The sequence below is a fragment of the Thiospirochaeta perfilievii genome, from assembly GCF_008329945.1.
Lineage (GTDB): Bacteria > Spirochaetota > Spirochaetia > DSM-2461 > DSM-2461 > Thiospirochaeta > Thiospirochaeta perfilievii.
The window spans coordinates 2652368-2710038 of sequence record NZ_CP035807.1; the positions used below are offsets into that span (position 1 = coordinate 2652368).

49 protein-coding genes (2 of these 49 running past the window's edge) are annotated in these 57671 nt (G+C 33.3%); 24 read left to right on the forward strand and 25 right to left on the reverse strand.

Annotation, left to right across the window (positions count from 1 at the left end; translation table 11 throughout):
* The 5 genes from EW093_RS12230 to EW093_RS12250 form a co-directional block, all read right to left on the reverse strand.
* Positions 1–2355, reverse strand: the 5' portion of a protein-coding gene (locus tag EW093_RS12230; RefSeq protein WP_149568687.1) for a glycogen/starch/alpha-glucan phosphorylase. 81 nt of this gene lie to the left of the window's left edge; 2355 of the gene's 2436 nt are visible here — the first part of the coding sequence; its start codon is at positions 2353–2355; the stop codon falls past the left edge of the window.
* 103 nt (positions 2356–2458) lie between these two features.
* Positions 2459–3772 carry a homoserine dehydrogenase gene (locus EW093_RS12235; protein ID WP_149568688.1) on the reverse strand — a complete coding sequence of 438 codons (1314 nt, stop codon included), beginning with the start codon at positions 3770–3772 and terminating at the stop codon, positions 2459–2461.
* A gap of 32 nt (positions 3773–3804) precedes the next feature.
* Complete coding sequence (locus EW093_RS12240; protein WP_149568689.1) at positions 3805–5292, reverse strand: LysM peptidoglycan-binding domain-containing protein; 1488 nt, start codon at positions 5290–5292, stop codon at positions 3805–3807.
* A 114-nt stretch (positions 5293–5406) separates the two neighbouring features.
* On the reverse strand, positions 5407–6510 hold the full coding sequence (locus EW093_RS12245; protein ID WP_149568690.1) for an ABC transporter ATP-binding protein: 1104 nt from the start codon (positions 6508–6510) through the stop codon (positions 5407–5409).
* 77 nt (positions 6511–6587) lie between these two features.
* Positions 6588–7733: a hypothetical protein gene (locus EW093_RS12250; protein ID WP_149568691.1), complete on the reverse strand. Its 1146-nt coding sequence runs from the start codon at positions 7731–7733 to the stop codon at positions 6588–6590.
* 77 nt (positions 7734–7810) lie between these two features.
* On the opposite strand from EW093_RS12250, the gene mnmL reads away from it, so the two are divergent.
* On the forward strand, positions 7811–8737 hold the full coding sequence (gene mnmL, locus EW093_RS12255; RefSeq protein WP_149568692.1) for a tRNA modification radical SAM protein MnmL/YtqA: 927 nt from the start codon (positions 7811–7813) through the stop codon (positions 8735–8737).
* On the forward strand, positions 8724–9239 hold the full coding sequence (locus EW093_RS12260; RefSeq protein ID WP_149568693.1) for a hypothetical protein: 516 nt from the start codon (positions 8724–8726) through the stop codon (positions 9237–9239). The genes mnmL and EW093_RS12260 overlap by 14 nt, the downstream gene beginning before the upstream one ends.
* On the opposite strand, the gene EW093_RS17680 is transcribed toward EW093_RS12260, so the two are convergent.
* Positions 9214–10014, reverse strand: a complete 801-nt coding sequence (locus EW093_RS17680) for an aminotransferase class I/II-fold pyridoxal phosphate-dependent enzyme (protein WP_342781937.1) — start codon at positions 10012–10014, stop codon at positions 9214–9216. The genes EW093_RS12260 and EW093_RS17680 overlap by 26 nt on opposite strands.
* Positions 9972–10499: an aminotransferase class I/II-fold pyridoxal phosphate-dependent enzyme gene (locus EW093_RS17685; protein WP_246745032.1), complete on the reverse strand. Its 528-nt coding sequence runs from the start codon at positions 10497–10499 to the stop codon at positions 9972–9974. The genes EW093_RS17680 and EW093_RS17685 overlap by 43 nt, the downstream gene beginning before the upstream one ends.
* 97 nt (positions 10500–10596) lie before the next feature.
* Between EW093_RS17685 and EW093_RS12270 the strand changes: the two genes are divergently transcribed.
* A complete protein-coding gene (locus EW093_RS12270; RefSeq protein WP_149568694.1) occupies positions 10597–12120 on the forward strand; it encodes a DUF5312 family protein in 1524 nt (507 codons plus the stop codon).
* 2 nt (positions 12121–12122) lie between these two features.
* Here EW093_RS12270 and hflX read toward each other — a convergent pair whose 3' ends face one another.
* The gene (hflX, locus tag EW093_RS12275) at positions 12123–13418 is read right to left on the reverse strand and encodes a GTPase HflX (RefSeq protein ID WP_149568695.1); all 1296 of its coding nucleotides are present in this window, start codon (positions 13416–13418) and stop codon (positions 12123–12125) included.
* A gap of 132 nt (positions 13419–13550) precedes the next feature.
* Here hflX and adhE point away from each other — a divergent pair, with 132 nt between their 5' ends.
* Both adhE and EW093_RS12285 read left to right on the forward strand, forming a co-directional pair.
* Positions 13551–16151 (forward strand): bifunctional acetaldehyde-CoA/alcohol dehydrogenase, encoded by a 2601-nt coding sequence (gene adhE, locus EW093_RS12280; protein ID WP_149568696.1) that lies wholly within the window; start codon positions 13551–13553, stop codon positions 16149–16151.
* Positions 16152–16188: 37 nt separating this feature from the next.
* Positions 16189–16929: a glucosaminidase domain-containing protein gene (locus tag EW093_RS12285; RefSeq protein ID WP_149568697.1), complete on the forward strand. Its 741-nt coding sequence runs from the start codon at positions 16189–16191 to the stop codon at positions 16927–16929.
* 21 nt (positions 16930–16950) lie between these two features.
* Here EW093_RS12285 and aroC read toward each other — a convergent pair whose 3' ends face one another.
* Positions 16951–18009, reverse strand: coding sequence for a chorismate synthase (aroC, locus tag EW093_RS12290; protein WP_149568698.1), 1059 nt, complete (start codon positions 18007–18009; stop codon positions 16951–16953).
* A gap of 2 nt (positions 18010–18011) precedes the next feature.
* Positions 18012–18524 (reverse strand): shikimate kinase, encoded by a 513-nt coding sequence (locus EW093_RS12295; RefSeq protein WP_149568699.1) that lies wholly within the window; start codon positions 18522–18524, stop codon positions 18012–18014.
* A 95-nt stretch (positions 18525–18619) separates the two neighbouring features.
* Between EW093_RS12295 and EW093_RS12300 the strand changes: the two genes are divergently transcribed.
* The gene (locus EW093_RS12300; RefSeq protein WP_149568700.1) at positions 18620–18817 is read left to right on the forward strand and encodes a hypothetical protein; all 198 of its coding nucleotides are present in this window, start codon (positions 18620–18622) and stop codon (positions 18815–18817) included.
* Here the strand turns inward: EW093_RS12300 and EW093_RS12305 are convergent, their stop codons facing one another.
* The gene (locus EW093_RS12305) at positions 18818–20839 is read right to left on the reverse strand and encodes an EAL domain-containing protein (protein WP_149568701.1); all 2022 of its coding nucleotides are present in this window, start codon (positions 20837–20839) and stop codon (positions 18818–18820) included.
* Positions 20840–20933: 94 nt separating this feature from the next.
* Between EW093_RS12305 and EW093_RS12310 the strand changes: the two genes are divergently transcribed.
* The 3 genes from EW093_RS12310 to EW093_RS12320 are packed head-to-tail and all read left to right on the forward strand — an operon-like array spanning position 20934 to position 22976.
* Positions 20934–21770, forward strand: coding sequence for a histidinol-phosphatase (locus EW093_RS12310; RefSeq protein WP_149568702.1), 837 nt, complete (start codon positions 20934–20936; stop codon positions 21768–21770).
* A complete protein-coding gene (locus tag EW093_RS12315; RefSeq protein ID WP_149568703.1) occupies positions 21763–22044 on the forward strand; it encodes a Dabb family protein in 282 nt (93 codons plus the stop codon). The genes EW093_RS12310 and EW093_RS12315 overlap by 8 nt, the downstream gene beginning before the upstream one ends.
* The gene (locus tag EW093_RS12320) at positions 22044–22976 is read left to right on the forward strand and encodes a tRNA-dihydrouridine synthase family protein (protein ID WP_149568704.1); all 933 of its coding nucleotides are present in this window, start codon (positions 22044–22046) and stop codon (positions 22974–22976) included. The genes EW093_RS12315 and EW093_RS12320 overlap by 1 nt, the downstream gene beginning before the upstream one ends.
* On the opposite strand, the gene murD is transcribed toward EW093_RS12320, so the two are convergent.
* From murD to EW093_RS12345, 5 genes are read right to left on the reverse strand one after another with little or no spacing between them, the layout of a single operon-like run.
* Entirely contained in the window at positions 22946–24307 is a 1362-nt protein-coding gene (murD, locus tag EW093_RS12325) for a UDP-N-acetylmuramoyl-L-alanine--D-glutamate ligase (protein ID WP_149568705.1), read from the reverse strand. The two genes, EW093_RS12320 and murD, sit on opposite strands and share 31 nt — an antisense overlap.
* The gene (locus EW093_RS12330) at positions 24301–25662 is read right to left on the reverse strand and encodes a hypothetical protein (protein ID WP_149568706.1); all 1362 of its coding nucleotides are present in this window, start codon (positions 25660–25662) and stop codon (positions 24301–24303) included. Before EW093_RS12330 ends, murD begins: the two co-directional genes overlap by 7 nt.
* Positions 25663–25670: 8 nt before the next feature.
* Complete coding sequence (amrB, locus tag EW093_RS12335; protein WP_149568707.1) at positions 25671–26483, reverse strand: AmmeMemoRadiSam system protein B; 813 nt, start codon at positions 26481–26483, stop codon at positions 25671–25673.
* 33 nt (positions 26484–26516) lie between these two features.
* Positions 26517–27851, reverse strand: a complete 1335-nt coding sequence (locus EW093_RS12340) for an NFACT RNA binding domain-containing protein (RefSeq protein WP_149568708.1) — start codon at positions 27849–27851, stop codon at positions 26517–26519.
* Entirely contained in the window at positions 27848–28186 is a 339-nt protein-coding gene (locus tag EW093_RS12345) for a hypothetical protein (protein ID WP_149568709.1), read from the reverse strand. The genes EW093_RS12340 and EW093_RS12345 overlap by 4 nt, the downstream gene beginning before the upstream one ends.
* 92 nt (positions 28187–28278) lie before the next feature.
* Here EW093_RS12345 and EW093_RS12350 point away from each other — a divergent pair, with 92 nt between their 5' ends.
* Together EW093_RS12350 and EW093_RS12355 are read left to right on the forward strand one after the other, a co-directional pair.
* Complete coding sequence (locus EW093_RS12350) at positions 28279–31137, forward strand: Glu/Leu/Phe/Val family dehydrogenase (RefSeq protein WP_149568710.1); 2859 nt, start codon at positions 28279–28281, stop codon at positions 31135–31137.
* A gap of 25 nt (positions 31138–31162) precedes the next feature.
* On the forward strand, positions 31163–31735 hold the full coding sequence (locus EW093_RS12355) for a hypothetical protein (RefSeq protein ID WP_149568711.1): 573 nt from the start codon (positions 31163–31165) through the stop codon (positions 31733–31735).
* Between the two features lies 1 nt (position 31736).
* Here the strand turns inward: EW093_RS12355 and EW093_RS12360 are convergent, their stop codons facing one another.
* Together EW093_RS12360 and EW093_RS12365 are read right to left on the reverse strand one after the other, a co-directional pair.
* Positions 31737–32210 carry an Lrp/AsnC family transcriptional regulator gene (locus EW093_RS12360; RefSeq protein ID WP_149568712.1) on the reverse strand — a complete coding sequence of 158 codons (474 nt, stop codon included), beginning with the start codon at positions 32208–32210 and terminating at the stop codon, positions 31737–31739.
* A 123-nt stretch (positions 32211–32333) separates the two neighbouring features.
* Positions 32334–33242 carry an MBL fold metallo-hydrolase gene (locus tag EW093_RS12365; RefSeq protein ID WP_149568713.1) on the reverse strand — a complete coding sequence of 303 codons (909 nt, stop codon included), beginning with the start codon at positions 33240–33242 and terminating at the stop codon, positions 32334–32336.
* A gap of 89 nt (positions 33243–33331) precedes the next feature.
* Here EW093_RS12365 and EW093_RS12370 point away from each other — a divergent pair, with 89 nt between their 5' ends.
* The 7 genes from EW093_RS12370 (at position 33332) to EW093_RS12395 (ending at position 39470) form a co-directional block, all read left to right on the forward strand.
* Entirely contained in the window at positions 33332–34333 is a 1002-nt protein-coding gene (locus EW093_RS12370) for a LacI family DNA-binding transcriptional regulator (RefSeq protein WP_149568714.1), read from the forward strand.
* A 29-nt stretch (positions 34334–34362) separates the two neighbouring features.
* A complete protein-coding gene (locus EW093_RS17690) occupies positions 34363–34998 on the forward strand; it encodes a galactokinase family protein (protein WP_246745033.1) in 636 nt (211 codons plus the stop codon).
* A 38-nt stretch (positions 34999–35036) separates the two neighbouring features.
* On the forward strand, positions 35037–35504 hold the full coding sequence (locus EW093_RS17695; RefSeq protein WP_246745034.1) for a galactokinase: 468 nt from the start codon (positions 35037–35039) through the stop codon (positions 35502–35504).
* Positions 35505–35512: 8 nt separating this feature from the next.
* On the forward strand, positions 35513–36502 hold the full coding sequence (gene galE, locus EW093_RS12380; protein WP_149568715.1) for a UDP-glucose 4-epimerase GalE: 990 nt from the start codon (positions 35513–35515) through the stop codon (positions 36500–36502).
* Between the two features lies 1 nt (position 36503).
* Positions 36504–38036 carry a UDP-glucose--hexose-1-phosphate uridylyltransferase gene (locus tag EW093_RS12385; protein ID WP_149568716.1) on the forward strand — a complete coding sequence of 511 codons (1533 nt, stop codon included), beginning with the start codon at positions 36504–36506 and terminating at the stop codon, positions 38034–38036.
* Between the two features lie 82 nt (positions 38037–38118).
* The gene (locus tag EW093_RS12390; protein ID WP_149568717.1) at positions 38119–38508 is read left to right on the forward strand and encodes a DUF2721 domain-containing protein; all 390 of its coding nucleotides are present in this window, start codon (positions 38119–38121) and stop codon (positions 38506–38508) included.
* A gap of 143 nt (positions 38509–38651) precedes the next feature.
* A complete protein-coding gene (locus tag EW093_RS12395; protein ID WP_149568718.1) occupies positions 38652–39470 on the forward strand; it encodes a helix-turn-helix transcriptional regulator in 819 nt (272 codons plus the stop codon).
* Between the two features lie 6 nt (positions 39471–39476).
* Here the strand turns inward: EW093_RS12395 and EW093_RS12400 are convergent, their stop codons facing one another.
* The gene (locus tag EW093_RS12400) at positions 39477–41375 is read right to left on the reverse strand and encodes a phosphohexomutase domain-containing protein (protein WP_149568719.1); all 1899 of its coding nucleotides are present in this window, start codon (positions 41373–41375) and stop codon (positions 39477–39479) included.
* Between the two features lie 125 nt (positions 41376–41500).
* Between EW093_RS12400 and EW093_RS12405 the strand changes: the two genes are divergently transcribed.
* Positions 41501–43624 carry a DUF4954 family protein gene (locus EW093_RS12405; RefSeq protein ID WP_187759700.1) on the forward strand — a complete coding sequence of 708 codons (2124 nt, stop codon included), beginning with the start codon at positions 41501–41503 and terminating at the stop codon, positions 43622–43624.
* On the opposite strand, the gene EW093_RS12410 is transcribed toward EW093_RS12405, so the two are convergent.
* Positions 43607–44689 (reverse strand): N-acetylneuraminate synthase family protein, encoded by a 1083-nt coding sequence (locus EW093_RS12410; protein WP_149568721.1) that lies wholly within the window; start codon positions 44687–44689, stop codon positions 43607–43609. The genes EW093_RS12405 and EW093_RS12410 overlap by 18 nt on opposite strands.
* 95 nt (positions 44690–44784) lie before the next feature.
* Positions 44785–46062, reverse strand: coding sequence for a serine--tRNA ligase (serS, locus tag EW093_RS12415; protein WP_149568722.1), 1278 nt, complete (start codon positions 46060–46062; stop codon positions 44785–44787).
* A gap of 38 nt (positions 46063–46100) precedes the next feature.
* On the opposite strand from serS, the gene EW093_RS12420 reads away from it, so the two are divergent.
* Both EW093_RS12420 and EW093_RS12425 read left to right on the forward strand, forming a co-directional pair.
* Positions 46101–46952, forward strand: coding sequence for a LamG-like jellyroll fold domain-containing protein (locus EW093_RS12420; protein ID WP_149568723.1), 852 nt, complete (start codon positions 46101–46103; stop codon positions 46950–46952).
* Between the two features lie 59 nt (positions 46953–47011).
* Entirely contained in the window at positions 47012–48781 is a 1770-nt protein-coding gene (locus tag EW093_RS12425) for a DEAD/DEAH box helicase (protein WP_149568724.1), read from the forward strand.
* Positions 48782–48816: 35 nt separating this feature from the next.
* Here the strand turns inward: EW093_RS12425 and EW093_RS12430 are convergent, their stop codons facing one another.
* From EW093_RS12430 to EW093_RS12440, 3 genes are read right to left on the reverse strand one after another with little or no spacing between them, the layout of a single operon-like run.
* On the reverse strand, positions 48817–49716 hold the full coding sequence (locus tag EW093_RS12430; RefSeq protein WP_149568725.1) for an AEC family transporter: 900 nt from the start codon (positions 49714–49716) through the stop codon (positions 48817–48819).
* Entirely contained in the window at positions 49709–50302 is a 594-nt protein-coding gene (gene rdgB, locus EW093_RS12435) for an RdgB/HAM1 family non-canonical purine NTP pyrophosphatase (protein ID WP_149568726.1), read from the reverse strand. Before rdgB ends, EW093_RS12430 begins: the two co-directional genes overlap by 8 nt.
* 9 nt (positions 50303–50311) lie before the next feature.
* A complete protein-coding gene (locus EW093_RS12440) occupies positions 50312–51166 on the reverse strand; it encodes a sigma-70 RNA polymerase sigma factor region 4 domain-containing protein (RefSeq protein WP_149568727.1) in 855 nt (284 codons plus the stop codon).
* A 331-nt stretch (positions 51167–51497) separates the two neighbouring features.
* On the opposite strand from EW093_RS12440, the gene EW093_RS12445 reads away from it, so the two are divergent.
* Genes EW093_RS12445 through EW093_RS12455 form a run of 3 tightly spaced genes read left to right on the forward strand, consistent with a single transcriptional unit; the run spans position 51498 to position 54171 of the window.
* On the forward strand, positions 51498–51896 hold the full coding sequence (locus EW093_RS12445; protein ID WP_149568728.1) for a hypothetical protein: 399 nt from the start codon (positions 51498–51500) through the stop codon (positions 51894–51896).
* A 32-nt stretch (positions 51897–51928) separates the two neighbouring features.
* Complete coding sequence (locus EW093_RS12450) at positions 51929–53416, forward strand: hypothetical protein (RefSeq protein WP_149568729.1); 1488 nt, start codon at positions 51929–51931, stop codon at positions 53414–53416.
* Between the two features lie 17 nt (positions 53417–53433).
* The gene (locus EW093_RS12455) at positions 53434–54171 is read left to right on the forward strand and encodes a sensor histidine kinase (protein ID WP_149568730.1); all 738 of its coding nucleotides are present in this window, start codon (positions 53434–53436) and stop codon (positions 54169–54171) included.
* A 32-nt stretch (positions 54172–54203) separates the two neighbouring features.
* Here the strand turns inward: EW093_RS12455 and EW093_RS12460 are convergent, their stop codons facing one another.
* On the reverse strand, positions 54204–57671 hold the 3' portion of the coding sequence (locus EW093_RS12460) for an acyl-CoA dehydratase activase (protein WP_149568731.1). Its footprint extends 807 nt past the window's final position; 3468 of the gene's 4275 nt are visible here — the last part of the coding sequence; its start codon lies beyond the right edge, outside the window — the gene reads right to left on this strand; its stop codon occupies positions 54204–54206.

The window sequence follows — 57671 nt, forward strand, 5'->3', positions numbered from 1 at the left end:
TAATGACATTTTAGCCCAGCTCTCTTTATCTGTAAAAGCTCTAGAAGCCATGTCTTGGGCAACACAGTATTCTGAGAAATCTTTAATTACATAATAAGGGTCTGGTCTATTACCATCTACACCGTATAGTAGGGAGTCACTAATCGGTTTAAAATCGTTTATACAATCTGTTCCAAAATATCCATTAGTAAGTTGGTCTATAACAAGTTTTAGATCTTTGTTAATAGATAACTCAGCTAGTGGGTTGTAGGAGTGGGTGCTATTAATCTCCTGGATTTGATCAGCTTTTAAACCAAAGATAAATGCATTTTGAACTCCAGCTTCTTCAACTATCTCAACATTTGCTCCATCTAATGTACCAATTGTTACAGCACCGTTTACCATAAATTTCATATTACCGGTTCCTGATGCCTCTTTACCAGCAGTGGAAATTTGTTCAGATAGGTCACATGCTGGGAAAAGTTTTTCTGCAACTGAAACATTATAGTTTTCAATAAAAACAACTTTGATCTTATTGTTTATCTCTTTATCATTATTGATTACTTCTCCAACCCGAGTTATTAATTTAATTATCTGTTTAGCCCTTGCGTAACCTGAGGCTGCTTTTGCTCCAAATATAAATGTTCTTGGTACAAAATCCATATTTGGATTCTCTTTGATTCTATTATATAGATACATAATATGGAAAACATTTAGTAGTTGTCTCTTATACTCATGTAACCTTTTAATCTGTATATCAAAAATTGAGTTTGGATCAACATCAACTCCATTATGCTCTTTTATATACTCTGCAAGTTGAACTTTTTTAGTATGTTTTATCTCCATTAACTCTTTTAAAGCTTTAGAATCATTTGCTAGAGGAAGAAGCTTCTCCATTTCAGAAAACTCAGTTATCCACTTATCCCCAATATTTTTTGTAATAAAGCTTGCTAACTCTGGATTTGATTTTAATAACCAACGTCTCTGGGTTATCCCATTTGTTTTATTATTAAACTTCTCAGGGAACAGTTCATACCAATCTTTTAATTCATGGTTTTTTAAGATCTCAGTATGAAGTGCAGCAACACCATTAACAGAGAATGTTCCTGCAATTGCTAACCACGCCATTTTAACAACACCATGGGATACAATTGACATCCTCTGGGCTCTATCCCAATCTCCAGGATAAGCAGAGTTAACAAATGACATAAATCTTCTATTAATCTCTTCAATAATTTGATATATTCTAGGAAGTAATTTACTAATAATATCAATAGGCCATTTTTCTAAAGCCTCAGCTAGAATTGTATGGTTTGTATAGGCAAAAGTTTTAGAACAAACTTGCCATGCTGTGTCCCAGTCTAGATACTCTTCATCTATTAAAATTCTCATTAATTCAGGTATGGCAATTACTGGGTGGGTATCATTTAATTGAATAACGTTTTTTTCATGGAAATGGGAGAAATCATTTCCATAAATAGTTTTGTACTTTCTTATAATATCATATAAGGAAGCAGAACTAAAAAAGTACTGTTGTCTTAATCTTAATGTCTTTCCACTAGGACCTAGGTCACTTGGATATAGAACCCTAGAGATATCCTCAGCTCTATTTTTTTTCTCAACAGACTCATTGTACATCTCTTTATTAAAAAGCTGTAGTTCAAAACCATCTGGACTATGGGCTTCCCATAACCTTAATGTATTAACAATATCGTTACCGTAACCAATAATAGGCATATCGTATGGTACCGCAGTAACCTTCTCTGTATTTAAAGTTCTAAAGTGTAATTTTCCATTCTCATCAGTAAACGAGTCAACGTGTCCATAAAAGTTTACTTCAACAGAGTCAGCTTCCCTCTTTACAGACCATGGATCGTCATAGTGTAACCAGTTATCTGGGTACTCTACCTGATATCCATTTTCTATTTTTTGTTTGAACATTCCATATTTATATCTAATTCCGTAACCATGTCCATGAAGTCCCAGGGTTGCAAGGGAGTCTAGAAAACATGCGGCTAGTCGACCTAGTCCACCATTTCCTAATCCTGCATCGGATTCAGTATCTTCTATCATATTAAAATCTACTTCAAGGTCGTTTAATACCTCTTTAACCCCTTCTAATATACCAAGGTTAACTAGGTTGTTACTCATTGCACGACCCATTAAAAACTCTGCAGAAAAATAATATGCTTGTTTGCTATCTTTTTTGTATAAATCTTTATTTCTTTCTGACCAAGAACTCCAAATACTACTTAGGGCTGCTCTAGAAACAGAGTAGTATATCTCTTCCCTTGTAGCTGATTCTATATTTCGACCGTAGTCTTTGTCTAACCTGTCTAATACAATCTTCTTAAAATCTTCTTTGTTAAACTGCATTGAGAAAACTCCTTTATTTATATATATAATTAAAGGAGAGTAGATGGATAAAGTCAAGTTGTTAGAAAAAAAATGCCCGGTTTAGGGTAGTCCGGGCAATATATTACTTAATATTTTCGCTTTTTTGTGCAATTACCGGAATTGAAACAATTTTCTTTGAAATCATCTGTTCTTTTTTTAATTTCTTAATTGCAGCATCAATATTTCCTTTTGCTGTTTTATGAGTAAGTATCACAAGAGGTATACTTTTTTGCTCTTTTTCATCAAATCTAGCCTCTTTTTGTGAAATACCAGAAATACTAATTGAATTCTCTGCTAAAATCTTTGTAACTGTTGCAGTTACACCTATATGGTCCTCAACATTTAGTCGTAAATAGTAAGCTGATTCAACCTCTGACTGATCCATGTAAGATGGCTTTTGGGTTAAATCCGGCCAATACTTATAGTTATCAAAAAGTATTTTTTGAGCCCCACTTGCAACAGAAATAATATCTGCTCCAATAGCACTAGCTGTAGGTAAGTCTCCAGCTCCTCTTCCATAATACATAGTATGACCTACTGCGTGTCCATATAGACTAACACCATTAAATGGTCCTGATATTTTTGCTAGAGGGTGTTGGTTACTAATAAAGGATGGTTGAACTCTTAGGCTAACCTTATCCCCGTAAGTTTCACCAATGGCTAAAAGTTTTATTGTATAACCCATCTCTGTACCAAGTTTTACATCATATATATCTATATTTTCAATACCTGTTACAGATACTCTGTCTAATTCACAGTTATATCCAAAACATAGAGAACTCATAATTGTTATCTTATGGGCAGAGTCCATACCGTTTACATCAAGAGTAGGGTCAGCTTCTGCTAGTCCCTGGGCTTGAGCTCCCTTAAGAGCTTTATTATAACTCATTCCTTGATCGATCATCTGGGTTAAAATGTAGTTACATGTTCCATTAACAATTCCATATAAAGCGTCAATTCTGTTTACAGCCATACCTTCCGTAATAGCTTTTACAATTGGTATTCCCCCTGCACAACTAGCTTCAAAACCAATTGATACACTGTTTTTTCGAGCTAAACCAAAAAGTTCCTCTCCAAATGTTGCTAGTAGAGCTTTATTTGCTGTAATGACATTTTTTCCAGCAGATAGGGATTTTGATACTACATCCTTAGCAAATGTCAATCCACCCACCAACTCTATTACTATAGTTACTTCTGGATCATTTAAAACTTTGTTTAAATCAGTTTCATATAACTCTTCAGGGATACCAATTGCTCTAGCATTATCGAAATTAATATCTACAACATATTTTAGTCCTAATTCAAGACCAGTTTTCTCTTTAAGGAATTTTATATCCCTTGTTAGTAGGAGGGCTGTTCCACCTCCTACAGTTCCACAACCAACAAGTGCGATCATATCTATACTCCGTTTATTTAATTAAATAAAATTTAGTTTAAAGGTGGAATAATTAATTTCCATCCTGGATAAATTAAGTCAGGGTCCTGAATTAATTTTTTATTCCTTTCCCATATATTCTGCCATAATAGTGGGTCACCATAGAATTCTTCTTTTTCCGCGATTCTCCACAAACAATCCCTTTTTTCGGGATTTAAAACAACAGTATATATGTAGTCTACTGCCATAGACTTATACTCATCTAGATAAACTTTTGACTTTGCTAAATATTCACCTGCCTTTACAAGATCACCACTATTTCTTGCCTCAATTCCTAGTTGCCATAGCTCTTTAGCCTCAGCTAGTAGTGTTCTTCTTGTCTCCTGTATTCCTAAAACTCCAGTTTCACCTTCAATTACCGGAAATTCAACATCAACATTTTTCTCTAAATCTATAGGAGTTAATCCAGATGTCTCTTCCTTTTCAACTTTAGCTTCAATTGGTTTTTCCTTTAACTTAACTTCTCCTGTCCACTCTTCAGGGGAGATTATGTTATCTTCTCTATCTAAAACAGTAAGTGTAGAAGCTGATTCTAACTGGTTCATCAGTTCTAAAATCTCTTGGTCTGTTTTTGCTACATCAATATTTATTCTAGCCTGTTCAATGGCTTTTTTTGCAAGAAAAAGTGTCTCTCTTAATGCTGCCTCTCCATTTACTGCATCATACTCGTTATAGAGTAAATTTTGAGCAGTTATATAACTATCTACTGCTAAGTTATACTCTGTAGGAGCCCATTTTTCCACATCTATAGTTTTTGCTTCAACACGATAATTATTTATAATTCTTAATAAATTATCTATATATCCCATATTAGTAGAGAGTGAGTTATAAAGGTTTGACATTGAAGTATAAGCTACTCTGTATATAGCTAAGGATTTAGTAAAATCCCCCTCTTCAAATGCTTTTATACTTTCATCCTTTTGGGACTGGGATAATAAAAATTCCTTTGGGGTATACTTATCAGCTTTAATCTTAAGTAACTTTTCAGACTGACTATTTAATATATTTATACATGCTACTTTCAAGGCTTCTAGGGAGTCTTCTATCAGGGCTAAAGACTCACTGCTAATCTCATTTAGTAGAACTCTAGATTGGTCAGGGTCACTCTCTTTAAGCTCGGTAGCCTTAGCTAATTTCTTTTTTAAATCATTTAATCTACCAGGGAAATAGGTTTTAGCCCTAGCTTCTTCAGCCTTAAAAATCTCTTTTTTAGCCTTTGCCAGAAGAGTCTCATCTAGAGGTTCAGGTATATAAACAGGTTCAACTTCTTCCTCTATTATAGGCTCTTCCTCTATTACTACCTTTTCTTCAATAACAGGCTCAGGAGCTACTTCGATAATCTCCTCTTCCTGAATAACCTCTTCTACCTCAGGTTCTACAATCACTTCTTCTTGAGTTGGCTCTTCTACTACTTCAGGGGTAGATGCACATGAAATTATGAAAATTGATAATAATACAATTGTGAATTTTAATTTTGTCATATAAGCTCCAGTATTTAATGAGTTATATTATCATGGAATTGTTCAGGAATCAATAAACAATAAAAAAAGCCGACTTAATAGCCGGCTTTATAGTTATTTGTAAAATTAGTTAAATTAACCTTTGTAAAAAATTGATTTTTCAGTCTCAATATCAAAGAATTTAATTTTATCAACATTTGGAGTTAATGTTAACTCTTCACCAACTTTAACAATAGAAGTAGGCTCTACTTTACATACAATTTGGTGATCTGCTGTACTAACATATAAAATTGTCTCATCTCCTAAAGGCTCTACAACTTCAATAGTTCCTTTAATATAAGCAGCTTGAGTTGCACTTGTATCAACAGCTGAATCTTCAGGTCTAATTCCCATTAGAACGTCTTTTCCAACATAAGTTCTCATAACTTCTTCTTTATCAGCAGGAACTGTTACAACAAATCCACCCTCATCAACAATAACTTTACCATTCTCTTCTCTTACTTTTGCTCTTACTGTGTTCATTGCAGGAGATCCGATAAAAGATGCTACAAATTGGTTAATTGGTTCGTTATATAAACTTAAAGGAGAACCAATTTGTTGGATAACTCCACCTTTCATTACAACGATTTTATCACCCATTGTCATAGCTTCAATTTGGTCATGTGTTACATAGATCATTGTAGCTTGTAATCTTGTATGAAGAGCTGAAATCTCAGTTCTCATCTGTACTCTTAGTTTAGCATCAAGGTTTGATAAAGGCTCATCAAATAAGAAAACTTTAGGCTTTCTAACAATTGCTCTACCAACAGCAACCCTTTGTCTTTGACCACCTGATAACGCTTTAGGTTTTCTATCTAATAGCTCTTCAATTTCAAGAATACCAGCTGCTTCAGCAACCCTTGATTCAATCTCTTCTTTAGCATATTTTCTAATTTTTAGACCAAAAGCCATATTGTCTCTAACTGTCATATGTGGGTAAAGTGCGTAGTTTTGGAATACCATGGCGATATCTCTATCTTTTGGAGCTTCCTCGTTCATTCTTTTACCATCAATAGTTAATTCACCATCAGTGATATCTTCTAGACCAGCGATCATTCTTAAAGTTGTTGATTTACCACAACCTGAAGGACCAACAAGTACTACGAACTCTTCATCTTTAATGTCAATATTAACATTATCTACTGCTTTAACACCTCCATCGTATACTTTTACGATGTCTTTTAATTTAACTTCAGCCATTTAAGCCACCCCTTTAGGATTATTTTATTTTATTCATTTAATATATTATGACTTTATTTATCTGTCAAACAAAAAAGTTATTTATTTTGTTTTTTAGACCAGTCATTAAAGTATTCTATATATTTCTTTTCCCACTTATCTTCATCTAAAGAAATTATATCATTAAACATTGGGTTTAGTAGCTCATCTTTTAATGAGTCCCATAACTCAGGAAGATATAGGTATGCTGAAATTTCATTGTTATTTGGCATTAGTAATCTAAGCTCTGGGTAGTATTGGGGTAAGACACTCTTTGAAACATATATAAGAGTTGATAACTCTTTATTAAAAAGTTTGTATAGTCCTGAGCTGTTAAAATTTTCTTTTATAAATTGTTCCTGATTATCCTTATTAAACATCCATGTTAATACTTTTTTAGAACTACGAATTTTTTTACTATTTGAATTTATTCCAATAAATACAGCCCTATCAGCGGTGTTTATAAGGTTGTTTTTACTAAGAAAAGAGAATGCAAGGTCTTTAAAATTATTAATATCACTATTTAAAAAGTTTGATAGTGTAGAGTAGTAGTAGTCAATAATTTTATCTTTTAAAAGAAGCTCAGGTGAGAGGTGGAGATATTTATTATTAAAATCATTATAATTTAGAGAATCATCATTTAGAAGGTTAAGCATGGTCTTAGCTGTATATGTAAACTCTTTTTTATCAAAATAACTATCCTCTATATTAAACTCTGGGGAGAGTGATAGATAGAACCATAAAATAAAGTCACTGTTCCAATAGGGAGAGAAAATACTCTTTTTATTATTTATAAAATCATCAATATTTATATCAGTAGGGTGTTTTTTAGTATGCCTATTATAAATAACCCCAGGAAGGTCGAATGTTAGGGGCAGAACTCTAAACTCTCCCTTATCATTTTTTGCTAAATTTAAGACTTCAGAGTAGAAAAGCTCTTTTTTTATCTTCCCCGTTTCTAATAGATCTGTTATATCTGCTGTTTCTATCTGGGAACTATCCTTTTGACCGCTAAAAATAGTTATATCATAGTTGTTTTTTGGGTTAAGTTCTAAAATTATTTTAATATCATCATTATGTTTATTAAAATTTTCTATAAATGGAAGTATATGTGGTAGGTCTGTATATAGTGTTACTGTCTCAATCTTATTTTCACTACATGAGATAAATAGTGTTGTTATTAATAATAATATTAACTTTTTCATGAAATTATTTTAGATAACACTCTATCCCATGTCAATTGGGTTGTTCTTTATATCTATGATACTGCATAATAGGCTCTATGCAGCGGAGATTGTTTTATACGTATAGCGATTATCTATACAATAAATATGGGAAAACAGTATATAGGGTAGGGGTCGATGGTGGCTTTTCTTGTCCTAATAAGACAAATGGTCGAGAGACTCATGGTTGCAGCTTTTGTGGAAGCTTTGGGGCAAGAAGTGCATATTTAGGTGATAGCGAAGTTATTATAAATGAACAGGTTACAAAGAGTATTAGCTTTTTAAAAAGACGATATGATGCCCAAGACTTTATTCTCTATTTTCAAGCCTATTCAAATACATATGACCATGTTGATCGTTTAAAACATGTCTATGACTACGGTTTATCCCTGGGAAATTTTAGAGAGTTAGTAGTCTCTACAAGACCTGACTGTATCTCTAAGGAGATATGCGAGCTTCTAAGTAGTTATAAAAGGGATGATTTTGATGTTTGGGTTGAACTAGGTATTCAGACTGTTAATGATGAATCTTTAAAAAGAATAAATAGGGGACATACTTACAGTCAGTTTATAGATGCCTATAAAATGTTAAAAAGTTATGGTATTAAAATAGCTGTTCATTTTATTTTTGGTTTGCCAGGAGAAGATTTTACCGATATTCTAAATAGTGTAAAAAAAATCGCTGTTTTAAAGCCAGATGGTGTTAAGTTTCATAATCTTCATATACCTACAGGAACTGTTATGTATGAGGAGTATTTAAGAGGGGAGTTATCCTTTCCATCTAGTTTAAGACATGCTGAGTATGTAGCAACTGCCATTGAATATTTAGATCCTAAGACGGTGGTTATGAGGGTAAATACAGATACCCCTGGCAGTAGGCACTCTGTTCCAGGATTTTTCTTGGATAAATCAATTGTTTACAATAGAATTACAGAGATATTAAATAGTAGAAAAAGTTATCAGGGGAAGTTGAGTGGAGAGAGATAATATTGAGATCTTAGATAAAATTGATGAATTGCAAGAGCATTTCTACAACTATCTTTTTACTAAAACCGTTAGAGATATCTCCTTAGTTGTTAAACTTAAGGAAAAGGATTGGGACTATATAAAAAGGTTAGAGGGACAAAAATCATTAATCTTTGGTAGAAGAACTTTTAAAATAGAGGAAATTTACCAGGTTTTAGTCCCATTTGTAAAGTTTATAAAGGGTGTGCGGGAGGATGTATTTCCTCATTTTGAAATTATAGTTAAAACAAATACTCCAAGATTAAGTTTAAGCCCCCAGGAGAAGTCCATTAGAAATATTCTTGTTGATAACTATGAGCGTAATATATATACCTTAGGTAAAATTGTTTTAGAACTCTATGAATTAGTGGTAGTTGAGGATTTAAAGGAGAATAAAAACAGTACTCCTCTATGTCTTACAATGGTTGATATTAAAGACATAGAGAAGGATTTAAGTTTTATTGAAGATTATCAGAACAAGTAAAGATAATTTGAAATAGATCTTCTAAATCTTCTTTATCTACACTTGAATATGCAATTCTGAAACTTGTATCCCCAAGGGATATTGTTCCTACTCCATGTTTTAAAAGTTCAACTCTTAACTGTTCATTAAAACCTGAAGGTGTCTTAAAATTCATAAAGTAACCTGAGTTAAATGGATACTCTTGTAGTTTTAAACCATTTGTCCTCTTTTCTAAAATCTCTTTAACCTTTAAATATCTGTCCTTCATAATTTTTTCAAACTCAGCTTTTTCTGAATCATATGTATCACTTTTAAGTGCTTTTATAACCAGGGCTTGGCTTAATTTAGAAGAACTGGAGAAGGATGATCTTACTGCACCCATAAGTTTTTGTTCTAGGGCATCGGTATGTCTCTTTTCAAGACCCTTACCTGCAAATGTAATAAAACCAACACGTAGTCCCCAGGAATAATCCTCTTTAGTAGCACCATCAACTTTAACAGCTAATACGTTTTCATGAATATCTGCTAACAGGGAGAAGATTGACTCTTTATATATATCATCTTCATAAAATAGACCAAAGTAGGCATCATCTGTAATTACACACACTTTAATTCCCATCTCTGCTACTTCTTTTATAACACTGCTTATCAGGTTTGCTTCCTCTAAGGTAGGAGAGTAACCTGTTGGATTATTGGGGAAATTAAGTAGTAGAGATACTTTATTATTTTTTGTTGAACTTATTAAGGTCTCTTTTAAAGAGGCTGTATCAATTTTATTACCCCTAAAAAAGAGAATCTTTTAATATTAACCTCTTTTCGAATTTCGAATATCAATTGATAATTTCCCCAGAATAGATCTGGAATAACTAAGTTATCTCCTGGATCTAAGAATAGGTCTGCTGTGTTACTAATACCACTTGTTAAACCTGGAACAACTATTGGTAGGGAGGTGTGAATATTTTCTAGGCCTGGATTTTTTTTAATAATCTGGCTTTTCCACAACTCTCGTAGTTCCATTACACCTGGTGTTGGAGCATAAGTAATATAATCATTTGTATCCATATTATTTATGTTGTAACTTAACCCGGACAAAATAAGTGGCTTTTTTTTGTTAAAAGCCATACCTGCAGTTGCATTATATTTGTTAGCTTTAGCAGATGCTTCAGCTGATTGTGCAACAATTCCTTTAGGGAAATATAGTTTCTTCCCCATACTTGACAGTAAGAACCCTGCCTGAGTTTCATTTAAAATGTTATTTAAATTCAAAGCTAAACTATTCATGTTTAAACTATACACTATAGGGGGGAGAGTTTCAAATGGTCTTTTATCCTGGTTATTTATCGTTGACACTTGCACTTTAATAGCATAAATTATAATAATGCTAGCTGATTTAATTGAAAAAATTATGACCCTAATAGGGGGGAAAGATGACCCTAACTCAAAGAATAAAAAACTCATAAAAGAGATAAAAAAAAGTCTTAAAAAGAGTAATAAACTATTTAATGTTAAAAAGGATGAGGTAACCTCTACATTAGCCCAGTTTTTTTATAATTTATATAAAATTGTAGGTCCTTTTAACGACATATTAAGTAATATTGACTCATCTAAAGCATTTAAACGTATGATTGTAGAGAGTTATATGTCTGAAAAGCAGTTAGAAGCTGTTGATAGACTTACTGGTGACGAGATTAATAAGAGGTTGTTATCCAGTAAAAACGTAAAGTTAACTGCCAGTCAGGTTCAGAAGGAGATAATAGGATTAGTTTCAAGTTTTTCTAGTGAGCTGACTAATCAGATTAATGAATCATACAATCTCCTCCTTATTTTTAGGGATTTATCATGTTTTAATTATTATTTCTTATTAAAAAAATTCGATTCTAGGCTTCCAAATTATGATTTTGTTTATAAACCTAGTTTTAGTGATATTAGTGCTAGTTACGTCTCGGAGGATTTAAAAGACTTTTTAGAAATTCTGCAAATTTTTAATGCAAGTAATAATTGGAAGGAAATTTTTGTAATATTAGAAAAGTATAGATCAAATATGAGTATTGATATTAAGAGCTGGAATAAGGTCTTAAGGTCAATACAGGATATTAAGAGTTCTAATATACTACTGAATATAGTAAAGGTTGTAGATGAGAATCCATACTACGAAGTTAAATCTACATATAATGACAACTCAATTGTTGAAGACTATATTAAAGTAATTCGAGATGATGCAGAAGAGGCTTTAAAGGGTGTATTAAAACAGAAAAAAGAGCAAGCAATTGGAAAGTATATTGAGATGATCTTTGGGGATGTGGGATCTGTCGAAAGAAATAAATACTATACAAAACACGCAAATATAACATACGAGAAAAAAGAGTTAGAGGGGTATACATATGTTGACCCTATTAACTATTTAAGGGCTTACTTTTTAGATTATTTTAAAACAGAAACTAAGCCTGTTATAGAGGTTCTATTAATCCAGGGACAGTGGGCCACCCATGTTACTAGCCAAGAGTTCTCTGAAGCTTTCCATAAAATTCAGGAATTTTTACCAAAAACAATAGAGTTGGATTCATCCTTAGCGGATGAGGAGCCTGTTGGTGCTAGGATAAAAACTATGTTAAGAAAATCTGGTAAGGATATGATTGCTAAAAATGCCCTAGATAGTGAGATAAAAACTGTTAATAAACAGGCTAAAATAATAGTTGAAGGTTCCGTTCAAAATCTAATAATTCTAGGTAATGTAATAAAGGCGATTTTAGAAGAGTTTAAAAGTGGTAAGGTAGAAGCCATTATTAACTGGAAAGAGTTACAAAACACCCAAGAGGAACCATTAGAAGAGATGATGTTAAGAACATATAAAAAGCTCTTCTATATGGTTCAACTGATACAGCAAACTTTAAAGGGTATATAGTTTTAAACTATATACTCTTTTAATTGACTCTTAATTTTATTTGATACTGATACGATAACTTCTATACCATTATCCATATACTCTTCTTTTAATACTGTTCCCTCTCTTTTAAGTAAGGCTATTATATCCCATCTATCTAAGGGTATTAGAAGTTTTATCTCAGAGTGGAGTTCTAAAAGTAGAGTGTTTACCCTCTCCCTTAGGTTATCTACACCCTCTCCTGTATATGTTGAAATTTTTACTGCATTTGGGAATTTGAGGAGATTTAATTCTTCAATAGACCCTTCTTTGAGGGCGTCAATTTTATTTAAAACTGTTATTATTTTTTTATCCTTAATCCCCAGGTCCTCTAGGACTTCAAGGGTTACAGTATGGTGATGCATTATATTTGGATTGGTTATATCTAATACATGAATTATAAAGTCAGCAAAGGCTGCCTCTTCAAGGGTCGATTTAAAGGCATCTACAAGGTCATGGGGTAGCTTTCTAATAAATCCTACTGTATCGGTTAATATAAACTCTCGACCACCTGGTAAAGATATCTTTCTAGAGGTTGGGTCTAGTGTCGCAAACAGTTTATCTTCGGCTAGAACATCACTACCTGTTAAAAAGTTCAATAGTGATGATTTCCCTGCATTTGTATATCCAACAATAGCTGCGGAAGGAACAGGACGTTCGGCCCTTTTTTTTCGCATTAGTTCCCTGGTTTTTTTTACCTCTTTAATCTCTTTTTTAAGTGAGGTTATGTATTTTAAAACCATTCTTCTATCACTCTCTAATTGGGTCTCCCCCTTACCTCTATTACCCTTTGCTCCACCTCTTTGTCTAGATAGATGGGTCCAGGCCCTTGTAAGCCGTGGTAGGGAGTACTCTAATCTTGCAAGTTGTACTTGGAGTGTTGCTTCCTTTGTATTTGCCCTATCTGCAAATATATCTAATATTACTTCCTGCCTATCAATAACAGTCATTCCAGCTTGTTCTTCAATATTACGTTGTTGTCTTGGTGATAATTCTGCATCAAAAATAATTAAATCTGCATTGATACTTTTTGCCTTTTCTACTAACTCTTCTAACTTTCCAGAACCTATAAATAGTTTTGGGTTAGGTTCCCTAATTATTGCTAATTCGGAATCGACAACATTAATACCCATTGTATCAACAAGGGATTTAAGCTCATCAAGATGCTCTTGGGCATCGATATCACTCTCCCCTCTCTCTCTTATTCCAACAAGGAAGGCTGCTTCGCACTTCTCTGATAATATATTTCCATTGTCTACTAATTCTAAATCACTACTCATATCTACATAATAAGTTATTAAAGGATATATATAAAGAGATTTGTATTGACATTTTTTTGAACTTTAGATAATTTTATATTGATAAATAAATATAGATTAAATAATATTGATATAATATATAGGAGAGAAGCTATGGAACAAAAGAAAAAAGCTACAATGAGTATTGGTGAATTGGATTCTGTCTTAGAGAGAGTAAGCGCTAGCCAGAAATTGTATAGTAACTACGATCAAAGCCAGGTGGATGAGATCTTTAGGGTTGCTTCTATTAGAGCAAATGAAAATAGAATCTCTCTAGCTAAAGCTGCAGCAACAGAGACAGGTATGGGGATAATGGAGGATAAGGTAATAAAAAATCACTTTGCCTCTGAGTTTATTTTTCATCAATATAAGGATGCTAAAACATGTGGAATTATAGAAGAGGATAAGGCTTATGGTATTAAAAAAATAGCTGAACCCTACGGTGTTATTTGTGCGATTATTCCAACAACAAATCCTACATCAACAGCAATTTTTAAGTGTTTAATAGCTCTTAAAACTAGAAATGCTGTGGTTATATCTCCCCATCCTAGGGCAAAAAATGCAACTATAGAAGCAGCTAGAATTATACGTGACGCAGCTGTTGAGGCAGGAGCACCAAAGGATTTAATTGGTTGGGTTACAGAGCCTTCTATGGAGTTATCTAACCATTTAATGACTCACCCAAAAATAAATCTGATTTTAGCTACCGGTGGACCTGGTATGGTTAAGGCTGCTTACTCATCTGGTAAACCTGCAATAGGTGTAGGGGCAGGGAACACTCCTGCTGTAATAGACGAGAGTGCGGATTTAAAAACAGCAGTTTCATCTATTTTATTAAGTAAAACCTTTGATAATGGAGTAATTTGTGCCTCTGAACAATCAGTAATTGCCCATAAAGATGTTTACAAAGCTGTTAAAGATGAGTTTAAGGCTAGGGGAGCCCATATATTATCTAAGGATGAGAAAGAGAAGGTTGGAAAGTTAATTCTTAATGAAAAGGGAATGATTAATCCAGCTATTGTTGGTCAATCAGCTTTTACAATTGCAAAACTTGCTGGGTTTGATGTTGATCCTAAAGCTAAAGTTTTAATTGGAGAGGTTTCAAAGACTGATGTTAGCGAACCTTTTGCCCATGAGAAGCTATCCCCAATTTTAGCTCTATATAGTGGTAAGGACTTTGATGAAATATTAGATAAAGGGCGACTTCTTATCGAGTTAGGTGGATTTGGACATACATCAGTATTATACACTGATTTAAGAAATCAAGACCGTATTAATGAGTTTGGTCATATTATGAAAACAGGTCGTGTACTAATAAATACCCCTGCATCCCAGGGTGCCATAGGTGACCTATACAACTTTAAATTAGCTCCATCTCTAACTCTTGGTTGTGGATCCTGGGGAGGAAACTCGGTTAGTGAAAATGTAGGTATTAAGCATCTTCTTAATATTAAAACAATAGCAGAGAGGAGAGAGAATATGTTATGGTTTAAGATTCCACCAAAAATTTATCATAAGCCTGGGTGTATGCCTTTAGCTTTAACAGAGCTTAAGGGTAAAAAAAGAGCTTTTATTGTAACGGATGTTGCACTTTATAAATTAGGATATGTTGAGCAGGTTACATCTGTATTAGAAGAAATGAATATCGACTGCGAGGTATTTTTTGATGTAGAACCTGATCCAACTATGTCTATGGTTAATAAGGGACTAGAGAGAATTAACTCATTTAAACCAGATACTATTGTGGCTTTAGGTGGTGGATCTCCTATGGATGCTGCAAAAATTATGTGGCTTTTATATGAACATCCAGAGGTTAAATTCGAGGGTCTTGCCCTAAGATTTATGGATATAGAGAAGAGAATTTACTCTTTCCCTGAAATGGGTAAAAAAGCAAATATGGTTGCAATCCCTACAACATCTGGTACAGGTTCCGAGGTTACTCCCTTTGCTGTTGTAACAGATGATAAAACTGGGATGAAGTACCCAATTGCTGACTACGCTTTAACACCAAACATTGCAATTATTGATTCTCAATTAGTTGAATCTATGCCTAAAGGGTTAACTGCTGCTTCAGGAATAGATGCTGTTACCCACTCATTAGAAGCTTTTGCATCTATTATGTCTACAGACTATACAAATGGTATCGCCCTAGAGTCTTTACGACTTCTTTTTAAATATTTACCTGATGCATATAAAAATGGTGCAGAGGATAAAAAGGCTAGGGAGAGGGTTCACAACGCATCAGCTATGGCTGGTATGGCTTTTAGTAATGCATTTTTAGGAATATGTCACTCTTTAGCCCATAAACTAGGAGCAGCTTTCCATATTCCCCATGGAATTGCCAATGCTATTTTAATTAACCATGTTATTAAGTTTAATGCTACAGATGTACCTACTAAACAGGGTGTTTTCTCCCAATATACACACCCTACTGCAAAGTCTAGATATGCAAAGATTGCAAACTATTTAGATTTAGGAGGTAAGGATAAGGATGAAAAAATAGCTAACTTATTAGAAGCAATTACTTCCCTTAAAAATAAATTAGATATTCCTAAATCTATTAAAGAGTGTGGAGTTAGTGAAGAAGAGTTCTTAAAAAGAGTTGATACATTATCTGAAGAGGCATTTGATGACCAATGTACAGGTGCCAACCCACGATTTCCTCTAATTTCTGAACTTAAACAGATCTACCTTGATGCTTACTACGGATTATAACTTGTTTTAAGTAGTAAAGTTAGATTAAAATAGGTTAATGATCAGAAAATTAGTGATACTCCATACATTGTTACTACTTGTTAGTACAATTTATGGAGTAAATGATAAAATTTATTCCCAGGGTAGTAGCTCTGTAGATACCCTAGCTCAATTTTTATCCCAAGGTAATGGGGCGTTAGGTGAGGAACTTGTATATGAATTTGCTACTATCTATATTGAAGAGTCTAAAATAGAGGGAATAAATTGGGATATAGCATTTGTTCAGATGTGTCTTGAAACTGGTTTTTTAAGATATGGTGGTTTAGTTGAGTCTGGACAAAATAACTTTTGTGGACTAGGCTCCTTTGATAACAAACAGGGAGCTAGTTTTCCCACTATTCGAGAGGGTGTTCGAGCCCATATTCAACATCTTAAGGCCTACTCATCCACAGAAGATTTAAATAGAGAGTTATTAGATCCTAGGTTCCACTTTGTAGAGCGTGGCTCTGCTTTAGATGTACATGACTTAACAGGAAGATGGGCAACAGATCCTAAATATGGAATAAAGTTAGTATCTCTACTACAAAGAGTATCTCTTATAGAGAGGACGCAGTTAGTATTAAATGCTGAGGTTCCAATGGGATATCAAGAAGTATCAGAGCCTAAAGTTATGGTTGTTTCTGATATAATTGAAGTTAAGCCTGTAATTAAAGATGTAGTTGAAACTGTATTTGAAGGTATTATTGATGAAAATATTGTGGAAGATGGGATAGAAGAGAAGGGAGGCTGGTTAAAATAACCCCCCTAATTTTTAACTATTTTACAAACTCATTTCTTTTTGAAGAAGTATTAAGTCCATTATAACTATTGCAGCCATTGCCTCAATTACTGGTACAATCCTAGGGCAAATACATGGATCATGTCGGCCAATGGTTACTATATCAGTCTCATTAAGTTCCTTATCTATTGTCTTTTGTTTTTGACTTATTGATGGTGTAGGTTTTATTGCCGCCCTAAATACAACTTCCTGTCCCGTTGATATTCCTGCTATAATTCCACCTGCATTATTGGTTAAAAAGCCGTTTTTATCCCTTTCATCATTTTGTTCCTTTCCTGTTAGTTCCGCACATGCAAAACCTGAACCAATCTCAAACCCTTTAACAGTTCCTAGGGACATAATTGCCTTAGCTAATTCTGCGTCTAACTTATTAAATACAGGTTCTCCTAATCCAGCTGGAAGATTGTTAATTCGGCACTCAACAACTCCTCCCATACTGTTATGGTCCTTAATAAGCTCTTTTAGTTTTACCATCATTTTATCTGCAGCTATTGGGTCAGGGGCTCTCATAGGATTTTTCTCTATCTCATCCCTATCATAGGTTTCGCACTTAATACCGCCTGCTGCTTTTGTATATGCATGAATATCAATATTCATACTACTTAAGAGTTGTTTTGCAACTGCACCCGCAGCTGTTCTTGCAGCTGTCTCCCTACCTGATGACCGACCACCACCTCTCCAGTCTCTATGCCCATTATATTTTGAGAAGTATGTCCAATCCCCATGTCCAGGTCTAAATTTATCAACAATATCCCCATAATCCTTACTCTTAGTATTCTCATTAAATAGTACTAGGGTTAAGGGAGTACCTGTTGTTTTACCTTGAAAGTAACCGGAAAGACACTTTATTTTGTCTCCCTCTTTTCTAGGGGTTGTTGCATCGGATTGTCCAGGCTTCCTTCTATCCATCTCAGCCTGAATTAAGTCTAAGGAGAGTTCAAACCCAGCAGGAACTCCATCGATTACTACTCCAAGAGCCTCACCATGGGACTCTCCAAACGTTGTTATTTTAAAAATACTTCCATAATTACTTCCTGGCAATTTTAACTCCTTAGTTGTTCCACTATTTTAGATGTTATCTCTTGTGGTGTTAAATTATCACCACTAACTTCCAATAAAGCCATACTTTTATATTTATAATTTCTACTTTTATATAGTTCTAAAAACTCATTTTTAGGGTCGTTGGATTTCAAAAAAGCTGGAACTCCATTTTTTATTATTCGGGAATAAACTGTATCAAAGGGTGTATTTATATATATGGAGTTTTTCAATTTTTTTAATATTTCGAAGGATTCAATATTATCACATATACCACCACCTGTAGCACAGATAAAACCGTGTTTTACTCCTTCTAGGTATTTTATAGCCCTGGTTTCAGCTTTTTGAAAAGCTTCTTTTCCATAGGTTTTATAAAAACTTCTTACATCCATATTTACAGAGTTTTCTATTATATCATCAAGGTCGTAAAAGTTAATATTTAACTCTTTCGCAAGTAGATTCCCAACACTACTTTTTCCACAATGTTTAATTCCAATAATGTAAAATCTACTATCCATATGCCATGTTAACCTATCGATTATTAACTTTCAATAAAGTGCGGAATAAAAAGAACCGATAATAGATACAAATATATTAAGAAAAAGAGGTGACTATGAGAAAATTTAAGGTGAAAGGATCTGAAAATTATCCTGAGATTTTAACAATCATGGAAGAAGCTGAAGATAGATTTATGGTATTACTTGAAAAGAGTAACGGTTATGGTATTGAATCAAGGGAAGAGGTACTAACTAAAGAGCTATTTGAATCATGTCTTAGGACTAACTATTTAACAGAAGTACAAACTGCCTAATTATAAAAGTAAATTTTGAATAGGAGTTGGTTTGGATATCGCATATCCCTGTATATAATCGACTCCTATATCTAGTAAAATCTCTCTTGTATTTTCATTTGTTACAAACTCTGCAACAGTTTTCATCTTCATTATATGACCAATATTATTAATAGATTCAACCATGGCTCTATGAATTGGTTCATTCTCTATATCCTTTATAAAGGATCCATCAATTTTTAGATTTTCAACTTCCATATCTTTTAAGTACGTAAAGTTTGAAAAACCACTTCCAAAATCATCAAGACTAAATGTACAACCAATTCTTCTTAAGCTTCTAATAAAATTTTGGGCTATCTCCATATTTTGTATTGTTGCAGTCTCTGTTATTTCAAAACAGAACAGTGTAGGAGGAACCTTATACTTCTGAAATATATTCTGTATATATACAGGGAGGCTTCTATCTAGAAGTGATGTTCCAGAGATGTTAACACATAAAATATAGTTGTAGGTATACTTTTTACTATCAAGAAGCTCCTTACAAAAAATAGCAGCTTTCTCTATTACTATCTTATCAATCTCTGGCATTAAACCATACTCTTCTGCCGAGGGGATAAAATCATTAGGTGATAAGATTTCTCCATTATCATCCTTTAATCTAACTAACAGCTCAATTTTTTTTGTATTACTTGCCTTAACCGACTGGATATCCTGGTAGTATAAAATAAACTGATCCTTTGTAATTGCATCTTTTAAACGATGAATCCATAACATCTGCCCACGTCTTTTATTATACTCATCACCTATATTGTCATATATCTCAACTTTACCACCACCTTTTTTTTTGGAGATTGCACATGCGTCATCTACAGCTGCAAAAAGGGAGTAGTGGTCTTTTATACTATTATTTATACTTACAATTCCATAACTACACATAATTGGGAACTCTTTCTCTCCCCATATAAAATCCTGTTTTGAGATTCTACGCTTAACAGAGGATGTAAAGTGTTTTATATCTGAAATGGAACTCTCCTTAAGTAGAATTCCAAATTCATCTCCACCTATTCGTCCCTTTATATATCTATTATTTGTATCAATTTCCTTAATTATATAGGCAATTTTTCTTAGGAGTTCATCACCAGCTATGTGACCACAGGTATCGTTAATTACCCTAAATTTATCCAGACTAATAACCAGTAATCCGTGGTGGCTCCCCTCATATTTAGCCAAAGTAATTAATTCATCTGCATAATTTATAAAACTTTTTCTATTTAATATTCCTGTTAATGGATCATGGGAGGATTGATAACTGATTCTTGAAAATAGATCTTTAATCTCGCCTACATCTTTTAAGGTTAAGACTTTTCCACGAAATTCACCCTGTATATTTCTGATTGAGGTTATACTTCCAGAAATATGTATATTTCTTTTAGTAACTCTATTGTATATTTCACCCTCAAAATTCCTATTCTCTTCACCCTTATCCTCAATATCTAAAATACCCTTTGTCTCTGATTTTAATTGAATAACCCGCTGGGAAAACATTCCAATGGCTGTTGTTGCTTCAACACCTACAATGTGTTGTGCTATTGGATTCATAAACTTTATTGATCCATGGTGGTCAATGGCAATAACTCCGTCTTTAGTAGTATGTAAAATCCCTCTAAACCATAAACTTTGTTCATTTTGTAAGTTTTTATACTCTATTAAACAGTGGATATTCTTTATAGATATTCTAACTTCATCAAAACACGATGGGGTGGCAATTAAACCTATAGGATCAATTGCTGTTATATCTAAACTATTTAATCTTTTATATGGATTAGTCTCAATTAATAGAATATCAATATTAAGCTCATTTTTAAAACTTAAAGCTGTCTGCTTATTATGGGCATCAGTTCCCATAATTATTAATTGTATTCCATTTTTTAGTAAATTTTGGTGATTTAATTCACCTGTAATAGGGCTGTATCCAATTCTCTTAAGATCTTCTAATAACAGAGATTCAACATCTTCTAAGAGATATATATTAAAGTTTATCATTATACCTAGTTTATTACATAAGTTGGGATGTTTAAAGATAAAGTAACAAATTATTACTATTGACCTATTATAATAAACTTTATTTAATTAAGTTATGAAAGTAAACTATCATACCCACTGTAATTATTGTGACGGTAAGGGAGAACCTAGAGAGTATGTCTTAGAGGCTATAAATAGGAGTTTTTCATCCCTTGGTTTCTCCTCCCACGCTCCACTTAAAGAAGAAAATGATTGGACTTTAAAAGATTATGATGTAGATAACTATCTTTTAGAGATTAAGAGATTAAAAGAGGAGTTTAAGAATTCCATAAACATATATGTTGGACTTGAAATTGACTTCTATCCGGATGAGAATAGGTTTGATTATTTTAATAAGTACAATTTAGACTACTCTATTGGCTCAGTTCATATGGTAAAACCTAAGGGTAGTAGTGTTTATTACAGCGTAGATGAGAGTCCGGAAATTTTTGAGTCTGTGTTAACTAATCTGTTTTCATCCTCTATTGAACTATTTACTAAGGAGTATTATACAACCCTTAGAAATATGATAATTCAAGGTGGGTTTGATATCCTAGGACATTTTGACCTTATTAAAAAGTTTAATAAGGGGTATAAATACTTTACAGAGGATGAACCCTGGTACAGAGAAGAGGTTTTTCAAACCTTAGATTTATTAGAGGATACTGATATAATTGTAGAAATGAACACCGGTGCTCTTTCCAGGGGAGTTCAAGATATCCCCTATCCTTCAAAATGGATATTAGAAGAGTGTTATAGGAGAAATATTAAAGTCTGTTTAAATAGTGATGTTCATGCACCTAATAACATTGAGTGTTATTTTAATGAATCATTGGATATTTTAAGGAGTTGTGGTTTTAAGGAGCTACACACACCCTTTGAAGTTATAGATATTAGGAGGAAAAATGGTTAAACATGTAGTTATGTGGAGACTCAAAAACAAGGAAGATGGAGTTTTTATAAGAGAAGAGATTCTCTCTCTAGAGGGGAAGATTCCGGGGCTTGTATCAATAGAGGCTGGTCTGGATTTTAACCAAAGTGGAGCAGCATACGATCTTGTTCTTATATCAACCCATATTGATAGAGAGGCCTTAGCTATTTATCAAGATCATCCTGAACACGTAAGAGTAAAAAATATTATTGTACCCCTAGTTGGTGATAGAGGTGTTGTGGATTTTGATATTTAATGGGTAATAAATTAGTTTTAGCACCAATAAAAGGTTATACGGACCCTATTTGGCGTAGTTGTTATTTTGAGCATTTTACAGGAATTGATAAGGTCGTTACACCATTTTTACTACTATCTGAGCATAATGAGGCTAAAAAGAGTTATTTTCCACGTTTTTTACCAGAATTAGGCTCGGATATTGAGGTTGTTCCCCAATACTTAGTTAAGAATCCTGATACTATAATATACTCCTCAAAAATTATGGCTAGCCTAGGGGTTAAAGAGTTTAACCTAAATATGGGTTGCCCAGCACCTGCTATATACAAAAAAGGACGAGGTTCAGGGTTATTAGAAAATCTAGACAGCGTAAAACATATTTTAGACTCTGTAGTTGGAAATATCCCTGGAGATTTTACAGTTAAGATAAGAACAGGGATTGTTGATAGCAGTCTGGTTAAACCAATATTAGATATTTTAAATGAATACACTCTTAAAGAGGTTATTGTACACCCTAGATATTCAAGGCAATTATATGGTGGTAGTCCCGATATGGAAGCTTTTAAATATGTCTATGATAACTCAACTAATCCTGTTAGCTACAATGGAGATATCTACTCCCTTGGCGATTTTAAAAGAGTATCTACTGAGTTCCCCAGGGTTAGTTCTTGGATGTTAGGTCGGGGAGTATTACAAAATCCATACCTACCTATTGAGATTAAAACAGGAAAGGTAGTTGATCAAAATATTAGAAAAGAGGGGATTATAAACTTTATATCGGACTTTAGATCCAGATTAAAAGGTAGTTATGACAAGGAAGGAATTGCTGCAAATAGAGTAAAAGCTTGTTTAATCTATATTGCAGCCTATTATAATAATTCCCCCCAGTTTATTACTAAAATAAAACAGAGTAGGAACCTAGATCAGATACTTGATATGATCTTTTTAAACTGATCTCCTCTGTGAAATTCATTATTAAACATTCCAAAGGATGTGGCCCCAGGGGAGAATAATATATTGTCTCCTGGTTCTAGTCTATTTTTAATATCATCAATTAATAACTCTAGGGATGGATATGGTCCAAAATATGGAATATTCTCCCTTTCTAGTACCTTAATCATTTTATCAGTACCACTTCCCTCTAAAAGATGTATTGTTTTTGGCTTTTTAAAGGCCTCTTTTATGGATTCAAAGTTAAGTTCCTTATCTGTTCCACCACTAATTAATCTTATTGGTTCTTTAAAGCTGTTTATTGCAGCTACCACAGCTTCGGGGATTGTTGCTGCCGAGTCATTATAGAATTTTAAACTGTCTTTTTCTAAAAACAGCTCCATTCTATGGGGGATGCCCCTAAACTCAGAGAGAGATTCCTTAATAACTTTTGTCTCTAAACCATATCTCTTTAAAATTAAAGCGGCTAAAAGAAGGTTTTCCCTTTGATGTTCACCTTTTAAAGTTTGTTCCCTATCTAGGATAATCTCCTGCTTCCCCTCTATCTGTAACCACCCCTGTTTCATATCGTCTAAAAAAGCACAGTTAATTCTTTTAGGTAGTAGTCTGTTGGAAAAATATAGTGGTTCCTTACTTAATTTGTTTTTAAAAAAATCCCTGTATGAATCGTTATAGTTTAATATAATATCCTGGGTTGCATTTTCAAATATTACAGCCTTATCGTCGGCGTAATCATCTAGACTATTATATGCATTTTGGTGGTCGTTCATAATATTTGTAATTGCGCAAATCTGAGGTTTAAGACACCCCTTTCCCCTAAGGTCAGCTAACTGCCAGGAGGATAACTCTAAAACTACAGGGGTTGTTGAGTCTACTTCATTTATAAAAGTAAGGGGAGATACTGTTATATTTCCACCTAGTTGCGTCCTGGGATCAATCTTTTTTAAAACATGATAAATAGCGGATACAGTGCTAGATTTGCCCTTACTCCCAGTTATAGCTATTATTGGGCACTCTACACTTTTAAGAAAAATTGATATATCACTCTCTACTCTTTTTGCTAGTTTAAGGAATTTAGAAGTTGTAGGTACCCCTGGATTTTTAATAACAATATCTGCATTTATAAAATCATCATCAATATGTTCTCCAAGGGTGTATTTTATATTGTAATCCCTAAGCTGGAGGAGGGTAGGTTCTAAAACCGCCTTAGATCTTAGATCTGTTATTGTTAATAATGCCCCTTTTTCTAGAAAGTATTTAGCTGATGCTAATCCACCTCCATGTAGACCAAGACCCATTATTGTGACCTTTTTACCTCTATAAAACTCTACCATACTCGATCACTTCTCTCAGAGATTGTCTCTATATTCGCTATTTCATATGAGTATTTTGTCTCGTTTAGTGTAAAAATCTCCACTCTAATTATTTTATACACATCTAAAACAACATCGTTAGAAAGATCATCACTCTCCTCAGCCTGGGTATACCACTTCTCATAGGAAGCCTGATAAACATTGTTTTCTAACATTTTAATTTTAAGATTATATATACCATAAACATCTTTTCCATCTCTATTTTCATCAGGAAGTGCTAACCACTGACTAGGAGATAGTATAGTTGATGTAGGATCGGTTTGTGTTCTCATTTTTGTTGTAACATATAGGGTTGAAATTTCTGTTGAGTCATTGTTCCTTACTCCCTTAGCTAATACATCGTCAATTAGCTCGGGATTTAGGGTTTGGAAGCTTTCAAAATAGGTTTCAACTACCTGGGAAGCAGAAAATCCCGCTGTTAAAGGGGGCTTAAGCGCATTTGCTATAATAGTTCCAAAAAATATAATTAATAATAGAGATGTTATACTCCCCCCAACTATTAGACCTTTATATTTTATAACAAAAGATCTTCTTTTTTCCCATAATAGAAGTCTCTTTTCCTTCTGTTTGTTAAGAGCCTCTTCCTGGGTATAGTCCCCATCCTCTCTGTAAATACCCTCAGTTGTAATACTCTGGAGTCTATTTTTAAGGGTCTGGAGATCTAGACTATTCTCTATATCTAGTAACTCATTTATTAAGTCATTTAGCCTATCGGAGATCTTTACATCCCTCCACCTAGCTTCTACTAACTTTTTTCGACGCATTTTATCCCTTAAATCTTCAACATCGTTGTAGGTTATTGGGTAACTTTTAGTAGTGGATTGAAATAGTAATATTCCAATGGAGTATAATATAGCCTTTTCACCCTTTAAATCTGGGTGCCTATAGAGTGATACATCTGACAATTTTTTATCTAAGGACTCCCTGTTATTTATAAACTCAATTATAGCTGGAGGGAATATTACAAAATCATTATTACTATTTGAATAGATCATATTTGATGAAAACTCAGGTAGTGTAACTCCATCTATTTTTAGTTTTAATAAAAAGTCTACAAGTTTCTCTATACTACTTATATCAAAATCATCCTTAAATACCTGATTTAAACTACTATCCATTTCTGAATTATAAATAATTACATTCCCATCAACCTCGGTTATATGAGGTAGTTTAAATGTTTCCATCTTATCTGAGTTAAATATAAAGCCATTATCACGTCTTCTTTCAGAGAAATCTGTACCAGCTGTTCCCTTATTAGAAATACCAATATTCAGACCTAAAACATCTAATTCTTCAATTTTTTTAACAATTTTCATTTTATCTCCTAGGACATCGAAAAAGATAGGGTAGCATAGAATGTAGCCTTATCACCTGATAGAGGTGTTTTAGGTGTAAGCCCCTCTTTTAATATCCTTATTTTATTATAATTACCGTTAAGTATTAGGGATGCTATAGCTCCTGAGCCACATGTTTTCAATTTATTGGTTCTAGTAAGTTCCACTAAATCCCCCATCTTACCATCCTGTATAAGACTTAATGCTAGCTCTCCATATTTTAAACTCTCTTTCTCATTTTCAAAATCACTAAAATTAGAGCTTATAATTATTAGGGTATTCTCGTCCTCTATCTCTTTAATTATATTAGCTAGGTTACGAACTAAAGATACTACTGTTTTTCCTAAAAGAATAGGAACAATTTTAGCCTTTGGATATAGGTGGTTAATAAATGGTAATACCACTTCGATTCCATGTTCTTCCATATGAGGGGTATTAGATTTAACTATTTTTTTACCAACTCTTTGAATAATCTTTATCGCATCTAGGTCTACCTTTATGCTGTTAGAGCCTATTTTGAAGTACTCTGCTTCAGGTATTGTAATGCTATTAGAGAACTCTCTATGTACATTGGAAATAATAATAACCCTGCTATACTCTTTTTTCTTTAAAGAGTTAAAACCGGTTGCTATATAATCTCCACTATAGTCGTAACCACCATGGGGAACAACAATACAGTTAGAGTCCAATGTTTCTTGGCTGTTTTTTTTAAGTAATTCATCTATTTTATTCTTTAAATCACTACTATTTTCTGGATAAAAAAGACCCTCTACAATAGGCTCTCTAGTTTTAGTATATTTCATATAACTATAGTATAATATATTTTTAAAGTTGGGTTAAGCTTTAAGGGTTTCAAGTCGTTCTTTATCAAGTTTTACAAAGATATTTTTATCATTTGATGGTATAACCTCTCCAGGCTTCCCTTTTTTTATTTTCCTTAGATTCTTAACCTGGGTATACATAATATCCCCCTTACCATTGTTTTTTGCCTTACTATAGAAAAGGGCCAAAATTCCAGCGTCTAATATTACTTCCAGCGGGAAGGTTATATTTCTTCTACTTTTTATAAAAACATAACCTCCTGGGTAGTCTCTAGCGTGTAGCCACATATCGTTACCCTTTACATACTTTCGTAAAAGGATTTCATTCTCCTTTGCATTTCTTCCAACAAGGAACTCCCATTTTTTTGAAGTGTAGTATAACCCTGGTCTTTTAACTAATGGTTTACGACTTATAACCTCTTCTTTAACTGGTTCCTGTTTATTTATATCAATTAGTTCTTTTTTTATATCAACTATCTGTTTTTGTACAACTTCTAAACCAGAGAGGGCTTTTTTGTATTTTTTGTAATAGAGATCGCTATTTTTACTTGGCTCAAGACTTGGATCAATTTTTATTTCAATCTCCTCTCCATCTCTATAGTCTGTAGCTACTAATCTTGTATCGCCTTTTTTTATTTTATATATATTAGATACGATAAGGTCTGCAATGTTTTTATATCTTTGAGGATTTTGATACTTTTTTTCTAGGGCAACTGCTCTTTTAAGCTGATTGTTTAGTTCCTTCTCCCTCTTTTCTCTAAATTGGAGTAACCTTTTTTCCTCATCAATTTTTATATCATTTTTTATTAAAGTATAATACTCATCTTCTATAAAACTATTATATGTAGGAAAGTTGTGGTTCCTCAATTTATAATCCTTCTCCTTAGGAGAGCCTGTAGGAGGGATAAAAAACTCATTTGGCAGTTCCTTGCTCTTTCTACTTTTTTTATGTAAATGGAGGATTCTACTCTCTCTATCTGTTATTATAATATTAGAGTGTCCACCCCATAGACGGATATATATATAGTATTTAATACTCTCCTTAGATATTAAAATCTGGATAACCCTATTATTATTAATTTGTAACAGGCTCTCGACTCTTCCTCCAATAAGGTAGGCCTTAATAAACTCTACTAAGTTGTGTGGTTTACCTAATTTTTTTTGTTTAATTGTAGAAAGGTGTATCCTACTATATTTACCAGTAGATACTACAATCTCTAGTGGAGAATTTGTTTTATAAAATCCAAACAGGAAGGTGTCGTAATCTAATGGGGCAATTTTTTGAAAATAGGAACCAACTAAATCGATCTCTGACACTATCTTCTGGATTTCAATATAGTTAAGACTCATAATCCCTCCTTCAGGGATAAAAGAAATATGGATATAAAGAGTAGAAGGTTTATCATAGGAAATAGAAATGGTTTTAAGTAGACAACCCTTTTATTAAAGTTTGATATTAGGATAGTTAATACCGGGGCCCAAATTAGCAGTAAGTAGATATAATTATCAACTACAGTTGTTGCAACTATTAGTGTAGGAATTAACAGTGTTATAGATAGGGTTTTGGCTGCTTTATCAATAAATTGTGGTGTAAATTCCCTTTTATAGTAGAAAATTGCCCTAAAAAAAAAGACTGTATGGGATAGTAGTAGCAGGGATGATAAGGGTAAAAATAGTAAATCCATGGCCAATAATACTTCTCAATGTAAAAATAATCAATTTTATTTTACGATTTTAGTATTTAGGCTTACACTTAAATAATATAAGGAGTCGCCCTATGATAAAAAGAGAGCTTCGTCAAAAAATTGGTTTAATTTTAGAAAATGACTACAAGATGGATATTGGAACAGCGGATAAGATTTTAGAGATGTTCTTTAGCCAAGACTATATGCCTAGGTGGTACTTTTATAGTAACTCTCCTAATACAATTGCAAGACACATATTTTTGTATACCCAACTTTTAAATGCTAATAGCCGTTACCTAGAGGATGTTGATGATAATGGAAAAACAATAACATACTTTGTAAATGTAGGGCGGGATACCCCGGGCAGATTAGAGAGATTAATTGAAGAGAATCTAGATATGAATATTGGGTCTTTTGATGCAGAGTATACAAGAAGTGGTATATCTATTGTCTCAATTACTAAGAGGGGGCGGAGTGACTTTAAAGTTCCTGAAGAGTTATGGTTAAGTATTAAGGACATGCTTAAATCAGGGGAGAAGTTATCAAAGGATAGAGGTTTTAAGTATGGTTTAGACTTTTTAAATAGTATTCAATTAGACTATTTAACAGAAGAGGTTACAGCCCACTCTCCAGGTGTTAGACTTTTTAGACATATGAACTACTACGAAATGGCTAGAGCCAGTGATTCTCTTGTTGTTTATAAGGATTTTGCTGCAAAAAAAATTGGTGATAAAAAAGAAGATGAGGATGAGAAGAGATTAGCTCTAATAATAAAGAACCCTGTGGATACTTGGGTTATTACTATGTTAAAAGAGATTGAAAAGTTTGATATTAGTATGAATAGAGTCTATTACGATTTAATAGACGGGGATGAAAGCGTTGGAATTCTCTCGATATATATGGACCCATTAAGTGATATAGAGGAGCTAACTAAAAGTATAAATAGTGTTGAAGTGTCTACAAAGAATGATGGGGATAATAGGACAGAGTTTAAGGAGAGAATTGATACCATTATCCGAGCCTTAACGACCCTTGATTCTAAGGAGCAGGATTTTAAAAATGCTGTAGAGAGCCTTGCCCTTTTATGTAAAGATAATAGTGATATAAATAAGGATGGTGAGTATAACAACTTCTACTTAAATTCCGTATCAGACTTTTTTAAAGCTGCACAGTTTCTTGGGGTTTCAGAGAATATGGAGATCCTCTCCCTACTGTTAGGTTACGAAACACTTGATGAGTTTTTTGTATCCTGTAGGCAAGATGATAAAACAAAAAACAAGCCTGGATTTAGAGCAAAACACAATAGTGCCCGGGGACCAAGTAAGGGTGGATTAAGAATTGACTCTATAGTTAGGTACGATGAGGTTGCTGCCCTTAGCTTTATGATGACATGGAAGTGTGCAAGGTCTAAAATACTTTTTGGTGGAGGAAAGGGAGGCTTAAAATTAAACCCTAGGGATTTTTCAGAGAATAAGATGGACTTCTTTGATACTCTTTCAAATTTTGGTAGATCAATATTTGCAGTTACTGGACCTACAAAGGATGTTCCTGCAGGTGATGTAGGGTGTGGAGCAAAGGAGATAGGCCATCTATTTGAAGGTTTTAAATCTGCCCTTAGGGATCTATCCCTATTAGCCTATGGAGTTAAAAAAGGTGTAGCTCTTATAGGAAATAATTTAATTTCCGTTGAAGAGGCTAGAAGAATTTTATATGAGAACTTTGATATAGACTACTTAGACCGGGATGTTTTAAAGGAGTTATCCACAACAGAGAAGTATCTTAATTTAGTTACAGCAGCCCAAATTACAGGTAAACCTAAAATGGGGATTGAGGCTAGAACCGGGGCTACAGGACGGGGACTCTGTTACAGTATTTTGCAGACTGTTACAAATTTATACCTAGATGGTAAGTGGGAAGCCTCTACAGCTCTAACACCTAAGGAGATTGAGTTACTCTGTTTATTACAATCAATAAACGAAAACAAATTAATAGAGTCAGATCCAAAACCACTAATTTCCACTGATCAGTGGAGTATTTTAGAGACTGAAATATATCCTAAGTTATTTAGAGGTAAAAGAGTTATAGTTCAAGGATCTGGTAAGGTTGGAAGTTCAATTATGAGTGAGTTAAACAAGTATGGTGTTAACTTAGTTGGAGTCGCCGATGCCGGGGGAGCAATCCTTGGAGATAATCTAGACCTTAGTGAGATATTAAAAGAGGTAAGTGGAAGTAACAGATCGATAATTGAGTGTAAAAACGGGGTTAAAAAGCAGATTTTAGGACCTAGGGAGGGTAGTGTCATTTTAACAGAGGTTTGCGACATTCTAATTCCTGCAGCCCTTGAGAATGCTATAACCCAAAATAATGCCTATAATATTAAAGCTTTGGTTGTTGCCTGTGGTTCTAATGGTCCATGTACGTCTAAGGCTGAGGAGATTTTAAACTCTAAAAACATAACTGTAATATATGACTTTTTAGCAAATGGAGCTGGAGTTACCGCCTCCTATTTTGAGTGGCTTAGAAATTTAAATGATAGATTTAAGTATGAGGCAGAAGCGATTAAAAAAGTTGAGTACTCCCTAGATATTATGGATAAATATATTATGCCAGAGTTTAGTGAGAGAATTAAAAGAATTTTAATCGAGGAAGAGGGGGCATGGACAACAAGAGAGTGGAATTTACTTCTAAGGGATATTATATTCTCTGAAATAAACGAAGACTACACCTTTAGTGCCAATAATGGAGTTTCTATGAAAACGGCTGGATTTGTTAATAGTAGTTTAAGGGTTTTAACAGCAACTATTATAAAGATGGATAGTGCCCAAAGAGATGTTATATGGAAGAACATTCCAAATAAGAGTAAAAAATTATTAAGGAGTTATTTTGATCATCCAGAGACAGAACTTTTCTCTGATAATATGGATGAAATTAAAAAGGAACTTTTTTCTTAATGGATCTATGTGATATACTTTCTATATGAATAGAATTTTACTACTAGCTTTATGTTTTTTCCCCTTATATGTTTTTTCCCAGGAAGTCCTAGAAAAAAGAGTTGTTTTTGATGATATCATCTACGATCCTTTTTTCTACGCTACTATAGAGGATAACCAGGGGTTAGAATTTAAGGTTTCCAGGATATCTTTTTTTGATGAGTATAACGATAAGAAATTTTTCTTTTGGGTTAGACGAAACTCTGGACTTTATAGTGTTAGTTTTAAAAATATAAAAAGAATAAGCTTTAACGAGGATGACTTTGCAGATAATGAGTATAGAGGTTTTACAAAAGCTACCTTAGAGCTTGTTACAGGGGAGAGTTATACTATCTACTTAAAGACTACAGGTGTTATATCCGGTTATGATGAAGAGTTTGCATCCCCAGTTACTTTCTATCTTCATTACAACTTAATTAGAAGTATAGAGTTTAGGCATGTTGGGGAGTATAAAATTTGTCCCTTCTGTGGAACGATCTATTTTGATATAGAAAAAGATGATTGTCTGTATGATAAAACCCCTTTAATAAAAGGAGTTTTATCAGAATCACAGAGATAAGTTATACTTCCTCAGGAAGTGTAATTTTTGTTTTGTTGATAATTGGTTTTAATACAAATTTTGTAGAGCATCTCTCAATCCCTGGAATTTTAGATAACTCTTCAAAACTAAAACGATCAAAGTCCTTAATATCTTTAACTCTTACCTTTAATAGATAGTCTCGGTCTCCAGATATTCTATAACAATCCTCTACCTCTTCAAGTTCAACAATTGCTCTATTAAACTGTTCTACCTGTTCAGTAGTATGTTTAGTTAATGATAACTCTACAAATGCTATTGTATCTTTATCAACAGATTTTGGATTGATCTGTGCTACGTAGTTACTAAGAACCCCTCTACTCTCAAGTTTTCGAACTCTTTCAAGTGTTGTTGCGGGAGCTAATCCTACTCTTTTTGCCAGTTCATTGTTTGTAATTGAACAATCATCCTGTAAAATATTTAATATTTTTCTATTAATTTTGTCTAGATTTTCCACAATATCTCTCCATATCTATTCTATAATGGTCTTATTTTTTTTAGTCATACCAAACTCAAGAAGGGCTACATTTTAATTGTAATATATAGCATGGTCAATAGGAAATTTGTTAAATAGATCTATTTATCTATTTTTCCACAAGATTAAGCCCATAGAGTTTAGTTTAATATCAATTTCAAAGAGTTTAAGAATATTCTCACTGCTAAGTTTTATTCCAAAGTTACTACACTCATTTATATAGTATTGGCCTAATCTTAGCTCTAGATTTTCTGTATTAAATTTAACAAGATCTACATAGTCATCTAAACGTTTTTTAATTTGGTACTCAACATCTTTAGGTGAATCAGAGAATCCATAGTGGGTAAAAAAGAGTAATTTAGGATTAAAAGCCATCATCTTATCTATCGATTCAACCATTTTATCATACTCAAATGCTGTGGGAGTTGTTGTTGGTTGATAAAATCTTCTACCCTCTATATTTAGTTCTGGATATGTAAGTCCAAAACTGTCCCCTGTAAATATACCATTAGAAATACTGTCATATATAGATATATGATGTCGGGCATGACCTGGGGTAAAAATTGTTGTTAACTCTCTACCTCCAATGTTAAATACCTGATTATCACTACAGGAGATAATCCTACTTTGATCAACTGGAGTAATAACCCCATAATCCTTTTTTACAACCTCTTCACCATAAACAGCATTAGCCCCAAGAATTAATTTAGTTGGGTCAACCATATGTTTTGCACCACTTGGTTGCACTACTAATTTTGCCCTAGGTAGCTCTTTTAAAAGTGTTCCTGCTCCACCGGCATGATCTAAATGTATGTGGGTAATAAAAAGATATTTAACAGACTCTTTTGGTATATTAAGCTCTTCTAATCTTTTTAATATTGTTGGAACAGCATGGGATGTACTCACTTCTATAATGGCAACTTCATTGTTACTATTTAATATATAGGTTCCGGCAAACTTATCTCTAATAAGTTCTGAATCTACTAGATCTATCTGAAATTTTGATAACAACATTTTCAAATTATAGCATATCCTCACTTGACAATGGAATATTTTGTGATAATATTTATTTATAGAAAACCTTTTCTATTAAATGGAGTAATATGAAAAAAGCTACTATACAGGATGTTGCAAAAAGATCTGGAGTATCTATTACCACTGTCTCTAGGGTTATTAATAAAAACTACCCAGTTAAGGAATCTACCCGAATAAAAGTTGAAAAAGCCATTGAATATTTGAATTTTAAGCCTAATCTTTTAGCTAAAGGGCTCATACAGAATTATACTAAAACAATAGGTATTTTAACTCCTTCAATAGAAAACCTTTTCTTTTCTGAGGTTATAAAAGGGATTGATAGTGTAATTAGGCCCCTAGGATATACAACTTTTTTATGTCATACAGAGGGTTGTGATAAAAGCGAGATCGAGATGCTAAACAGTCTAATAGATAGGCAGGTAGATGGGATAATAATGATTGACCCAAGAAAAGAGAATATTCTGTCTGGTAAATTAGAGAAGATTTCATCTACAACTCCCTTAGTATTAATTAACGGGTATTCAGATGGGATTAAGTGTAACTATGTAATAAATGATGCTGTCTCCGGGGTAAATGAAGCTTTAAACTATCTGTTTAATAATAATTGTAGAGATATTGCCCTACTAAGAGGGGGTAAGAGTTACTCCTATGATATAAAAGAAGTTGTTTATAATAACTTTATAAGTGATAAAAACCTTAATAAAAGAGTTTTAAAAATAGATGATGGTAACGATTTAAACGCTGTTAATTCATCTAAGCAGTTGGTATTAGAAGCGTTAAAGTCTAATAATAAACCTAGAGCTATTCTCTGTTGTAATGACTGGATGGCTATAGGAGCTTTAAATGCAGCTAAGGATGCAGGAGTGCCTGTTCCCGATAAACTAAGGATAATTGGATTTGATAATACTATTATTTCTCAAATATCCAGTCCAGCTCTTTCAACTGTTGATCAACAAATGACAAAGTTAGGGCAGTTAGCTGCCCAAAGAATATATAGGATTATGAGTAATGAAGATAATGAAAACCAGAAGATCTATCTTGAAACAAAGTTAGTTTTAAGAGAGTCCTAGGTAAGGGGGATAGTTATGGAAAAAAAGAGATGATAAATGAGTTTAAGAGAGTGTTTGGTCCAGAAGGTGAAATTATTGAGTTTTTTTCACCAGGAAGGGTTAATCTTATTGGTGAGCATATAGATTATAATGGTGGTTTTGTATTCCCATGCGCCCTGGATTTTGGGACATATGCCGCTGTTAGGTTAAGAAGTGATAACAGGATTAGTTTTGCTACATTAAATTTTGAGAAAAGAGTAGAGATCGTTTTAGATAGTGTTGAGTATAAAGAAGAGGATGATTGGACTAACTACCCTAAGGGTGTTATTAAGGAGTTTTTAAACCAAGGTTTTGATATAAAAGGTTTTGACGTTTTATATTATGGTAACATTCCCAATGGTTCCGGGTTATCATCTTCAGCTTCCTTAGAGGTTTTAACTGGAGTAATAGTTAATGATCTCTTTAATTGTAATAAATCAATGATAGATATTGTTTTAATGAGTCAATCGGCTGAAAATAATTTTGTAGGTGTTAATTGTGGAGTTATGGATCAGTTTGCCGTTGGTATGGGAAAAAAAGATAATGCTATTTTATTAGACTGTAACACATTAGAGTATGAGTATGTTCCTTTAGTATTAGAGGGTGTTAAGATTGTTATTGGAAATACTAAAAAAGACGTGGTTTAGCAGACTCTAAATACAATGAGAGAAGATCTCAATGCGATATGGCTGTAGAAGCCTTAAATAGTAGACTGGATTTAAGATACTTATGCGAATTAGATACTGAAACATTTGAATTAAATAAGACCCTAATTAAAGATGATATTTGTAGAGATAGGGCAGAGCATGTTGTCTATGAAAATATTCGGACAATTAAGGCTAAAAATGCTCTTAAAGATGGAGATATTTATGAGTTTGGTCTACTTATGAACCAGAGTCATGATTCACTACGAGATCTTTATGAAGTAACAGGTAAAGAGCTTGATATTATGGTTGAAGAGGCTAGGAAAATACCTGGGACCATTGGGTCTAGAATGACTGGAGCAGGTTTTGGTGGTTGTACAGTAAGTTTAGTTAAAGAGGATTTTGTTGAAAGCTTTATTAAAGAAGTTGGTGATAATTATGAGAAAAGAACTGGGCTTAAACCAGAATTTTATGTTGCTGGCGTAGGTCAGGGTGCAGGAAGAGTATAGGAGAGTTTATGGCAATTTTAGTTTGTGGTGGAGCTGGTTATATTGGTTCCCATACTGTGGCTGCCCTAGTATCAGCTAGGGAAGAAGTTGTAGTTTTTGATAATTTAAGTACAGGACATAGGTCCTCTGTTCCTACAGGTGTAAAACTTTATAAGGGTGATCTTAGGAATTTAGATGATATAGAAAAGGTTTTCTTAGAGAATGATATACTCTCAGTAATTGATTTTGCTGCAGACTCCAGGGTAGGTGAGAGTGTTACTGATCCCCTAAAATATTATGACAACAATGTATTTGGGACAATTCAATTATTAAAAACTATGGTTAAATATGGGGTTAAACACATTGTATTCTCATCAACAGCTGCTACATATGGAGAGCCTAAAAATATTCCAATAGAAGAGAATGATAGAACTATCCCAACTAATCCCTACGGTGAGACAAAACTAACAGTAGAGAAAATGTTAAATTGGGTTGATAAAGCCCATGGAGTTACATATACAGCTCTAAGATACTTTAATGCTGCTGGTGCCCATATCTCTGGAAAAATAGGGGAGGATCATAAGCCAGAATCCCATTTAATACCCCTTGTATTGGAAGTTGCAGGTGGTAAAAGAGATAAGATAATGGTTTTTGGGGATGATTATAATACTAAGGATGGAACCTGTGTTAGGGATTATATTCATGTTTCAGACCTCTCAGATGCCCACGTTTTAGCTGTAAAACGGTTAGAGAGTGGAGGTGATAGTCGGGTTTTTAATCTTGGGAATGGTACCGGATTCTCTGTTAAAGAGATTATTGAAATTGCTAGAAAGGTTACCGGCCATCCTATCCCAGCTGAAATAAAGGGGCGAAGAGCTGGAGATCCTGGGGTTTTAATAGCCTCAGCATCTGCAGCGACTAAGGAGTTAGGCTGGGATCCTAAATTTAACAGTGTAGAAGCAATAATCGAGTCTGCATGGAAATGGCATAAAAATAATCCTAATGGATATGAGGAGTAGTATGAAAATAACAGCAGATTTAATTGAAGAACTTATAGGATTTGGAATATTCCATAAAATGATTAACAACTTAGATGTATACCTGGTTAGAAATCAACTAATTGATCTTCTTAAGGTAGATGAACCATCAGATAGGGCCTTTGAAGCTACATATCCAGATTATCCTGTAGAGATTTTAAATAAACTAATAAACCAGAGTGTAAAAAGGGGAATAATTGATGACTCCCTATCTGAAAAAGATATATTAGATGCAAAAATTATGTCACTTTTTATGCCTAGACCATCTGAGCTATACAATAAATATGAAAATATTAGAGAGAGTATTGGTGTAGAGGCTGCTACTACGTACTATTATAATTTAAGTAAATTATCTAATTATATTAAAACAGATAGAATTGCAAGAAATAAGTATTGGAAATGTGAAACGGAATCTGGAGAGTTAGAGATAACTATAAATTTATCAAAACCGGAAAAGGATCCAAAGGATATAGCTAAAGCTGGAAGGGTTTTAAATACAAACTACCCTAAATGTCTTCTTTGTGCTGAAAATGTAGGATATACAGGGCATATCAATCATCCTGCTAGATCAAGTCACCGGGTTATTCCTCTAAAGTTAAACGGAGAAGAGTGGTTCTATCAATACTCTCCCTATGTGTATTATAATGAACATGCCATTATTTTTAAGGCTAGGCATGAGCCTATGAGAATAAGTAGGGAGTCTTTTGTAAGATTAACTGATTTTGTTGAGATTATGCCCCACTACTTTATTGGATCAAATGCAGACCTTCCAATTGTTGGAGGCTCAATTCTAAGTCACGACCACTTCCAAGGTGGGAACCATCGTTTCCCAATGGTAGATGCTAAGGTGATAAAAGAGTATACAAATAGTGATTTTAAAGGCGTAAAAATCTCTATTGTTGATTGGCCTATGTCTGTAATAAGAATCTCAGGGGAAAATAAAGAGGATCTTGTAAATATGGCTAGTTTTATTTTGGATAAATGGAGGGCTTACTCCGATAAAAGTGTTGGGATTTTAGCATCTAGTTGTGTTAATGGTGAAGATATACCACACAATACTATCACTCCAATTGCGAGAAAAAATGATAATGGAAATTTTGAACTTGATTTAGTTTTAAGAAATAACAGGTGTGATGAGGAACATCCTGATGGAATCTACCATCCCCATAAACATTTACATCATATTAAAAAAGAGAATATCGGTTTAATTGAGGTTATGGGTCTTGCTATACTACCTCCTAGAATAGAGAAGGACTTAGTAAAACTCTCTGAAGTATTACAGGGAGTAGAGAGTTTAAGCTTTGTTGAGAGTAAGATGGAGAATCACTTTCCTTGGTTTAGTAGTATTAAAAACAGTTTTAACTCTACTCTAACAAAGGATGAGGCTGATTGTGTTCTACAGAAAGCTGTTGCAAGTAGATTCTCAGAAGTATTAGAGTGTGCTGGTGTCTTTAAGAAAACAGATCAGGGTTTTAAAGCTTTTGATAAGTTTCTAAAAGAGTGTTCCTGTTATTAATAGAGATCCCACTAGTTTGTTTATTACAAATTAGTGGGTTTTTACTCTTTACAACTAGTGAAAAAAAATCCAATATTAATATATGACTATAACAACACCAGCACTTCTTTTCTCTGCAATATCACTCCTTATGCTAGCCTATACTAATAAATTTTTAACCCTAGCTCAAATAGTTAGACAACTAGTCCATGATTTTCCTAAAGATGATGATAGCAGAATTAAGGGGCAGATAAAAAATTTAAATCTTCGATTGACCCTTATAAAGTATATGCAGGGTTTTGGAGCTCTTAGTTTTCTTTTTTGTACCCTATCAATGTTCTCTCTATTTTTAACCTATCTATTTATAGGGGAGATTCTCTTTGCTATAGGATTGATTCTTTTAGGGGTTTCCCTTGTTTTACTTTTTTATGAGGTAACTATTTCTACAAAGGCATTAAAAATAGAGTTGGAAAATATTAGTATAAATAAATAACATTAATTTATGTTTTTATGTAAAAACGAAATTTAATTTGTTTATATGATAAAAAAAAATGATTTACAAAATTTAAATTGAATATTATTAATATAACTGGAGAAAGACTTTTGTATTGTATGTAAATTAGTCTAGTAAGAGTATTGAGTAATAAATCAGAGAACTTTGGTATTATTATTGGTGTCATATCATTTATTTTTTTACTATTTAACTTTTTGATCCAATATACATTTTATAAACAAGTAATTTTTGAAAAAGAGTATGCTGTTTTAATTTTTATATCTATTGTTATGTTATTTTCATATATATTTATATATAAGCGTATTATACAGGTTTTAACAATTTTTATTTCTACTATTTACACCTTCTATATATTAAATCATTTTGGTTTAGGTATGCTTGAACTTGTTATTTTGATATTGCTTCTAGATAAGTACTCAATATTTAAAAAAAGGGATATTCTAAAGACTACTATTCTTTTAACACTTTTTTTTATACTCCTTGTCACTTCACAACTTAAAAATAATGCATTATTAATTGATCGGCTATATAGGTATATATACTTTATTTTAGCAACTATTTTAATTACATTTTTAAAGAGTAATAATATTAGTTTTAAGATAGAGCGGTACACGTTTTATAAGAATGAGATAAGTAAACTTAAAAATAGTTTAAAACTAAATCAAGAGATTTTAAAAAGAGTAAATATAGATTATATTGATCCCCTAGAAGCCGGTCTTTCAGTTGCAGAGTTAGAAATCTTAGAGAATCTCTGTTTATACAGGGAGACAAATGCAGAGCTTGCCACAAGGCTAAAAAAATCTACAAATACAGTAAAGGTTCAGATGAAAAGTATACTGGTTAAAATAGGTGCTGAAACAAGATATCAACTAATAGATCTGTGTAAATACTACTACCATAGCGTAGGGAATATAGACCCTATCAATGGCGATAGGGTCTAGAATAAATTATCTTTTGTCTGCTTTTTTTATCATATTTGTATGCCAGTTAAGTAGATAGGCTTCTTTATCAGTATTAGAACTTTTTGAATCAACTAATACTCTAAAAACAGGCTCTGTTCCAGAACCTCTCATCCATAAATACGCCGATGGAGCCTGGTTCTTATCCCTTAAAAGTATTTTAAGCCCACCTGTCTCTGCTCCAGATCTAGTACTTGGTCCAGTTCCTAAAACCTCATTAGTTCCCTCTGTATTAAGTTCTGTATAAGATACTATGTTGAATTTAGAGTTTAATTCATCTTTCATCGTTTCCCACTCTTCTAAAAATATCTCTTCATAGTTCTTTTTTAGGGTAGCGTGGGATTCACTGGTAATTTTTAAAATAGCTCTATCTTCATAGGCACTTGTTGTTGTATAGGCTGGCAGTGTTTTTATAACATCAACTAAGGTGAAATTATCCTTATATAGATCCATTTGATTACTCTTTTGACACCATATCTCAAATAAACCAGGGTTTCCGTCTTCACTTGTTAACATTAAGAGTTTCATAATTGCAGAAATAGTATTGAGAGGATCCCGTACAGCAGCAGGATGGGTAATATTCCCTCCGTTAGATCCTTCTCCAAGGATTCTTACAATGTATCCCTCATCTCTTTTTATAGATGCTAGATTAACAACGTTAGCTTCTCCTACTTCTGCTCTAAAGGTTGTGGCATTAAAAGCGTTAGCAATTTCATCAATACGCATAGATGTAGGACCATTAACACATACAGCTACTCTATCAGGGGTTTTCCCATTGTAATAGAGGGAAGATAGCTCGGCTAGAACTGAAATTGCAAATACTGTTTGTGCCTCCATAATTTCAGACTTACCACTCTCTGTATTATAAAATACAACATTTCCTCTATCTCCATCATTATCTGGAACATATCCAAGTGCAAAACTACTATCAACCTTAAACATATCATCCAGTGTTTCTCTACACAGATTTAGGCTTCTTCCTTCTGGAACTATTCTATGGGTAATCTCTCTTGGTTTATCATTTACCCTTTTAACCCTTACCCCTATAGAGTTAAGGTAGTCGCTATCAATACTTAGGGTTCTAGCACTACCATTAAACTCAGCAACAATACCAAAACCGTTTTTCTCAATTTTTGACTTTAATATTTTAATAAACTCTTCCTGCTCCCTAGGGTCTGAACTCCCGGATATTATCTCATTGGTGAAAGTTGTATATGCTTTAAAGGCTGCTTCCCTATATTTTATAGAGCTATTATAAACTTGGGATATTTTTTCTTCTTGGGCACTGTTTGCCAGTTTTATTAAGTTTTGGATGCTACTTTCTGTGGATAAAACACACTTATAATCATTAATTAAAGGTTTTACTAAAGATCCATCTATAACCCCACCTGTTGATAGTCCAAATTTAACTCCGTTATGTCCAATAGGATTGTGACTTGCAGATATATAGGCAAATGCATCAGCACTTTTATTAGCTCTTGTATAACAAAATGTTTCAGGAGCTGCTGATATAAAAAGGTACTGGATTGATATTCCCTGGGATATAAATACTCTTATCATTACATCTGCTATTGATGTCCCTGTATATCTACTGTCCTGGGATAAAACAATCTCAGGATTAGATTTACCTGTCTGTTTTTTTACAAAATCAGAGAATACTTTTGCCATCCCTGCGGCTAGGACCTTATCTGCTTGGCTAATAAGTGGTGTTGTAGACTCTTCGTCCTTGTCTATTGTAAAAACCTTACGCCAACCAGAAGCTGATAATATCATAGGTTCTAAGGCTTTTTCCACATCTTCCAATGTAACTTGATCCATTGTTGGAAAAGGTTTTATTTTTGGATTCCCAAGCTCAAAACCGGTTGTTTTATCAATAATTGTAGACAATATAATCTCCTTTTAAGTAGTTTGTTTGGTATATAATACTAATTGAATAGCTTTTTGTTAATAGAAATTATCTCAATTTTACAATTTTAAGTGTAAAAATGAAACAATTTAGGTATAATAATATTATGAATAAAATTAATAAACTTCCCCTAGGTGGCATGATAAATGAGTATAATACCCTTCGTATTATACAGTCAGGCAACAAAAATGAGAAATATAGAAACTTAACTAATAATGAGATTGAGCTATTAGAAATGCAGAAAAATAAGTGTTACGATTGGTCTAAAATCCTTGTAACTGACACTTTTGAACCTTTGCAAATTAAACACTGCTACTTTATGGGTACAGTTAGAATAGACGATATGGAACCTATATCCCTGGAGTTTAATGATGTTATTTTACCTGTTGGTTTGTACAACTCACAAGTAATGTCCTGTGATATTGGAAAGAATTGTTCAATACATAATGTCTCTTATCTTTCTAGAGTTCTAATTGGTGAAAACGTAATGCTTAAGGATATTGATGAACTCTCCACATCGGACCATGCAAAGTTTGGTAACGGTATTGTAAAGGATGGGGAGGACCCAAGTGGTCGTATTGAGCTTGAAATAGCCAATGAAGCTGGTGGAAGGGAAATTTTACCATTTTCTAAAATGTTAACAGTAGACGCCTACCTATGGTATAAGTATAGGGATAATAAGAATTTAATGGAGAGTTTTAAACTCTTTGTAGAGACAGAGTACCCATCGGATAGGGGGTATTATGGATTTATTGGGGATAGAACAGTAATTAAAAACAGTAGAATATTAAAAGATGTAACAATAGGTTCTGATGCATATATAAAAGGTGCTAATAAGTTAAAAAACTTAACAATTAAAAGCAGTCCTAATCATAAAACTCAAATAGGAGAGGGCTGTACTCTAGTTAATGGAATAATCAATGAAGGATGTAAGGTTTTTTACGGCGCAACAGCTGTAAGGTTTCAACTTATGAGTCACTCTTCATTAAAATATGGAGCTAGGTTAATTAACTCTGTTTTAGGTGAGAACTCAACTATAAGTTGTTGTGAGGTTTTAAACTCTTTTATCTATCCAGGCCATGAGCAACATCACAACTCCTCATTTTTAATCGCTTCAGTATTAAAGGGACAGACAAACATAGCTTCTGGGGCAACAATTGGTAGTAATCACAACTCAAGGGCTAATGATGGTGAGTTAGTAGCCGGTCGAGGGTTTTGGCCAGGCTTAAACTGTAGCTTAAAACACGACTCTAAATTTGCCACTTTTAATATAGTAGTAAAGGGCAATTATACTAAAGAGATTAATAACCCCTTACCCTTTAGTCTTATCTCACTTAATAAGAACGATAAGGTTGAAGTATTTCCAGGCTACTGGTTTCTACATAATATGTATGCACTTAAGAGAAATAGTTGGAAGTACGGTGTTCGTGATCAAAGAGAGAAGAATTTTCCTAGATTAGATTTTGACTTTTTAGCTCCTGATACTGTATCGGAGATGTTAGAGGGAAGAGAGTTTTTAGAGAAGTGTGCTGAATACTCCTATAGAAAAATCTCTACAGATATACATACAGGGGAGGATCTGCTTAATGAGTATGATGACTTTGGAAATTTCACTATATACAGTACTACAATAGAGAATAAAAACCATGGAGTTTTGATTCATAAACCAGCAGTGGCCTATAAAGAGTATTATAAAATGATAACCCTCTACTCTGTTGACACTATATTGAAGTTCTTTAAAGATGGAGGAGATATTTCTCAACTAAACGGTTTAGTTAATCCTGATAAATGGATAAATTGTGGTGGTCAGTTTATTCCTGATGATAGGGTTAAAAGTATAATTGATGATATTGTAGATAAAAAAATAACATCCTGGGATGAACTACACTCTAGGTATAAAATGGTTTCAAAACTATACGACCGAGATAAAGCAGGGCACGCTTTTTATGTTTTACAAAAACTTAATAAGGTTGATAGATTAAATTGGCAACAATGGTTAGACGCTGTAGATACTGCTATTAAAGCTAGAATTGAGATTAAAGAGAGAGTCTATTCATCAAGGGAGAAAGACTTTAATTGTAGTTTTAGAAAGATAACCTTTGACTCTAAAGAGGAGAAGGAAGCTGTTATTGGTAAATTAGATGATAATAGCTTCTTTAAAATAGAGGAAGAGGAGTGCGCTTCGTTTATAGAGATGACAAAAAGTGTAGATCTAAAGAAAATCTTCTAATCTAATGCCCTCTCCACTTGGAACATCCTTAGTTAATTTTCTACCATAAAAATTTTCTACTAAGTGGGGAGAAAGTCCAACTCTTAATATCTTCTCTGTTCTTAATAGAGCTGTATTCTCTTTTGTTATTACATCCCCTCTATTTAGTTGCTCTAGGGAGTGTAGTGACCTATTTGTTCTGTTGTAATTACTCTCTTCAGATTTAGCTAATTTTTTAACACCATCCCCTAATATAGATGTTACCCTCTCTAACCCGTAGATCTTAGAAAGTTTATCTAAACCACTTTTTAAATCCATATCTTCATACTTTCTAATAGAGTCACACATTTGTTTAAAGTTTTGTGGGTTAAGGGCAACAGGGTCGTCTAAACCATCTGTTTCATTAGAGAGTGTTAGGTGTTTCTCCACAATAGAAGCTCCTAAAAGAACTGAGATAGAAGGAACTAGGACAGGGTCCAGGGAGTGGTCTGAAATTCCTGTCTCTATACCAAAAATATTTTTTAAGTTACTTATTAGCTTAAGATTATATTCATTCTCCGGTGCAGGATAACTTGTAATACAGTGGAGTAGGGAGACCCTATCCCTTCCTGTAATTTCTAACGCCCTCTCTATATCCCTTAGTTTTGATACACCACTTGATAGGATTAGGGGTTTATTAAAGGACTTTAACTGTTTAAGTAGTGGGAAATGGTTTAGTTCTGGGCTAGCAACTTTAAATATTTTAGATCCAATATTGTTTAGAATATCCCCACTCTTTTTACCAAAGGGTGAGGCCATAAATATTAACCCTTCACTCTCTGTCATATCCTTAAGTTGTTTATAAAAGGGTTCATCCATCTCTAAACTTTTAAATACACTGTATAGTGGAGTATCTCCCCCAGGGAGTTTTACTAAACCTGTGTTTTTATGGATTATCTCCTGGGCAAAAACAACCTGAAATTTTGCACAATCTGCACCTGCATCCTTAGCAGCCCTAATAAGTTTTTTTGCTTTTTCTAAATCACCACCGTGGCTTGTTCCTATCTCTGCAATAATAAATGTTCTTTTTGATTTGTTAATTGGCATAAAAACTCCTAAGTTCTGCTATTAGGAAGTAGTTCCTAGATCATCTAACCAGAATAAGCCGACTCTAGCGAATCGGCTTTATATAAATTAAATATTTATTTAGCTTTAATAGTATCGAAACCTGTATAAGGAACAAGCGCTTTTGGTATAGTCACAGATCCATCAGCTTGCTGATTATTCTCTATAATAGCTATAAGAGCTCTAGATATAGCTATTGCTGTACCATTTAAAGTGTGACAGATAGCTGTTTTACCATTTTCATCCTTATATCTAACGCCTAAACGCCTAGCTTGGTAGTCTGTACAGTTTGAAGTTGATGTTATCTCTCCCCAATCTCCTGACTCACCCCGTCCTGGCATCCAAGCTTCTAGGTCATATTTTCTATATGCGGGAGAACCTAAGTCCCCAGTACATGTATCTACAACTCTAAATGGAACCTCAAGACCGTTAAAAATCTCCTCTTCAATCTCCCTTAGGGTTTCATGTAGTTTGTCTGATTCCTCTGGTCTACAGTAGATAAACATCTCAATTTTTGTAAATTGATGCACTCTGTAAATACCCTTAGAGTATTGTCCTGCAGCTCCAGCTTCCCGTCTAAAACAGTGGGATATACCAGCCATAAAGATTGGTCCGTTAGAAAGATCAATTATCTCTCCAGCATGGTAACCACCAAGGGTTATTTCCGCTGTTCCTACAAGGCACATGTCTGTCCCCTCAATTGAGTAAATATTAGATTCAGAGCCCCTTGGGTTAAAACCGATACCCTCTAAAATATCAACCTTAGCTATATCCGGTGTAATAGATACTCTAAAACCTTTCTTCATTAAAATATCTACTGCATATCTTGTTAGTGCCATTTCTAATATAGCTGCTTCATTTTTTAAGTAGTAAAATTTAGGTCCAGAAACCTTAGTTGCCCTTTCAAATTCAATAAGATCAAGTTTTTCTCCTATTTCTACATGGTCTAGAGGTTTAAAGTCAAAATTAGGAACTGTTCCACAAACCTTAATTTGGAAGTTCTCCTTATCTTCCTTACCAATAGGAGCATCCGGATGGGCCATGTTAGGTATCTTCGAGGCTTCACTAGAGAGTTTGGATTTTAAGTCTGAAGTTTCACTATCTATCGAGGCTATTTGGGCTTTTAACTCTTTACCCTTATTAATAAAAACAGTTCTCTCTTCCTGGGATAATTTCCCTTTCATTTTTGATGCATTTTCATTTGCCTGTCTTCTTAACTCTTCTACTTTTGATAATGATTCATTGTACTTAGTATAAAGTTCTACTACTAAGTCAACATCCGCTTCCATAAATCTGTTTTTTACGTTGGCTTTTACAGCTTCAACATTGTCTCTAATAAATTTCAAATCTAACATAATGCATATAATACATTAATTATGTTATTATTGAAAATATGAAAAAGATTATTTTAATTATATTTCTTAGTGTAGGGTATCTCTATTCAGACTCTATATACTTATCAAATGGTAATGTGATAAAGGGATCAATAATTTTCATGGACAAGGATTTAGCTAAAATAGAGACAGCTGATGGAGTGCTTGAAATAGAAAAAAAAAGAATTGTTCGTGGAGAGTTTTTTGGAGATGGGAATGAACTAAGTGGAGATCTTGTTTTTGAATTTTCAATTGATGGTAATATAAAGGATACATCTGGTAGTGGTTATAAGATTAAGACAAAAAGTATCCCATATACAGAGGATGTATTAAATGATGAAAACGGAGCTCTACTATCAAAGGGTGGAGGTGAGTATTTCTATATTGAGGATAGTAAAACTATAAGTGATATTGAAGAGTTTACAATTGCAATGAGTTTCTATCCTATAGATACAACAGAGCAGAGCTATCTGATATCTAACTGGCAAAATACATATAAGAATAGAAAGGCTGAGGGAAGATTCTCTCTATCTATATTAAATAAAACTGTTGTTCTATTTGTTGTGGATAGTAATGGGTATTATCAGAGTATTGCCGCTAGTGATGTCCTAATATTGAAAGAGTGGAACAGTATCGCTATGAGATTTGGTTCCGGGAAGATGTCTCTATATGTAAATGGAAAAACAGTTGCTGAAAACACAATTCCTACCCAGACTCTTTTAAAGGGGGAGTGGCCACTCTATTTTATGACAGCAAAATATGTAAAAAATCGAGTAGAGGATTATAAAAAATATAATATAAAAGGAAAGCTTGACAAAATTCGGATGTGGGACTCTACTTTATCGGATAATGAGCTTAATTTACTCTATTAGCTATAGTATTTAATGTTCAAACCACCTATACTAAGTTTAAATTACTCTAAGGATGTATAGTGGAAGAGAAAAAAACTTTTAGAGACCTAGGTCTTTCAGAAGAGATTTTACAAGCGATTGAGAAGAAAGGATTTGAAGAACCGTCACCAATACAGGCGTTAACAATACCTATCCTCTTAAAGGGAGATAAGAATATCATTGGTCAAGCACAAACAGGAACTGGTAAAACAGCTGCCTTTGGTCTACCAATATTAGATACTCTTACAAGTAGTAACAATAAGAATGTTCAAGCGTTAATATTAGCACCAACTAGGGAACTTGCTGTTCAAGTTAGTGATGAGTTAATATCATTAAAAGGTGAAAAGCGTTTGAGTGTTGCAGCAATCTATGGTGGACAAGCCATGGGCGAACAACTAAGACGTTTAAGACGGGGAGTAGACATCGTTGTCGGAACTCCGGGGCGAGTTCAAGATCATATCAATCGTGGTAGTCTAGATCTTTCCAACCTTAGTTATTTAATTTTAGACGAAGCAGATGAAATGTTAAATATGGGATTTGTTGATGATATCGAAAAGATCCTAGAAACAGTAAACGAAGATAAAAAAATGTTACTGTTCTCTGCAACAATGCCATCGAAGATTCAACAAATTGCCAAAAAATATATGGGTGATTATGAGCTGTTTAAGGTAAAAAACAGGGATTTAACTTCCGACTTAACAGAACAAATATACTTTGAAGTAAATAGAAGTGATAAATTTGAAGCTCTGTGTAGAATCGTTGATATCGAGGAAGAGTTTTTTGGTATAGTATTCTGTAGAACCAAAGTGGATGTAGATGATGTTTCCCAAAAGTTATCAGAGAGGGGTTACTCTTCTGGAGCACTTCATGGAGACATTTCTCAAGCTATGAGGGAGAGAATTCTATCCCAATTAAAATCAAAGCAGATTAATATTTTAGTTGCAACTGATGTAGCTGCTAGGGGTATTGATGTAAATCATTTATCCCATGTTATTAACTACTCTCTACCCCAGGATGCCGAATCTTATGTACATAGAGTTGGTAGAACAGGTAGAGCAGGAAACGAAGGTACAGCAATAACATTTGTTACTAAAGATGAGTATAGAAAATTACTCTATATTCAGAGAGTTTCTGGAAAGAATATCAAGAAAGATGAGATCCCAGGGGTTGATAAAATTATTTCAACTAAGAAAGATCGAATAATGAAAGAGATATTAAAATCCCTAGAGACTGGGGATGATGTAAGCTCAACCTTTAAGGAAATGGCGTTAGAACTACTACAGGAGAGCGAAAATCCTGTTGATGTTATAGCATCAGTCTTAAGCCAAGCCTTTGGTGACGATCTAGATGAAAGTAACTATAACGAGATAAGAAAAATCAATATGAAGAGAAGTGGTACAACTAGACTATTTGTAGCTAAGGGTCGTCAAGATGACTTTACAGCTAAGTCTTTAGTTGAACTAATTACTTCTGAGACAAGTATTCCAGGAAAGAGATTAGACTCTGTTCAGATATTTGATCAGTTCTCCTTTGTAACAGTACCATTTGAAGATGCTGAAGAGATTATTTTAGCCTTTAAAAATGCAGGACGTGGTAATAGACCATTAGTTGAGCAGGCTAAAGAATCAAAAGGTGGTTCCGGTGGTGGTGGTCGTCGTGGTGGCGGTGACAGAAATCGAGGTGGAAACCGAGGTGGATATAAAGGTGGTGGAAACCGAGAAGGTGGAAACCGAGGTAGTCGAAACTACGGTTCTAACAGAGGTGGCAACAGAAGTGGTGGCAACCGAAACAGTGGACGAGGAAGAGACTAGGCCTTCAACAACCCGACATAATTTGTCGGGTTTTTTTATATAATTAAAAGTGTAAGTGGAATTGTAAATAGGGATAATATAGTTGACAGTATCATTATAGAAGATGTTAGTTTTTCATCTAAGCCGATCATATCTCCTAATACTACAGTCATAACAGCAACAGGCATTGTTGACTCCAATAAAATACTATTTCTAGATATCGGGTCTGATATCCCTAATATTTTAATTACAAAGTAAGCCACAATAATACCTAATATTGGTCTTAGTACAACTGGTAGTATAGATAGTTTCAAGTTTTTATAACTGTCACCAAATGATATTCCTAATCCAACACTAAATAGGATAAGGGTTACTGTCATATCCCCTAAACTAACAAAAGTTTTTAGTAGGGGTCCATAAATAGTAATGTTAAAATAATTAAACAGTATGCCAAGGAGTAAAACAGTCGATGGAATAATCATATTTAATCGATAGTTTTTTACATCTAACTTGCCATCAATTTTAAGAACTTTAGATATAATAAAGGTTCCTAAATAAATAATAGGCCACCAAAGTGTTGTAAAAAACATACCTCTAGCTAAACCAGCTTGTCCCATAGCTCCATCAAGAACAGCCCAACCCATGTAACCGTAGTTTCCAAAGGCTATAGCTATAATATATGCAGCTTTTAACTTTTTATCTTTAACCCGTATAAGAATGTAGGATAATAATATAAGAAGTGTAGTTAAGAGAATAAAGGATAAACTTAATGGTATAATCTCTTTTACTGTTTCAAGTTTTAAGTTTAACATAGATATAAAAATTCTACATGGTACCGCAACTCTAACAACAAACATTTTAAGATTGCTGTTTATACTAGAATCGAGATAGTTTAAATGAACAAGTATGTAACCTAAAATTATAGGTATAAAAAGTACAGCTAATGTATTAATCATATAGCTCTAAAAGTTTTTTTATACCTTCTCCAGCTCTTCCTCTATGGGATACTCTATTCTTCTCCTCATCACTTAATTCCGCTGCTGTTTTATTAAAATCTGGAACATAAAAAATAGGATCATAACCAAATCCTCCCTCTCCATACTCCTTAGTTGTAATTACCCCATTAAATGATTCTTGAACGGTAAAAATTCTATTTTTATCAAGTATTAAAACCATACAGCATATAAAAGAAGCATCTCTGTTTTTAACAGTTTCGAGATTTTTTAATAGTAGAGCATTTTTCTCTTTTGAGCTTAACTCTCTGCCAAACTCTCTCTCTCCATATCTTGCTGAGTGTATACCGGGGGCTCCATTAAGATAATCTACAGATATCCCTGAATCATCAGATAAAACAGGCATACCCCCAGATAACTTAAAAAGTGCTTTAGCCTTTAATAACGCGTTTTCTAGATAGGTGTCCCCTGTCTCCTCTACATCCATCTCTAACCCTAGATCTTTAGGTAATACCAGGGTGTGATCTGATAGAATACAGTTTAATTCCTCTTTTTTATGTTCATTTCCACTTGCTAATAATATCTTCATTTTTACAGTTTAAAGTATATCAAGGGTAGGGAGAAGAGATTTTAAAGCTTTTTTTAGGTAGAAAAGGGATGAATCAACAGTTCCTTTTGGTATACCAAGTACCTGGGCTACCTCCTCATTTTTTGGTCCACAGTTTCTATTGTTAAGTTTAAGCTCAATTAGGTTTTTCCTCTCCTGCTTCTCTTGCATATTTTTAGATAGCACCTCTTTTTCATAAGATTCTTCCATAGTGTTTATCTTTTTTTGAATCCTTGTCACCTCAATAAAGAGTCGATTATATCTCTCTCGTAAATAATCCCTATTATGAACTCTTTTATAACAGAGGTTATTAAGAACTTCAATTTTGTCAAACAACCATCTTGGAGGTCTATCTAAAAGTGATGCTAATAGATTTATCTGCTCGTAGCTCAATACCCTCGAATTCTTAAGTGTGAAGATCTCTAATCTCTTCCTAATAGTCTCCTTACCTACTTTACCATTATTAATTAAAAGGAGTTTTTTGGCTTTTTCAGTAATCTTATACTCCACTGGAGTCTCAGTAACACAGAGTCTCTCTTTAAACTCTGTTATATAGTGGTATTTACAAGCTTCAACTTTATCCCTCTCTATTACATATGCCTTATTAAAACTGAACATAATCCACTTAATGTGTTTATTTAAATAGTGGGTAAAACTAGCTAAATCTGTGTTGTATTTATCTATAATAGAATTAACTCTAGGAATAAATTCTACTATAAAATCCCCAGCTTCGATATATCTATCTTTACTAACCTGATTATATGCATACTCAATAATCCCATCATTAAATTTTTTTCTACTTATTGCATCAACTTTATACATCTCATACATTTTTTCAATATCCATAAAAACTCCTATGTAATAACTCATACTGTTTTTATCGATATTAATTCAAAAAGTATAATAATCCCTATGGGTTATAGATATTAATTAAAGTGATATAAATAGTCTTAAAGCATACTAGAGCTGTAAAACGTTGATATAAAAAATTAAATAAAGATATATCTAAAGAGTATATGTTTTTATATATTTATAAGTTTTAAAATCAAATTAAGTCTATGTATAATTGTAAATGGTTAGAATTAATTTAAATATTAGCTCTAGATTAGAGGAGGGAGATAATTGAGATTGGAAATAGTCATCAATTATATTATGATTAGTTTAATAGGAGAAATAAATGAAAAAGAATGGTTATTTATCAGGTCAGTTTTTAATACAGTTAGCAATAGGTCTATACTTTGCCCTTAGTGGCCTCTTAGGTATTATGGGGTATAATCAAGGAGTAAATCAGTTATTCAATGGTATTAATAAACTAACTGGAACTACAAATTATCTACCACTTATAATATCTATCCTTTTCGCTTTAGCAGGTTCAGGTATGATTTTAGGACTATTTTTAAGTATAAAAAATAGTTTCATCTATTTTGTGGTTTTTGTATTATGGATTGTTTATATTATAATGAATTTTTTCACTGATAATTTTATTAAACCAAATTTACTTATTTGGTTAAAGGATCTATCACTTCAGCTAATTATTTTAGCCGGGTTATGGAATACAACCCAAAGAATTAAGTAGTTATCTTAAAAAAATATACTATACTTAATTTTATGAAGTTGAATAAAAAAATTACATTAGCTGTGTTGTTATTAATAAGATCCCTTATTATTTTTAGTGAGGATAGTAAAAATATTCTTTTTTTATCCTCATATAATCCTTCTTTTCCAACTTTTGTTGAACAAGAGAATGGAATAAGGGATCAGCTTATAGGCCAAAACTATCTTTTGGATATTGAATTTATGGATAGTAAGAGGTTTACTTCCAAAGAGCTAGACACACTTTTTTTTAAGACACTTAAAATTAAGTTAGATAACTTACCAAAATATGATGGAATTTTAACCTCTGATGATAATGCTCTAAAATTCGCCGTAAAAAATAAGGATGTACTTTTTAAGGATACTCCTATTATTTTTTTTGGTGTAAATGATCTAGATTATGCAAATGAGATGAACTATATCAGCAATATTACAGGATACATTGAGGACACCTCTGTAGAAGAGACCCTTGAGCTAATTTTAAAGATTCACTCAAATAATGAGGATCTTATAATTATTAGTGATTCAACAGTATCTGGTCAATCGGATCTAAAAAAAGTAAAAGATACAATATATAAATATTATAATATGGGGTATAAGGTTCTAGATCTTTCAGGATTAACTTTTAACCAGTTTGGTAAAAGATTGGAACAAATAAGTTTAACTCAACCTGTTCTCCTACTCTCAGCTTATAAAGATGTAAATAATGAACATAAAACATTTAATGAGAGCCTTAATTTTATACTATTACATCTAAAATCACCATTATACCATCTGTGGTATCACGGTTTAGGTCAGGGGATAATTGGTGGTAAATTAATTAGCCATTATGAACAGGGAAAGGCTGCTACAATACTTTTAAAGGATGTAATTGATAATAAAAGGAAAGTTGAGAATATAAAAGTATCTACAAAGAGTCCAAATAAGTATCTATTTGATTATAATGTTCTAAAAAACTTTAATATAAAAAGATCCAAACTACCTAAGGATAGTGGGTATATAAACCTTACTAATCTATCCTTTGAGAATTCAAGGGATCTATTTTGGTTAATATTACTTTTATCTGTTCTCGTTATATTAATTATATTAATTATATTAATTTCAATTAAATATAGACTAACTAAAAAAAGATTATTAATTGATAATGCAACTACTAAATCCTATGTAGATTCAATTATCAATTCAATTAATATTGGTATTATCAGTTTAGATAGAGATTATAATATTATTAGTCAAAACAGGTATATAAAGAATCTTTTTAAAGGTTATGCCAGTGAATATGGTGGAAACAATATATTTCAAGTCTACCCATTTATAAAACATATTTCAAAATGTAAAGATGGTCGAAGAATTATTGATTATATCGGAAGTATGAATAAATATTTAGAATTTTCAAGTCAACCTCTAGAGAATAATACTGGTTATATTATTCAGGTAGAGGATGTCTCTAGTAGGATTGAGTTTGAGAAAAAATTATTGAAGCAGAGAAGAGTAAGGCTGTAGGTGGTTTAGCTGCAGGTATGGCCCATGAAATAAATAACCCACTCGCTGGGGTTGTTCAAAATATCGCGGTTTTGGAAAATAGACTATTAAATCCAGAGAGTAATATAAAAAATATAGAAGCTGCTAGAGCCGCTAAACTAGATTTAGAAGCATTGAAGAAGTACTTAAACGATAGAAAATTAATAGAAATTATAGAGTCTATAAGAATATCAGGTTTACGGATATCTTCTATTATCTCAAATATGTTGAATTTTTCTAGAAAAGACGACATGTTTAAAATTAACACACTCCATGAATTAATAGATTCAAGTCTTATTCTTGCCGCAACAGATTTCAATATTGAACAGAAGTTTGATTTTAAGGCGATAGAAATTGTAAAAGATTTTAATTCAAAAGAGATAAAATTAAACTGTAATAAGGCCGAAATCCAACAGGTATTATTAAATATCTTTCATAATGCTGCTCAAGCTATGATCCTTGGAAATACAGAAACTCCAAAAATAATTATTACCACATCAATTGAAGGCAGTAGAGTTGTTATAGAAATTAAGGATAATGGTCCTGGAATAAGTAGTAAGGATAAAGAAGATGTATTAAAACCATTCTTTTCAACTGAAAATAGGCCTAACGGAACAGGACTTGGATTAAGTATTGCAGATTATATAATTACAAATCACAACGGTGAGCTATTTATAGAGTCTGAGTTGAAAGATGGCGTAAAAGTAGTTATAACTCTTCCCTATGAAGGAGCATAAAAAAAAGGGCCTACAGATGTAGACCCTAAACTCTATACTTTAGCAGCCATAGACTCTTTTGCACCTTTAATAAGGAACTCTAATCTATTTGCTGTATTAACCTCACTTGTACCTGCATCCATATCAAGGAATAGTAGGTTAAGATGAGGATGAACCTCTTTTAATTTTTTCTCGACACCCTTTGCTACTATGTGGTTCGCGATACAACCAAATGGTTGTAAACAGACAACATCATTAATCCCATCTTTAACATAGGTTCCAATTTCTCCAGCAACTAACCACGCCTCACCATATTGGTGATTGATACTTAAAACCTTCTCTGCAGTTTCACCTATATCTTGAATGTGGTGAATAGGACTCATCCCTAGGTGATAGTTAGATAGTATAGCATTTGCTCTACCTATAAAACTATAACATACATTCTCGGCAGCTTTTAATGCTTTTAAGTAGACCTTGCTTTTAGGTAAGATATTAAAGTCACTATTAAATGGCTTAGCAACAAAGGATTTTAAGAAGAAGGTAATTAGAGGTGTAACTTCGACCTCAATTCCCTTACTCATTAACCAATTATTGATATATCCATTGGAGAAGTCGTTAAATTTAACATATATCTCTCCAACTATACCAACTTTAGGTAGTTCTGTTGGATCAACTTCTATCTGGTTAAACTCATTTACACACTGCTCTAGAAGGTTAAAAAGTTTACCATGTTTCCCAATTTTTAAAAGAGGGTAGGAGAGTTCTATATACTTATCCACTAGTTTCTGAGCATCACCCTTATTTTTCTCCCTAACAGCAGTTCTATAGAAAAGTTTTGATAGACAGTCTCCAAAAAGGGAACCAAAGAATGATGTATATGTAAACTTTACAGGACTAACTTGGAAACCTGGTTGTAAATTTAGGGGTTTACTAGTTGATGTTGAAACTGTAATAACAGGAACATCGTGGAAACCTGCATTAACAAGACCTCTTTTAAGTAGAGATGCATAACTTGATGCCCTACATTGTCCTCCTGTCTGAGTTAGTCCTACAGCTACTTCGTCAGGGTTATACTTTCCAGACTCAAGGGCTTTAATAAGATCTCCAATTACAATTGTTGCAGGGTAACAGATATCATTATTTGTATATTTTAAACCAATTTCAATACTAGACTTATCTGGTTCTGGTAGAACTTCAAACTTATATCCATCTAATTCAAAGGCTGCTGTTAAATATCTTGTATAAAAATTAGAGAACTGTGGGGCTAATATAGTTCTTCTTTTAACATCTAACTTATCAAATAAAGGAAGTACAACTCTTGGTTTATGCTCCCGAATGTAGTTTTCTCCCCGCATTTTCATAGACTCAATTAATGATCTAATTCTTAATTTCACAGAACCAGGAGAGCTTATTTCATCTATTCTAAGTACTGTAGGATTCTTTCCAAATACATTTAATATAGGTTTAACTTCGTCTACAACTATTGCATCAGGCCCACAACCAAAGGAGTTTAATTGAACAACCTCAATATTATCCCTCTCTCCTGCCCAGATTGCTGAGTCATAAATTCTATTTGGAAGTGTCCATTGGGATAGAACATGTACATCTTGGTGCATATCGCTTCTATCCTCTTCTGGTATACAATCCTCTGTAATTACGTCAACACCAATTGCTGTTATCATCTCTGGTGCTTTGTGATTTACTAGGGAATCCACATGATATGGTCTCCCTAATAACATAATTACCAGTCTTCCATCCCTCTCTGCAGCGTCAACTATTCTCTGCCCTTCTTTAATAACATCTTCTTTGTATGTTTGGTACGCCTCTTCTGCTTTTTTTAACGCCTTTTTAAATACATCCTTTTTAACACCAAATTGACTTAAATATTCCCATGTAGATTTTTCAATAACCTCAGGAGAGTTAAATGAGAAGGGTATATTATCAAATGGAATTCCAAACTTCTCTTCTGGTTTTACAGACGATTGAATTACCTCAGGGTAACCTGTAACAACAGGGCAGTTATAATTATTTTGAGATGTTTCATTTTCTGTTCTGTTATATCTAACCATAGGATAGAAGATTCTATCAACTTTCTCCTCAATTAACTCATAAATGTGTCCATTTACTATTTTAGCTGGGAAACAGATATTTTCAGACATAACTGTACCATAACCCTTCTCTGCTAAAGGCATTGTAGACGGAGGGGATAGGGTAACCTTTATTCCTGATTCAACAAATAGAGTACTCCAGAATGGAAAATCCTCCCACATGTTTAGAACCCTAGGAATACCTATATTAAGTAGTGGCTCTCCCTCTGGCTCTAGTTTTCTATCAAAGAGTAGCCTCTTTTTAATTTCATGAAGGTTTTCCCCTTTATAGCTACCCTTTAACTGGTTTGAAAAAATCTTCTCACATTTATTACCTGTAAAAAAAGATTTTTTCCCCTGGTAGGTTAATGTGGTAACTGTACATAAATTCTCACAACCTCTACATACAGATGACTTTCTATTATAGTCTAGTGCTTTTTCTAGATTATCAAATCCAATAAATGTTGTTGTTGATTTCTCTTCGTAGAATTTTTTCTTTGCAACTAAGGCAGATCCATAGGCTCCCATTAACTCAGAGATATCAGGTCTTACAACCTCTTTACCTACTTGTTTCTCTAGGGATCTTAAAACTGCAGGATTTTTAAAAGTTCCACCCTGAACTACTATGTTATCCCCTAATAGAGAGTAATCAGTAAGTTTTAGAACCTTATTAAAGGCATTTTTTACAACAGATATAGCTAAACCTGCAGCAATATCTCCCTTGGTTGCACCCTCCCTAAGGGACTGCTTTACCTTAGAGTTCATAAATACTGTACACCGGGTTCCAAGATCGCATGGCGCCTTACTATAACAAGCCTGTTCTGCAAACCCAGCTACGTTTTCGTTAAGATTTTGTGCAAAAGTTTCAATAAAAGAACCACAACCTGAAGAACAAGCTTCATTTAGTTCAAGGTTGTTAATAATTCCGCCCTTACAGTAGATAGCCTTCATATCTTGACCACCAATATCCATTATAAAAGATACATTAGGTTCAAAAAAAGCTGCCGCAGTATAGTGGGCAATAGTCTCTACTAGTCCATCATCTAAACCATAGGCATAGTGTATTAAATCTTCACCATATCCTGTTACAGCAGATCTTTTAATATTTATCTCAATATTAGCATCTTTAATCTCTTGGAAAATTTTATTTAAACCTAGGTTTACAGCTTGGATAGGATTTCCATTATTATTACTGTAATGTTTAGCTGCTATTTTCCCTTCATCGTTTATTAAAACAATTTTAGTTGTAGTAGAACCTGAGTCTATACCTAAGAATACATCCTTTTTATCTAGCTCTTTTAAGTCTACATATTGTACTTTATGTTGGTTTTTTCTCTCTAACCACTCTTCAAACTGCTCTTTAGAATCAAAAAGGGTTTCAAGTCTGGTTTCAAAATTAACCTCATCGTCTCCGATATCTTCTATCTCTTTTAT

What these genes read in the sequence shown, in the direction of transcription:
- serS (WP_149568722.1), bottom strand. Translation starts at nt 46,062, where the DNA reads ATGTTAGATTTGAAATTTATTAGAGACAATGTTGAAGCTGTAAAAGCC.
- EW093_RS12300 (WP_149568700.1), top strand. Translation starts at nt 18,620, where the DNA reads ATGAGAAAATTTAAGGTGAAAGGATCTGAAAATTATCCTGAGATTTTA.
- EW093_RS12270 (WP_149568694.1), top strand. Translation starts at nt 10,597, where the DNA reads ATGCTAGCTGATTTAATTGAAAAAATTATGACCCTAATAGGGGGGAAA.
- EW093_RS12385 (WP_149568716.1), top strand. Translation starts at nt 36,504, where the DNA reads ATGAAAATAACAGCAGATTTAATTGAAGAACTTATAGGATTTGGAATA.
- hflX (WP_149568695.1), bottom strand. Translation starts at nt 13,418, where the DNA reads ATGAGTAGTGATTTAGAATTAGTAGACAATGGAAATATATTATCAGAG.
- EW093_RS12430 (WP_149568725.1), bottom strand. Translation starts at nt 49,716, where the DNA reads ATGATTAATACATTAGCTGTACTTTTTATACCTATAATTTTAGGTTAC.
- EW093_RS12450 (WP_149568729.1), top strand. Translation starts at nt 51,929, where the DNA reads ATGAAGTTGAATAAAAAAATTACATTAGCTGTGTTGTTATTAATAAGA.
- EW093_RS17685 (WP_246745032.1), bottom strand. Translation starts at nt 10,499, where the DNA reads ATGAATAGTTTAGCTTTGAATTTAAATAACATTTTAAATGAAACTCAG.
- mnmL (WP_149568692.1), top strand. Translation starts at nt 7,811, where the DNA reads ATGCAGCGGAGATTGTTTTATACGTATAGCGATTATCTATACAATAAA.
- EW093_RS12355 (WP_149568711.1), top strand. Translation starts at nt 31,163, where the DNA reads ATGAATAGAATTTTACTACTAGCTTTATGTTTTTTCCCCTTATATGTT.
- EW093_RS12420 (WP_149568723.1), top strand. Translation starts at nt 46,101, where the DNA reads ATGAAAAAGATTATTTTAATTATATTTCTTAGTGTAGGGTATCTCTAT.
- EW093_RS12305 (WP_149568701.1), bottom strand. Translation starts at nt 20,839, where the DNA reads ATGATAAACTTTAATATATATCTCTTAGAAGATGTTGAATCTCTGTTA.
- EW093_RS12340 (WP_149568708.1), bottom strand. Translation starts at nt 27,851, where the DNA reads ATGAGTCTTAACTATATTGAAATCCAGAAGATAGTGTCAGAGATCGAT.
- EW093_RS12390 (WP_149568717.1), top strand. Translation starts at nt 38,119, where the DNA reads ATGACTATAACAACACCAGCACTTCTTTTCTCTGCAATATCACTCCTT.
- EW093_RS12295 (WP_149568699.1), bottom strand. Translation starts at nt 18,524, where the DNA reads ATGGATAGTAGATTTTACATTATTGGAATTAAACATTGTGGAAAAAGT.
- EW093_RS12410 (WP_149568721.1), bottom strand. Translation starts at nt 44,689, where the DNA reads ATGCCAATTAACAAATCAAAAAGAACATTTATTATTGCAGAGATAGGA.
- adhE (WP_149568696.1), top strand. Translation starts at nt 13,551, where the DNA reads ATGGAACAAAAGAAAAAAGCTACAATGAGTATTGGTGAATTGGATTCT.
- EW093_RS12240 (WP_149568689.1), bottom strand. Translation starts at nt 5,292, where the DNA reads ATGACAAAATTAAAATTCACAATTGTATTATTATCAATTTTCATAATT.
- EW093_RS12310 (WP_149568702.1), top strand. Translation starts at nt 20,934, where the DNA reads ATGAAAGTAAACTATCATACCCACTGTAATTATTGTGACGGTAAGGGA.
- EW093_RS12245 (WP_149568690.1), bottom strand. Translation starts at nt 6,510, where the DNA reads ATGGCTGAAGTTAAATTAAAAGACATCGTAAAAGTATACGATGGAGGT.
- murD (WP_149568705.1), bottom strand. Translation starts at nt 24,307, where the DNA reads ATGGTAGAGTTTTATAGAGGTAAAAAGGTCACAATAATGGGTCTTGGT.
- galE (WP_149568715.1), top strand. Translation starts at nt 35,513, where the DNA reads ATGGCAATTTTAGTTTGTGGTGGAGCTGGTTATATTGGTTCCCATACT.
- EW093_RS12370 (WP_149568714.1), top strand. Translation starts at nt 33,332, where the DNA reads ATGAAAAAAGCTACTATACAGGATGTTGCAAAAAGATCTGGAGTATCT.
- EW093_RS17695 (WP_246745034.1), top strand. Translation starts at nt 35,037, where the DNA reads ATGGCTGTAGAAGCCTTAAATAGTAGACTGGATTTAAGATACTTATGC.
- EW093_RS12330 (WP_149568706.1), bottom strand. Translation starts at nt 25,662, where the DNA reads ATGAAAATTGTTAAAAAAATTGAAGAATTAGATGTTTTAGGTCTGAAT.
- rdgB (WP_149568726.1), bottom strand. Translation starts at nt 50,302, where the DNA reads ATGAAGATATTATTAGCAAGTGGAAATGAACATAAAAAAGAGGAATTA.
- EW093_RS12235 (WP_149568688.1), bottom strand. Translation starts at nt 3,772, where the DNA reads ATGATCGCACTTGTTGGTTGTGGAACTGTAGGAGGTGGAACAGCCCTC.
- amrB (WP_149568707.1), bottom strand. Translation starts at nt 26,483, where the DNA reads ATGAAATATACTAAAACTAGAGAGCCTATTGTAGAGGGTCTTTTTTAT.
- EW093_RS12440 (WP_149568727.1), bottom strand. Translation starts at nt 51,166, where the DNA reads ATGGATATTGAAAAAATGTATGAGATGTATAAAGTTGATGCAATAAGT.
- EW093_RS12250 (WP_149568691.1), bottom strand. Translation starts at nt 7,733, where the DNA reads ATGAAAAAGTTAATATTATTATTAATAACAACACTATTTATCTCATGT.
- EW093_RS12455 (WP_149568730.1), top strand. Translation starts at nt 53,434, where the DNA reads ATGGCCCATGAAATAAATAACCCACTCGCTGGGGTTGTTCAAAATATC.
- EW093_RS12350 (WP_149568710.1), top strand. Translation starts at nt 28,279, where the DNA reads ATGATAAAAAGAGAGCTTCGTCAAAAAATTGGTTTAATTTTAGAAAAT.
- EW093_RS12285 (WP_149568697.1), top strand. Translation starts at nt 16,189, where the DNA reads ATGATCAGAAAATTAGTGATACTCCATACATTGTTACTACTTGTTAGT.
- EW093_RS12320 (WP_149568704.1), top strand. Translation starts at nt 22,044, where the DNA reads ATGGGTAATAAATTAGTTTTAGCACCAATAAAAGGTTATACGGACCCT.
- EW093_RS12315 (WP_149568703.1), top strand. Translation starts at nt 21,763, where the DNA reads ATGGTTAAACATGTAGTTATGTGGAGACTCAAAAACAAGGAAGATGGA.
- EW093_RS12445 (WP_149568728.1), top strand. Translation starts at nt 51,498, where the DNA reads ATGAAAAAGAATGGTTATTTATCAGGTCAGTTTTTAATACAGTTAGCA.
- EW093_RS12345 (WP_149568709.1), bottom strand. Translation starts at nt 28,186, where the DNA reads ATGGATTTACTATTTTTACCCTTATCATCCCTGCTACTACTATCCCAT.
- EW093_RS12405 (WP_187759700.1), top strand. Translation starts at nt 41,501, where the DNA reads ATGAATAAAATTAATAAACTTCCCCTAGGTGGCATGATAAATGAGTAT.
- EW093_RS17690 (WP_246745033.1), top strand. Translation starts at nt 34,363, where the DNA reads ATGATAAATGAGTTTAAGAGAGTGTTTGGTCCAGAAGGTGAAATTATT.
- EW093_RS12365 (WP_149568713.1), bottom strand. Translation starts at nt 33,242, where the DNA reads ATGTTGTTATCAAAATTTCAGATAGATCTAGTAGATTCAGAACTTATT.